The sequence below is a fragment of the Oleispirillum naphthae genome (assembly GCA_027864655.1).
In the GTDB taxonomy this organism is placed as follows: Bacteria; Pseudomonadota; Alphaproteobacteria; order Rhodospirillales; family Rhodospirillaceae; genus Oleispirillum; species Oleispirillum naphthae.
The window spans coordinates 1-57,671 of the sequence record JAQAZG010000001.1 but is presented as its reverse complement, the minus strand read 5'-3'; the positions used below and the strand labels follow the sequence as shown (position 1 = coordinate 57,671).

The following is a 57,671-nucleotide window of genomic DNA, read 5'->3' as shown; positions in this document are numbered from 1 at the left end:
CTTCTCCGACCGCAATTTCGCCTCCGGCTGCGTGTTCAGCTTCGTCCTCGGCATCGCGCTCTACGGCCTGGTCTACCTGCAGCCGCAGTTCCTCGGCCGGGTGCGGGGCCTGAACGCGATGCAGATCGGCGGGGTGATGCTGGTCACCGGGTTGTCGCAGTTCCTCTCCGCGCCGGTGGTCGGCAACCTGTCGCGCCGGGTGGACCCGCGCGTCCTCCTCTGCTGCGGCTTCTCGCTGCTCGCCGCCTCCAACTGGCTGGTCTCCTCCGGCATCACCGCGGACTGGGACTTCGACCAGTTCGTCGTGCCGCAGATCCTGCGCGGCATGGGCTTCATGTTCACCATCATCCCGGCCAACGTGCTGGCGCTCGGCACCCTGCCGCCGGAACGGCTGAAGAACGCCTCGGGCCTCTACAACCTGATGCGCAACCTCGGCGGCGCCTTCGGCCTGGCCGGGATCACCACCATGCTGGACCAGCGCGGCGCCCTGCACTGGGCGCGCATCGGCGAGCACATCAGCCCCTCCCGCGTCGCGGTGCAGGAGGCGATGAGCGGCCTGACGCAGCACTTCGCCGCCCGCGACCCCGGCATCGACGCCACCGCCGCAGCGGCCAAGACGATCGCGCGGATGGTGCAAAAACAGGCCACCGTAATCACCTTCGGCGATGTATTCTTCACCATGTCGATGATTTCCCTGGCAGCGGTGGGGATCGTTCTGCTCGCCCGCAAGCCGAAGCAGGCCGCCGCCGCCGGACACTGAGAGGCCCCCGATGACCGAAACCGCCGCCTCCTGCCCTTCCATGCCCGCCTGCCGCGGCCGCAAGCCCGACCCCGGCAAGCGCGAGGCGATCGTCGGCGCCGCCTGCGCGCTGTTCCTCGAACAGGGCTACGGCGTCTCCATGGAGACCATCGCAGCCGCGGCCGGGGTGGCGAAGCAGACCATCTACAACCTCTTCTCCACCAAGGAACAGCTGTTCGGCGCGGTGGTCGCCGGGCATTCGGAGATCGTCGTCGCCGCGATCGACGAGGCGCGCGACGACGCGGAGCCGCGCGCCGTGCTCGCCGCCATCGCCCGCGAGCTGCTCGGCCTGCTCTCCGGCGAGCGCATCGCCAAGGTCTACCGCATGATGATGTCGGCGGCGATCGGGGCGGGCGGGGCTTCGGAAATGTGCGAGCAGTTCTACGACAACGGGCCGCGCCGCGGCACCCGGCAGTTCGCCGCCTACCTCGCCCGCCAGCACGAGATCGGCCGCCTGAACGTGCCGGACCCGATGCTCGCCGCGGAAAGCTTTTTCGGCATGCTCAACGGCCACATCCTGATCCGCAACATGATGGGCCTGCAAAGCCGCTGGAGCGAAAAGGACCTCGCCGCCAAGGCGGACTACGCGGTCTCCGCCTTCCTGCGCAACCACGCGCGCCCCGCCTGAGGTTTTGCGCCAGTTTTTCCCGCCCGCCCGCGTATCAGGGAACGGATACGCACGGGGGGAAAGCCATGCACGATCTCGCCGGCCGGTTCTGCGCCGAGCCCTTCGAACACTTCGAGATACTCCTCGACGGCAGGGTTTCCCCCTGCTGCTCGCTATGGGTGGACCTGCGCCTCGGCAACGTCCACGCCGCCGACCTCTCCGCCATCTGGAACGGCGCGCTTGCGCAAGAGATGCGCCGCTCCATCCTCGACGGCAGTTTCCGCCACTGCCGCAAGGACCGCTGCGCGATGATCGTCAACGGCGCCCTGCCCCATCGCGGCGAGGTTTCCGAACCGCACCTGCGCGCCGCCATCGACAACGGCGCGACGGTGATGGAAAAAGGGCCGCGCCACCTCTTCCTCGCCCACGACGCCACCTGCAACCTCGCCTGCCCGTCCTGCCGCAGCGGCCTGATCGCCGCCTCCGGCGCGCAGAAGCAGCGCCTCAACCGCGTCGCCGAGCGGGTGGTGCTGCCCGCCGTCGCCTCCGGGGATTTGCGCAAGCTTTCGGTGGCGGGTCAGGGCGACCCGTGGGCCAGCCCGCACTACCGTTCCATCCTCTCCGCCCTCGCCGAGGACGGCTGTCCGCCCCTGCACCTCGCGCTCTACACCAACGCCGTGCTGATGAGCGAGAAAACCTGGCAGGCCTACGAGGGGCTGGAACGCCATGAGATCACCGTGTGCGTCTCGGTGGATGCCGCCTCCGCCTTCACCTACGCGCGGCTGCGCCCGCCGGGCCGCTGGGAGCAACTGCTGCGCAACCTCGCCTTCATCGGCGAGATGCGCGCCCGCGGCGCGGTGCGCCTGTTCGAACTCAACATGACGGTGCAGGCCGACAACTACGTGGAAATGGCCGAATTCGCCCGGCTTGCCCGCTCCGTGGGGTGCGACCACGCGCTGTTCTACCTGATCCGGAACACCGGCTCCCACCTCGGGCCGCACTATGCCGATTGCGACCTCTCCACCCCGGCGCATCCGGAGCACGCCGCCCTGCTGGAGGTGCTGCGCGACCCGCTGTTCGCCGACCCGTTCTGCCGCCTCTTCGACATCCAAACGCTGCGAGAAGAGGCCTGCGGCCCCGACGCGCCGCCGCCCGACGCCTTCGCCGAACTGGTGCGCCGCCGCATGCGGAGCGGCGCCGCGGAAGACTGGTCGGCGGAGGGCATGGCGCTCCTGGAAATCAACCGCCCCTGGCGCGCGGCGCAACGCTTCCTCCGCGCCGTGGATCGCGACCCCTCGGCGCGCAACCGCCTCGACCTCGGGGTCGCGCTGTTCCTCGCCGGGTTGCCCGCCGAGGCGATGCCGCACCTGGAAAGCGGGCAAGGCGACGACTCCCTCTCCGCCGAGGAACGCGCCGCCCTGGACACCTGCCTCGCCGCAGCGCGGGCGGAAAGCGCCGCTTAAAAACTTCGCGGGGGGGCGCGCGGCCCTTCCGCCTACTCCTCGTCCTCGTCCGGGACGCCGAGCAGCAGGCTGTCGTCGCCGCCGAGGGGAAGCTCCAGGTCTTCCTCGCTCTGCGCCGCGTAGGCGATCATCGCCGGGCGGGTATCCAGGAGGCCCGCGGCCTTCAGCTCCTCCACCCCCGGCAGGTCGGCGAGGCCCTGCAAACCGAAGTGGTCGAGGAAGCCCGGCGAGGTCGCCCAGGTCATCGGCCTGCCCGGGGTCTGCCGCCGCCCCGCCGGGCGCACCCAGCCCGCCTCCAGCAGCACGTCGAGAGTCCCCCGGCTCAGCGCCACGCCGCGCATCTCCTCGATTTCGGCGCGGGTCACCGGCTGGTGGTAGGCGACGATCGCCAGCACCTCGATGGCGGCGCGGGAGAACTTTTTCTGCTGCGGCACCTCGAGGTGCAGGCGCGGCGCGAGGTCCGGCGCGGTGCGCAGCGCCCAGGCGTTGCCGCGGCGCACCACCTCGACGCCGCGCCCGGCATAGCGCGCGGCGAGCGCTTCGAGCGCCGCGGCGAGGTCGCAGCCTTCGGGCAGGCGGGCGGCAAGCGCGGCTTCCGTCACCGGCTCGGCGGAGGCGAACAGCACCGCCTCGATCAGGCGCTCGGCGTCGAAGGCGTCGGGGGTTTCTGCGGGTTCGGTCATCAGGGAGCCTTTCGCAAGCGGATCGGCGAGAACGCCCCGCCGTCCTGGCGCACCACGATGCGCCCCTGGCGCACCAGCTCCAGCGCCGCGACCAGGGTCGCGCCGATGGCGGAGCGGCGGTAGAGCGGATCGGCGAGGCCGGGCGGCAGGAACGCCTCCAGCTTCTGCCAGTCCGCCGCGGCGCCGATGAGGTAGGACAGCCGCGCCAGCGCCTCGTCCACCGAATAGAGCTTGGCCTCGCCGATTTCCAGGCGGGTTTCGGTCTTGCGGCCGTGGAACGCGCCGTAGGCGGAAAGCAGGTCGTAGAGGCGCAGGTCGTAGATCGGCCTGGTCACGTCGCGCAGCCCTTCCGGCGCGCCGCGCGCGAACACCGACTCCCCCAGGCGCGGCCGGGCGAACAGCGCCGCCCCGGCCTTGCGCATGGCGTCCAGGCGCTGCAGGTGGAAGGCGAGCGCCGCGGCCATTTCCGCGCCGGAAGGTTCCTCCTCTCCCGGGGCCTCGGGGATCAGCAGGCGGGATTTCAGGTAGGCGAGCCACGCCGCCATCACCAGGTAGTCGGCGGCGAGTTCGAGGTTGCGGCGGCGCGCCTCGGCGACGAAGAGGAGGTACTGCTCCGCCAGTTGCAGAATGGAAATCCGCCGCAGGTCCACCTTCTGGTCGCGCGCCAGGGTCAGCAGCAGGTCGATCGGCCCCTCGAAGCCGTCGATGTCGAGCAGCAGCACGTCGGAAGGCATCGCCGGGGGAATCCCGTTCTCCCAGCCGTCGTCGGTCTCCGGACTGCGCGGCGCGTCGCCCACTCCCCCGCCCCCTCCGTTCACGCCATCGCGGCGGCAAGCCGCGCGGCCAGTTCGTCCGTGGCATTCTCCTCCGCCGCGGCCGCGGCGTCCAGACGCCGCCGCTCCGCCGCCGCGAAGCGCGCCCAGGCGCGGGCGGAAAGCGGCGGCAGGGCCTGCGCCACTGCGCGCATTTCCGCCATCTCGCCGTTGCAGTGCAGCACCATGTCGCAGCCCGCGCCGAGCGCCGCGCGGGTGCGCGCCGCGAAATCGCCGGAGAGCGCCTTCATCGACAGGTCGTCGCTCATCAGAAGGCCGGCGAATCCGATCTCGCCGCGGATCACCCCCTCCACCACCGCGCGCGAGCAGGTGGCGGGGGCCGCCGCGTCGAACGCGGTGTAGACGATGTGCGCGGTCATCCCCCAGTCCTCGTCCGCGAGCGCGCGGAACGGCGCGAAGTCGAGCGCCCGCAGCGCGTCCGCCGGGGCGTCCACCACCGGCAGGTCGAGGTGGCTGTCCGCCACCGCGCGGCCGTGGCCGGGGATGTGCTTGACCACCGGATGCACCCCCTCGTCGCGCAGGCCGCGGCACACCGCCGCGCCCAGCGCCGCGACGCGGGCGGGATCGCCGGAATAGGCGCGGTCGCCGATCACGCCGTGGGTTTCCGGCCGCGCCACGTCCAGCACCGGGGCGCAGTCCACGGTGATGCCGAGCGCCGCAAGCTCGCGGCCGATCAGCCGCGCATTGAGCCAGGCCGCCGCCGCCGCCCGCGCGCCGGGCAGCGCCGCCAGCGCGGCGGCGCAGGGCGCCTGCCGCCAGTGCGGCGGCTTGAGGCGCTGCACGCGCCCGCCTTCCTGATCGATCAGCACCGGCGCATCCGCCCGCCCCACCGTGGCGCGCAGCCCGGCGACCAGCGCGCGAACTTGATCCGGCGTCTCGATATTGCGTGAGAACAGTATGAATCCGAAGGGTTTTACCTCGGAAAAGAACGCCGCCTCCTCGGCGGCGAGGCGGGTGCCGCGGCAACCGAAAATCGCGGCGGAGGCGATGCCTCCGCCGGTTTGCGCCTGCGCGTCAGCGCTTCGCGACGACACAGCCCACGCCCTTCGCCTTGAGGCCGTCGCACAGCGCGTCGGCCTGCTCGCGGGCGGCGAAGTCTCCGGCGCGCAGGCGGTAGAACACCCCCTTGGAGCCGAGGTCCGCGCGGATCACCTGATGCGGCAGCTTGCCGAGCTCCGGCGCCTTCTTCACCGCGCGGGTCCATTCCGTCTCGGCCCGCGCCTCTTCGCGCAGGGCGGCGAGCTGCACCTGCCAGGCGCCGCTTCCCGCCTTCGCCGGAGCGGCGGCGGGCTTGGCCGCCTCGGCCTTGGCCGCGGGCTTTTCCGTCTCCGCCTTGGGCTCGGGCTTGGCCGCGGGCGGCGGCGTCACCTTGGCGGTTTCCACCGGCTTCACCGCTTCCGGCAGGGCCGGGGCGGCGGGCAGCGGCGCCATGCCGTCGCCCAGCTTGTCGGCGGGCTGCGCCTTGGGCAGGTCCTTGGGCTGCACGGGCTGCGGCAGCAGGTGCTCCACCTCGGGCTTCACCGAGCCCTGGTCCACGCGGTTGTAGACCAGCTTGTCCTGGTTCGGCACCTCCAGTCCGCCCGGGTCCGCCGGGCGCACCTTCACCGGCGCCTTTTCCGACTTCACCACCGGCACCTCCTGCGGCGCGGTGGAATTGCCCGCGCCGCCGGTGCCGAGAATGTACCAGGCGGCCCCCGCCGCCGCGGCCAGACCGATCAGCGCGCCGAACAGCAGGCTCTTCTTCGCCGAGCGCGCGGGAAGAAAATCCTCCTCCGCCGCCATGTCCTGGCCGACCCGCTCGCGCAGGCCCTCCAGAAGGCTGAGATCGAACCCGTCGCCGGGCCGCTTGTCCTGCGAAGCCATGAGATTACATCTCCTCCACCGGGGCGACGCCGAGCACCATGAGGCCCGAGGCCACCACCGCCGCCATGCCCCGAACCAGGGCCACCCGCGCCACCGAAACGTCCGGACGGTCCGGCAGCAGGAACCGCAATTCCGCCGCCTCGCGGCCCTTGTTCCACAGGCTGTGGAAGGCCGCCGCGACCTCGCCGAGGTAGTAGGCGATGCGGTGCGGCTCGTGCGCCTCCGCCGCACCCTCGACGATGCGCGGCCACGCCGCGAGCAGCTTGATCAAAGCAATCTCGGCTTCGTCGGTCAAGGACGCAAGGTCCGCCGTCACAAGCAGCTCGGGCGAGAGGTCCACCCCCGGCAACGCCTCTTCGGCATGGCGCAGCACCGAATGCGCGCGGGCGTGGGCGTACTGCACGTAGAACACCGGATTGTCCTTGGACTGCTCGGTGACCTTCTTGAGGTCGAAATCGAGGTGCGCGTCGTTCTTGCGGGTCAGCATGATGAAGCGCACCACGTCGCGGCCGACGTCGTCGATCACCTCGCGCAGGGTGACGAAGGTGCCCGAGCGCTTCGACATCTTCACCGGCTCGCCGTCGCGCATCAGGTTGACCATCTGGCAGAGCTTGACGTCGAGGCTCGCCTCGCCGCCGGTGATCGCCTTCACCGCCGCGGTCATCCGCTTGACGTAGCCGCCATGGTCCGCCCCCAGCACGTCGATCATCGTCTTCGCGCCGCGGCGGTACTTGTCGTAGTGGTAGGCGATGTCGGAGGCGAAATAGGTCCAGCTGCCGTCGGACTTCTTGAGCGGGCGGTCCACGTCGTCGCCGAAGGCGGTGGCGCGGAACAGCGTCTGCTCCCGCGGCTCCCAGTCGTCCGGCAGCATGCCCTTGGGCGGCTCCAGCACGCCCTCGTAGATCAGGCCGGTGGATTTCAGGTAGTCGAAGGCCGCCTGCACGCCCCCCGCCTGCACCAGTGCGCGCTCGGAGGAGAACACGTCGTGCGACACGCCGAGCGCCGCGAGGTCGTCCTTGATCAGCGCCAGCATCGCGGCCACCGCGCGCTCGCGGAACGGCATCAGCCACCGGCCTTCCGGCGCGGTCTTGTAGCGGTCGCCGAACTCCGCGGCCAGCGCCGCGCCCACCGGCGCCAGGTAGTCTCCGGGGTAGAGCCCTTCCGGAATTGCGCCGATCTCCTCGCCCAGCGCCTCGCGGTAGCGCAGGTGCAGGGAGCGCGCCAGCACGTCCACCTGCGCGCCCGCGTCGTTGACGTAGTATTCCCGCGTCACCGCATAGCCCGCCTTGGCGAGCAGCGAGGCGAGCACGTCGCCCACCACCGCGCCGCGCCCGTGGCCCACATGCATCGGCCCGGTGGGATTGGCGGAGACGTATTCCACGTTCACCGCCTGCCCCGCGCCCATGGCGGAATCGCCGTAGGCGGTGCCGGCGCGCAGCACGTCGCGTAACCGATCGTGCCAGAACGACGGCGCGAGCCGCAGGTTGATGAACCCCGGCCCCGCCACCTCCGCGGCTTCCACCCCCGCGGTCTCGGCGAGGCGGCCGGCGAGCAGAAGCGCGAGGTCGCGCGGCTTCATCCCCGCGGGCTTGGCCAGCACCATGGCGGCGTTGGTCGAGACCTCGCCGTGGGCGGCGTCGCGCGGCGGCTCGGCGGAAACGCGCGTGGCGTCGAGGTCCGGCGGCAGCGCGCCTTCGGCTTGCAGGGCGGCGACCGCATCGGCGATGCGGGCCTTGAATTCGGCAAACAGGTTCATGGATTGACTTTCGGATCGAATAAACGCGCGTGTTCGTCGAGGGCGAAGCGATCGGTCATGCCGGCCACGTAGTCGCACACCGCAGCCGCGGTTTCCGCCTCCTCCGGGCCGCCGCAGAGGCGCTTCCAGTCGGAAGGCAGCAGCCGCGGCTCGGCCAGCAGCAGGCCGAACAGGTCGTCCACCACGCGGCGCGCCTTGATGATCGCGCGCATCACCTTGTGGTGGCGATACATATTCGGAAACAGGAAATCCTTCAAGGCGCGATCGGCGGCGCGCATCGCGGGCGAGAAGGCGACGATGGCGCGGCCCGCGGCGCGCACCTCCGCCGTATCGGAAATGCCGAGAGAGTCCAGGTTGGCGCGCGCCGTCGCCACCACGTCGGAGGCCATGGCGTTGATCATCCGGCGGATCGTCTCGTGAATCACCCGCGGCGCATCGAGGCCGGGGTAGCGCGCCTCCACCTCCGTCAGCTTCTCCCCCACCAGGGGCAGGCCGCGGATGTCGTCGAGGCCGAACAGCCCGGCGCGCAGGCCGTCGGCGATGTCGTGGTTGTTGTAGGCGATGTCGTCGGCCACTGCGGCGATCTGCGCCTCCAGGCCGGCATGCCCGGCGAGGTCCAGCGGGAACGCCGCGTCGAATTCCGCAATGTAGCCCGGCACCGCGCCGGCGATCGGGCCGTTGTGCTTGACCAGGCCTTCCAGCGTCTCCCACGTCAGGTTGAGGCCGTCGAAATCCGCATAGTGGCGCTCCAGCCGGGTCACCACCTTGAGCGACTGCGCATTGTGGTCGAAGCCGCCGAACGGCTCCATGCAGACCTTCAGCACGTCCTCCCCGGCGTGGCCGAACGGCGGATGGCCGAGGTCGTGGGCGAGCGCCAGGGCCTCCGCCAGGTCCTCGTTGAGGCACAGCTCGCGCGCCACCGAGCGGGCGATCTGCGCCACCTCCAGCGAATGGCTCAGCCGCGTGCGGTAGCTGTCGCCCTCGTGGTAGACGAACACCTGGGTCTTGAAGGACAAACGGCGGAACGCCGCGGCATGGATGATGCGGTCGCGGTCGCGCTGGAACGGCGAACGCCCGACCGCCGCGGGCTCGTCGAACAGACGTCCGCGGCTGCGGTCGGGCAGACAGGCATAGGGCGCCAACGGCGCCTGGCAAAACGTCGCGTTCATGCCCCGGACACTAGCGTTGTCGGGGCGGAAACACAAGGCCGGGGGCGCTGCCCCCGGACCCCGCAAGGGGACTCGGCCGCCTTTGACCTCACAGATTTTTTGCGCGCAGCGCCATTGAATCATCGCGCGGCGAAAAAACTAAGGGGAGGCGCGGAGGGACCGAGTCCCTCCGCAAAGTTTTTGTTTTATGATACCGGCGACCTTCCCCTTACGGAGTACCCCGCCCGTGCCGACCATCGCCACCTGGAACGTCAATTCCGTCAAGGCCCGCCTGCCCGCGGTTCTGGACTGGCTGAAGAGCTTCGCCCCCGACGTGGCGCTGTTGCAGGAGATCAAGTGCCGGGACGCCGACTTTCCGGAGCTGGAGTTCCGCGCGCTCGGCTACGACCTCGCGGTGCACGGGCAGAAGTCCTACAACGGCGTCGCCATCCTCTCGAAAATCGGGCTTTCCGACGTGGCGCGCGGCCTGCCCGGCGATGCGGAGGACGTACAGGCGCGCTATCTGGAGGCGACGGTGGGCGACGGCCTGCGCGTCGTGGCGCTCTATCTGCCCAACGGCAACCCGGTGGCCGAGGGCGGCGGCTTGAGCGCCAAGTTCGCCTACAAGCTCGCCTGGATGGAGCGGCTGAACGCCCATGCCGCAACGCTGCTGCGCAGCGGAACGCCCACGGTGATCGGCGGCGACTTCAACGTCATCCCCACGCCGATGGACTGCTACGACGCCGCGCTGTGGGCGGGGGATGCGCTGATGCGGCCGGAGACGCGGTCGCGCTTTTCCGCGCTCTCGCACCAGGGCTGGACCGATGCGGTGCGCGCCTACAACCCCGACCCCGGGCTCTATTCGTTCTGGGATTACCAGGCGGGCGCGTGGGCGAAGAACCACGGCCTGCGCATCGACTTCCTGCTCGCCTCGCCCGGCGCGGCGGATGCGCTGACCGCCGCAGGCATCGACACCGCGCCGCGCGGCCGGGAGAAGGCCTCCGACCACACGCCGGTGTGGTGCCGCCTCGCCATGCCGTGATCTCCGGCTATTTCGCCAGTTGGCGCGCCATGCAGGCCATCAGTTCGCCGGAGGTCACCGGCTTCTGCAACCATTCGGAAACCCCCAGGCCCTCGCGCGCCGCCTCCAGGCTTTCGTCGGCATAGCCGGTGAGCATCACCACCGGGGCGATGACGCCGCGGCCACGCGCCTGGTGCACGAAGTCCAGGCCGTCGCCGTCGCCGAGACGCCAATCGGCGAGGATCAGGTCGAAGGGCCCCTCCTCCAGCGCCTGCAGGGCGGAGGCGATGTCCGGGGCGATGGCCACGCCGCCGACGCCGACGTTGACGAGAATCGATTTCAGCACGTTGGCGAAGGGCTTGCTGTCCTCCACCACCAGTACCGTGAGTCGCGACCACTCGAGATTCGCGTCCTTGCGGTCGGTGGCGAGGAGGGCGGCGTAGCTCACCCCCTCGGCGGCGGAAACCGCCTCCAGATTGGCCAGCAGGTAGGGCTTGATCGCCATGTCGTGGAGGAGGATGTGGTCCATCAGCCAGTCGCTGAGGAAGTCCACCAGGTCGCCCACCTCCACCTCGTCCGGCGCGGCGCGGAAGGACTCGAACAGGCGCTTCGCCTCCCTGGTCAGGGCGGCGTGCTGGGCGCGGTGTTCGCGGATGTCGGGATAATGCGCGGCGAACTGGGCGCGTTCCTCCCGCACGAAGTGGTAGTGGGTGTAGTCCACCAGTGCGGAAAGAATGCCGCCGATGTCCCCCAGACCGCCGTCGGCGCGGGAGGCCTCGTACATGCGGTTGAGGAGGTCCACCAGAACCTTGTGGTCCGCATCGATGAACGGAACCCCCAACTCGAAACGGCTGGACCACTGGACATAGGGCATGTGTCGTCCTCCACGCGGAAATCCGGCTTCAAGGAAACATCAAAAATGCACGCGCATCAAAAAGTTTCGATGCGCGCCAGGGCTTCCCGCACCTTCTGCCGCTGGAGGAGCGCGTCGGCGCGCTTCTCGCGCTGCTCCGCGACGATCTCTTCCGGCGCGGCGGCGATGAACTTCTCGTTGGCGAGCTTCTTGTCGAAGCGCTCCACCTCGCCGTCCAGGCGCTTCAGCTCTTTGGCGAGGCGCGCCTTCTCCTGCGCGATGTCGATCACCCCGGCGAGCGGGATGAGGACCGTGGCCGCCCCCAGGACGATCTGCATCGCGCCCTTCGCCGCATCCCCCGCCGGGGCGTCGGCGATGGTTTCGACGCGCGCCAGGCGCTCCACCACCGGGCCGTAATCGGCCAGGCGGCGGCGCGAGTCCGCATCCGCCTCGCGCACCAGAAGCGCGGTCTTGGCCCCCGGCGGCACGTTGACCTCGGCGCGCGCGGAACGGATCGCGGTGATCAGCGCCACCACCCAGTCCACGTCCGCCGTCGCCGCCGCGTCGATCGCGCCGGCCTGCGGCCACGCCTCGACGATCAGCTGGCCGCGCGGGACCGCGGCGCTCTTCGCCCACAGTTCCTCGGTGATGTAGGGCATGAACGGGTGCAGCAGCTTCAGCACCTCGTTCAGCACCCAGGCCGCGGTGGCGCGGGTTTCCGCCTTCACCGCCTCGTCCTCGCCGGTCAGAAGCGGCTTGGCGATTTCCAGGTACCAGTCGCAGAAGGTGCCCCAGACGAACTGATAGGCCGCGCCCGCCGCCTCGTTGAACTTGTAGGTCTCCAGCCCCTCGCCCACCGCGGCCACGGTTTCCGAGAGCTTGCCCGCGACCCAGCGGTTGACCGCGTGCTGCGCCTGATCCGGCTTGTAGGCGGGCTCCAGGCGGCACTCGTTCATCTCGCAGAAGCGCGCGGCGTTCCACAGCTTGGTGGCGAAGTTGCGGTAGCCCTGCACCCGGCTTTCCGACATCTTGACGTCGCGGCCCTGCGCCGCCATCGCCGCCAGGGTGAAGCGCAGCGCATCCGCGCCGTAGGAGTCGATGAGCCCCAGGGGGTCGATGACGTTGCCCTTGGACTTCGACATCTTCTGGCCCTTCTCGTCGCGCACCAGGGCATGGATGTAGACGGTGCGGAACGGCACGTCGCCCATGAAGCGCAGGCCCATCATCATCATCCGGGCGACCCAGAAGAAGATGATGTCGAAGCCGGTGACGAGAACGTCGGTCGGGTAGTAGCGGGCGAGTTCCGGCGTTTCTTCCGGCCAGCCGAGGGTGGAGAACGGCCACAGGGCGGAGGAGAACCAGGTGTCGAGCACGTCGGGGTCGCGCAGCAGCACGATGTCGTCCTTGCCGTACTTCGCCTTCGCCGCGGCGAGCGCCGCCTCTTCCGTCATTTCGACGAAGATCGCGCCGTCGGGGCCGTACCACGCGGGCACCTGGTGCCCCCACCAGATCTGCCGCGAGATGCACCACGGCTGGATGTTGCGCATCCACTCGAAGTAGGTCTTGGACCAGGTCTCGGGCACGAATTTGGTGCGCCCGTCCTCCACCGCGGCGATGGCGTCCTTGGCGAGTTCGGCGGCATCGACGAACCACTGGTCGGTCAGCCACGGCTCGATGACCACGCCGGAGCGGTCGCCGAAGGGCTGGGTCATCGGGTTCTCCTCGATCTTCTCGAGAAGGCCGAGGGCCTCCATGTCGGCCACCACCTTGTCGCGCGCGACGAAGCGGTCGAGGCCGCGATAGGCCTCCGGCACCGCCTCGTTGAGCTTGGCGTCGCGGTCGAGCACGTTGATCTGCGCCAGGTCGTGGCGCTTGCCCACCTCGAAGTCGTTGAAATCGTGCGCCGGGGTGATCTTCACCGCGCCGGTGCCCTTTTCCGGGTCGGCGTAGTCGTCGCCGACGATGGGAATCTCGCGGCCGACCAGAGGCAGCACCACGGACTTGCCGATCAGGTGCCTGTAGCGCTCGTCCTCCGGGTGCACCGCGACGCCGGAATCGCCCAACATCGTCTCCGGGCGGGTGGTGGCGACGGTGAGGAAGACCCCCGCCTCGCCCTTCACCGGGTACTTGAAGTACCACATCCTGCCCTTGACCTCGCGCTGCTCCACCTCGAGGTCGGAGATCGCGGTGTGCAGCTTGGGGTCCCAGTTGACCAGACGCTTGTCGCGGTAGATCAGGCCGTCCTTGTGCAGCGCGACGAACGCCTTGCGCACCGCGAGGTCGAGGCCGGAATCCATGGTGAAGCGCTCGCGCGGCCAGTCGAGCGAAGCGCCGAGGCGGCGCAACTGGAGGGTGATGGCGCCGCCGGATTCCGCCTTCCACTTCCACACCCGCTCGATGAAGCCCTCGCGGCCGAGGTCGTGGCGGGTCAGGGCCTCCGCCGCCAGCTGGCGTTCCACCACCATCTGGGTGGCGATGCCCGCGTGGTCGGTGCCCGGTTGCCACAGGGCGTCGCGGCCGGTCATGCGGCGGTAGCGGATCAGCATGTCCTGGATGGTGAAGGTGAGCGCGTGGCCCATGTGCAGGCTGCCGGTGACGTTCGGCGGCGGGATCATGATGCAGAAGGGCGTCTTGCCGCCGGAAGGTTCGGCCCCGAATACGCCCGAACTCTCCCATTGCCGGTAGAGGCGGCTTTCGATCTCGGCGGGGGCGTAGGTCTTGTCCAGCATTTCCACGAACCTTTTCGCATGACGGCGGCGCGCCCCGCGGGCGCGCGCCGGCGGGGCAGGCACTCTGTGTAGAAAAAGATTACGGCGGGCGCAAGCGCCCGCCGTGAGAATGCTCAAAAAACCGCGCAGGCGTTACTTCATCGGACCGATGCGGTTGACGATGCGTTCGACTTCGCGTTCGACGATGCGCTCGACGATGCCCGGCAGGTTCTCGTCCAGCCACGCCTTGAGGATCGGGCGCAGCAGTTCGCGCACCAGTTCCTCCAGGGTGACGCCGAGCTGGCCGATCCCGAGGTTGCGATTCGCCAGCAGGCTCGCCAGGCTGGCGAAGGCCTGTTCGGAAACGTCCTGCGTCGCGCGTTCGAGAAGCACGTCCGGCGCGATGGAAGGCGGCTCCGGCGCCATGTCGAAGATCGGCCGCGGCTCCGGCTCCGGCGGGAAGAAGTCCTCTTCCTCCTCGATCTCGGGTTCGGGCTCCGGGGCGGGCGGCGGCGGCGGCGGCGCGAGGCTCATGTCGTCGGTGAGATCGAGAACGTCGTCGTCCTCCTCCTCCTCCAGCATGTCCTCCGGCAACAGGGAAATCGGTTCCGGTTCGGGTTCCGGTATCGGCGCAGGCTCCAGTTCGGGCATCGGTTCCGGCTCCGGCTCGGGTTCGGGCGCCGGTTTCGGCGCGGGCGGCGCCTTGGCAGGCTTGGGCTTGGGCGCGGGGGCAACCGGCGCCGGCTCCTCGGCCGGGGCGATCTCGCCGCCCTTCTTGCCGTCGTCCTCGGACAAAATCCGACGGATGGAGGCCAAGATGTCCTCCATCGACGGTTCCTGCTGGCCCTTATCCTCGCTCATGGATGTCCCGGCCTTCTCTCTACGCTACCCCCGCGCAGGCTCGGACCCCCTGCCCGCGCGACTCACCCGTCAACCCATAACACAGGTTGTCCAAAAACTTAACGGATTTTCACAGCGAAGGACAGACGCGTCACTCGGCGCGTTTCAGGCCTTCGCGCCCGTCGTCGGAAAACACCGAGGCGCCGAACCACGCGCCCGCCGCATCGTCGTAGTGCGTCTTCGGGTCGTAGAGCGGCGTATCGAGGCCCATGTCGGCTGCGGTGAGGCGGCCGATCGCGGCGAGCACCTGATAGGATGCCAGCGCCTCGCTGCGCTGCGCCTTGACCAGGTTGACCCGCGCGTCCAGCAGTTCCTGTTCCGCATCCAACACGTCGAGCACGGTGCGCGAGCCGACCTCCGCCTCGCGGCGCACGCCGTCGAGCGCGATTTCGGAGGCGCGCACCTCCTCGCGGTAGGCGACGATCTGCGCGCGCGCCGAAGTGAGGGACTCCCAGGCGCTGGTGCCGTTCTCCACCACCGCGCGCTGCACCCGTTCGAGCGCCTTGCGGCTTTGCGCCAGCTGGTCCTTGGAGGCGCGCAGGCGGGCATAGGTGCTGCCGCCTTCGTAGAGCGGCATGCTCATCGTCGCACCCACCGAATAGACCTTCATCTCGTCGTCGGAGTAGCTCTGATCGTTGAGCTGGCTCGCGCTCGCCACCAGGCTCACCTTGGGCAGAAGCTCGGCGCGCACCACGCCCACCGCGTCGTCCTTGGCCTGCACGGTGAAGTCCGCGCCCTTGTAGTCCGGGTTGTCGGCCACCGCCTCCTTGAGCAGGGTGACGAGGTCCGGCGGCAGGCCGCCTGCCGAAGGCACCTGGGTGATGCCTTCCGGCGCCTTGCCCATCACCCGCTGGTAGGCCGCGCGCGACACCTGCAGGTTGCCCTCCGCGGAGACGCGGTCCGCCAGCGCCTTGGAAAGCCGGGCCTCGGACTGCGCCACGTCGGTTCGGGTGATCTCGCCCACCGCGAAACGGTCGCGCGAGGCCTCCAACTGGCGCTGCAGCACCTGTTCGTTGCTGGTGGTCAGGCCCACCACCGCGAGGTCGCGCCAGACGTCGAGGTAGGCGGTCACCGCGCCGAGCAGCACCGTCTGCTCCACCGAGCGCAGGCTCTCGCGCCCCGCGTAGACCTGGTTCTTCGACTGGCTCACCGCGTTGACGGTGCCGAAGCCGTTGAACACCGGCTGGGTCAGCGTCACCCCGAGGCTGCGCTCCTGCCGCCAGATGTCGCGCTGGGAGACTCCGGATATCCTGTAGTCGTCGCGCTTCACCGAAGCGCCGTCGGCGGACAGCGTCACGCTCGGCCGCCAGCCGGAGAGCGCCTGCGCCACGCCCTGGTCGATGGAGCGCAGGTAGGCCCGCTGCTCCAGCAACTGCGGATTCGAGGCATACGCCATGGCCAGAGCTTCGTTCAGGGTCTCCGCCTGCGCAACGCCCACGGACGCCGCCGCCAGCAGGGCGGCCATAGCCACGCCGCCGGTCAGTCTATGGCTGATCTTCGCCATGAAACACTCCATCTCCGAAGAAGGACCGCCCCTTGCGGAACGGCTGCGAATGACGCCCCTCGACCGCGAAAAAATTCCCACCGGGCAAGACATAGGCCGCCCGGCCGCGGATGTCCAGACGCAAGCCGCAGCCGCGCTTCAGAAGACGAACGCGGCCGCCTTGGCGAAGCCCGGCAGGGGCGCGACCGTGGCGTCGAACTCGATGCGGTGGCCGAACGCGCCGCCGCGCCGCGTCACCAGGGTGGCGCGGCCGATGCCCTTGTCGCGCACCACCGCGACGAGGCGGCCGCCCTCCGCCAGTTGCGCGCGCACGCCCTCGGGAATCCGGTCCACCATGCCGTCGATCAGGATCACGTCGTAGGGGCCCTGATCCGCCAGCCCCTGGGCGAGCCCGCCTTCCAGCACCGCGGCGTTGTCGATGCCCAGCCCGAGCAGCGTCTCCGCCGCCCAGTTGGCGAGTTGCGCGTCTTCCTCCAGCGCCACCACGCTGCTCGCCATGTGGCCGAGCACCGCCGCGGAGTAGCCGCTGGCGCAGCCGATGTCGAGCACCGCGTCGGTGCGCTGCACCTCGGCGAGTTGCAGCAGGCGGGCGAGCGCCACCGGCTTCATCAGGAAGCGCCCGGGCGCGACCTCGATATCGTCGTCGATGTAGGCCAGGCTTTTCGCCGGCGCGGGCACGAACACCTCGCGCGGCACCGACCGCAGGGCCGAAATCACCAGAGAATCCGTCACCCGGTTGGTGCGAACCTGATTGTCCACCATGTTGCGGCGTGCCAACTCGAAATCCATGCCCGTGTCCTCGACCGACTGCGTTGCCTTGCCCGGACGGCGGAAACCCGCCGCTGCGCCTTTATATAGCCTCACCCCCGCGCCATACAAACGGAAACGCCGCACCCGCCGCGGCGCGCAAAAAGAGCCTTGACCCCTGCGGTGGGTTCGCTTATAGATCGCGGCCTCACCGGGGACGTCCCGGTGCGGAACCGGGCGGCAAGTCCGCCCGTATGCGCGCGTTTCCGGAGTAGCTCAGCGGTAGAGCAGCCGGCTGTTAACCGGCTGGTCGGGGGTTCGAATCCCTCCTCCGGAGCCAGCGCATCCCTCCCCCATGCCAAATCGAACGCCTGCGATGCGCCGTATCGGCGGCTGCGGAATTGCCCTATGCTGGCGGCGTTGCAATGTCCGTGGGGACCCATCCTGGACCGCAGGGCGGAAGCCGTCTCGAAACGCGACCGCCGCCTCGACCTGTTCCGGGGCCTGGCGCTGATCTTCATTTTCGTCGATCACATCCGTGGCAACCCCCTCGGCTGGTTCACCATCCGCAACTACGGATTCAGCGACGCCACCGAGATCTTCGTGTTCATCTCCGGCTATTCGGCGGCGCGCGCCTACGGCATGACCGCCGCCTCCGGCGATTTCCTCTTCACCTCGGCGCGGATCTGGCGGCGCTGCTGGCAGCTCTACGTCGCGCACATTCTCCTCTTCATCATCTTCGCCACCCACGTCGCCTCGGTCTCCGCGCGCTTCGGCAACCCGATGTTCGCCGAGGAGATGAACGTCGCGAGCTTCCTGCGCGACCCGGAGGCGACGCTTTTGCAGGTGCTGCTGCTGCGCTTCCGCCCGCTCAACATGGACGTGCTGCCGCTCTACATCGTGCTGCTGCTCGCCTTTCCGCTGATCCTGCCGCTGCTCAAGCGCCTGCCGTGGGCCGCCCTGGCGCTGTCGGTGGGGCTGTGGCAGTGCACCCGCGCCTTCGACATCAACCTCCACACCTACCCCAGCGGCGGCGTCTGGTTCTTCGATCCCTCGGCGTGGCAGGTTCTGTTCGTCCTCGGCGCGCTGACCGCGCTGCGGCCGGAGATTCCCGCCCGCATCGCCGCGCGGGCGCGCTATCTTGACATTCCCGTGGCGGGTTTCCTCGCTTTCGCCCTCGTCGTGGTGCTCGGCTGGAAATTCCCCGCCGTCGAGCGGTTGCTGCCCCAGCACCTGCTCACCTGGATGTATCCCATCGACAAGACCGCGCTCGACCCGCTGCGCCTCGTCCATTTCCTGTGCGCCGCCTACGCCGCCGCGCGCTTCGTCAAACCGGAGAGCCCGCTCACCCGCCTTGCGGCCTTGCGGCCCCTGGTGGTCTGCGGCCGCCATTCCCTGGAAATCTTCTGCCTGGGAACCCTTCTGTCGCTGAGCGCGGCGATCCTCCTCGGAGAGGCCAGGGACAGCATCGTCCTGCAGATGGCGGCGGCGGCGGCGGGAATCGCGGTGATGATCGCCGCGGCAGGCTGTCTCGATTGGTATCAACGCCGGGAGAAGGACCTGTCGGCGTCCCGCAGGGGGGGGAACGCATGACGCATACCTGGCGCATCCTGGCTCTTGCCGCGCTCTGCGCGCTTTTGTCCACCGCGGCGCAGGCCGAGACCAGCCGCTTCGGCCGATGCGCGGTGCCGCCGGACTCGGTGGCGGAAATCTTTCCCCTGCCCCGCACCGCCAAGGCCCTGGCGGCAGGGGGGCCGGTGCGCGTCGTGGCGATCGGCTCCACCTCGTCCACCGGGCGGGGGGCCTCGTCGCGGGAGAAATCCTATGTCCGCCTCCTCGCCGCCGAGCTGGCGCGCGCCTGGGCGCCGCGCCGCGCCGAGGTGATCGACAGAGCCGCAGAGAAGCAGACCGCGGCGATGATGGCCGCCGACGCCGTGCCCGAGGCGGCGCGCCTCGCCCCGGCGCTGGTGGTGTGGGAAACCGGCACCACCGATTCGATCCGGCGGCTCGACCCCACCGACTTCGGCGACGCGCTGGAAACCGGCATCGCGGCGCTGCGCGCGGCGGGGGCCGACGTGGTGTTGGTGACGCCGCAGTTCAGCCCCGCCACCGCGACCCTGATCAACTTCGCGGACTACCGCGACATCATGCTGCGCGCCGCCGCCGCGCAGGCGGCCACCGTGCTGCGCCGCGACGAAATCATGCGCCAGTTGTTCGAATCCGGGGAATTCGCCATCGAGACCGGCGGCGACCCCAAGGCCGCCACCGCGGCGGTGGACGGCCTCAACGCCTGCCTCGCCCGCCTGCTCGCCGACACCATCAGGCGCGGCGCGGCGCAATAGCGGTCAGTCCTTCGGGGGCAGCGGCCTGCCGGTGATCCCCTCGGCCAGCAGCACCGCCAGGCAGTGGTAGCCGAGGTCGGTCATGTGCAGGCCGTCCGGCCCGACGGCGCGGCCGGGCAGGCTTTTCGACGCCGCCCACGCCTCCATGATGCGGTGGCGCGGCATCAGCGCCACGCCGCCGCGCTCCGCCGCGGCGCGCACCCCGGCGATGATCGCCGCGGCCTCGGGCCGGGAATCCACCGCCGGGGCGTTCTGCGGGTCCATCAAAATCACGTCCATGCCCGCTTCGCGCAGGCGGCGCACCTCGGCATCGAGCATCGCGTCGAAGCGCGCGGGCGGCATCGCGCGCAGCGCCGCGTTGCTGCCGACCTGCCAGACCACCAGGTCGGGCTCGGCCGCCACCACATCGCGGGCGAGGCGGGCGCGCATGTCGGCGATGGTCTGCCCGCCGATGCCGTGGTTGATCACCCGCGCCTTCACCCCGGCGCGGCGGCGCAGCAGGGTTTCCAACTGCGCCGGATAGGCGAAAGCCGGCGCGCTGGCGCCGGCGCCCTGGGTGGAGGACGAGCCGAAGGCGACGATGGTCAGAGCCTCCCCCGCCGCCAGTCTGGCGTGGGTGCGCGCCAGGCTTTGCGCGTTCTCCACCGCCGCAAGCGGCACCCGGCAGGCCGCATCGGGCCATGCGGCGGCGCGGGCGGCGCCCGCATCCGTCAGCACGGCGGCAGCGGCCAGCAGCCAAAACGCTCCACGCGACGCCATTTTCCCCTCCCCCGCAACGGTTCGCCGCAGCATAGCAGAAAGGCGGAGAACGCCCATAGGCGGCAATCCGCGGAAGATGAGGCCGCCGACGCAAAAATTTGCTTGATCGCCGCGCCGCGGACCGTATAGTTGCGCCCTCGCGTGCCCGCACGGGCTGCCCTTCCTGTGGCCGGATGGCAGAGTGGTTATGCAGAGGACTGCAAATCCTCGTACGTCGGTTCAATTCCGGCTCCGGCCTCCATCGCACCGCGCCTTCCGGCGCGGTTTTTTCTTGAGTTGCAAACCGCGCGGCGATCGCCTAGTAACATTAGAATTATCTAATCTTACAGGAGCCGCCCCCATGTCCGCCGCCTCTCCCGCTCCCGCCGACGGCCGCCCCGGCGGCTGGCTCGAACACGTTCCCGCGCCGCTGTTCGCCGTGGTCATGGGGGTGTGCGGCCTCGGCCTCGCCTGGCGCAAGGCGCACGCCGTGCTCCATGTGCCCGCCCACGTCAGCAATGCCGCTCTGGCCGCCGCCGCCGCGGTGTTCCTCGCGCTCACCGCGCTCTACGCCGCCAAGGCGGTGCGCCACCCCCACGCGGTGGCCGCCGAGTTCCAGAACCCGATCCGCGCCAACTTCTTCCCTGCGTTCAGCATCAGCATCCTGCTGCTTTCCCGCGCGGCGCTCAGCATCGGGCCGCAGACCGCCTTCGCTCTGTGGAGCGTCGGCGCGGCGATCCACCTCGCCTTCACCCTGCATCTCCTGAAGCGCTGGATCGTGCGCAACCACGACATCCACCACTCCAACCCCGCCTGGTTCATCCCGGTGGTCGGCAACCTGCTGGTGCCGCTCACCGGCGCGCCGCTCGGCCATGTCGAGGTGTCGTGGTTCTTCTTCTCCATCGGCATCGTCTTCTGGGTGATCCTCTTCACCGTCGTGTTCTACCGCATCGTCTTCCACGACCAGCTTCCCGCGAAGTTCGTGCCGACCCTGTTCATCCTCATCGCGCCGCCCGCCATCGGCTTCATCTCCTACGAGGCGCTCACCGGCGGCATCGATCCCTTCGCCCGCATCCTGTTCTACTCCGCCCTCTTCCTCGGGCTGCTGGTGCTCACCATGGCGCGGCAGTTCCTCGCCGTGCCGTTCGCGGTGTCGTGGTGGGCCTACACCTTCCCCCTCGACGCGCTGACCATCGCCGCCCTGGAGTATCACGAACGCACCGGCGCGGAGGCGATGGCCCCGATCTGCTGGCTGGCGCTGGCGCTGACCACCGCGATCGTCGTCGGGGTGCTGATCCGCACCCTCGCCGCGCTGTTCGCAGGGAATCTCTTCGTGCCTGAGAAATAAGCAGTCAGGTTTTCCGCGCACGATTGTGATTTTCGTCACTATTAGAGTTGCCTCGGGGCCGCCGATCGGGGATAAATACGTAAATTCGGGGTGATACCGGGGTGTCCATCGTGGCGGCAGCGTCCCATCGTGCCATTCTTCTGGCGGCTTCCGCAGCCGCTCTGGTCGCTGCGCCTGCGCACGCAGAAACCCTTCCCGACGCCTTGCAGATCCTGCTCCGCGAACACCCGCAAATCCGCGCCGCGCGCAACACCGCCTCGGGCGCGGAGGAAGGCGTCAACAAGGTGTGGGGCACCTACCTGCCGTCGATCGACGTCAAGGCCGACACCGGCATGGAGCGCATCGACAACCCGGCGCGCCGCGAGCAGCGCCTCGACCCGTTCTACCGCGACCGCAACACCTACACCTTCTCGCTGACGCAGAAGCTCTGGGACGGCGGCGCGCGGGAAGGCCTCTACGCCGCCAGCAAATACCAGCGCGACGCCGCGCGCTTCACCGTCTCGGGCACCACGCAGAACGTGATGTTCGAAGGGATTTCCGCCTACCTCGACGTGCTGAAGCAAACTCGCTTGGTGGCGCTCGCCGCGCAGAACGAAAACACCATCCGCCGCCAGCTCCACCTCGAGGACGAGAGGGTGCGCCGCGGCTCCGGCATCGCCGTGGACGTGCTGCAAGCCAAGACCCGCCTGCAACTGGCGAGGGAACGGCGCGTCGCCTTCGAAGGCGCGCTGGAAGCCGCGATGAGCCGCTACATGCAGATCTTCGACCATCCGGCCGAGGTCGCCACGATGACCGAACCGCCGGTGCCCGAGGCCCTCATCCCCGACAGCCTGGATGTCGCAATGGAGCGCGCCACGGGCGGCAACCCGACGATCGCGGTGAGCCGAGCCCAGTCGAGCGCCCTGGAGGAGAGCCGTTCCGTCGCCGAGGCGGGCTACATGCCGACCTTCAACCTGGTGATGGAACACGGCTACGAGAACGGCCGCGATGCGGTGATCGGCACCCGGCGCGACTATTCCATCCTGTTGCAGGCGAGCTGGAACCTGTTCAACGGCTTGCAGACCCGCGCCGAGGTGAGCAAGGCCGCCTTCGACCACGCCGCCGGCATGGACAACCTCAAGCACGCCAACCGCAAGGTGGTGGAGCAGACCCGGCTGGCCTGGCACGCGCTCGACACCGCGCGCAAACGCGTCGAGCTGCTCAGCAACGCGATGAACATCGCCAGCGAAGTCTTCACCGCCCGCACCAAGCTGCGCGACGCGGGCAAGGAAACCGCGCTCAACGTGCTCGATGCCGAGAACGAAGTCTATAACGCGCGGATCAACCAGACTTCCGCCACCTTCGACATGAAGCTCGCCTCCTACCAGCTGCTGCTGGCGATGGGCGAACTCGAAGGCCCGCGCGTCGCGCAGAACTGAGAGAAACCAGGCCGGGCCCTGCCCGGACCCGCAAAGGGCCTTTGATCCCCTAACTTGTTTTCGCCGCGCAGCGGCCATCAACCGTCACGCCGCGTGACGGCTTTACGGCGCTTCGCGCAAAATAAAGTTAGGGGGGGTGCGGGGGGCTGAGGTCCCCCGCGAAGTTTTGGCTTTTCTCACTTCGACGTGGCGACGAACACGCCGTCCCAGTCCGCGCCGGGGGAGGCCTCGCGGAAGATCACGATGCGTTCCGCGATCATCTCGTAGAACTTCGGGATCAGCGCGCCGATCGGCGAGGCGCGGCAGTCCGCCAGCGCGGTTTCCGCCGCGGGCCAGTCCTGGGCGCGATAGGCGGCGAGCAGGCGGTGGTGCGCCGCGCGGTGCGCCGCGAATTCCGGCGTCGCGGCCATGGCGCGGTCGCCGACCAGGCCGAAGATGCGCACCGGCACGGTCTTGCCCTTGACGCGGATGAGGTCGAGTTCGAGCAGCGCGAAGTCGCGCACCTGCGGCTCGGTGTTCTCGCCGACCACGGTGGTGACGCCGTAGGTCTTCGACTGGCCCTCCAGGCGCGAGGCGAGGTTGACGTCGTCGCCGAGCACCGAATAGTCGAAGCGCTGCTCCGACCCCATGTTGCCGACGCACACCACGCCGCTGTTGATGCCGACGCCGACGTTGATCGGAATGTATTTCCTGTTCTCGGCTTCCGCCTCGCTCTTCAGATTCTCATTCAACTCTTTCAAGGCGTCGATCATGCCGAGGGCGGACTCGCAGGCGTGCGCCTGGTGCGACGGATCGTCGAGCGGCGCATTCCAGAACGCCATGATGCAGTCGCCCATGTATTTGTCGATGGTGCCCTGGCGGGTGAGGATCACTTCGGTCATCGGGGTGAGGAAGCGGTTGATCAGCCGGGTCAGGCCCTCGGCGTCGAACTGCTCGGAAATCGTGGTGAAGCCGCGCACGTCGCAGAACAGCAGCGTCATGTCGCGCATCTCGCCGCCGAGCTTGAGCCGCGAGGGGTCGGCGGCGAGGCGCTCGACCAGGGCGGGCGACATGTAGTGGCTGAAGGCGGAGCGCACTTGGCGGCGTTCCGCCTCTTCCTTGGCGTAGCTGGTGTAGGTGAGGAAGATGAAGATGACGAGCGCGGTGAGGCTGGGCAGCACCGGGTCGTAGAGCACCTTCTGCACCGCGAAGGCGTGCCACGACCAGGCCACCGCGCCGCCCGCCGCGGCGAGGAACAGCGCCATGGTCGGCCGCGCGCCGATCAGCGGCAGCAGCACGATCATCGCCAGGCCGATGGCGACGGCGAGGCAGACCTCCACCCCCACGGCGTCGCGCGGCTGCTGGAGCTGGGCGTTGGTGAGGATGTTTTCGAGAATCTGGGCGTGCACCTCCACCCCCGGCAGGAACGGCGACAGCGGCGTCGCCTTGATGTCGAGCAGGCCCGCCGCCGAGGTGCCGACGAGGATGAGGTGATTGGCGATCGCCTCGGGCGGCGCGGTGCCGTCGAGGATCCTGTAGGCGGAGACGTACTGCGCCGGGTTGGACTTGGCGAAGTAGACCCAGACGCGGCCGTTGGCGTCGGTGCGGATCGGCGGCAGGCCGCGGATGCGCAGCCCCTCGACGCCGATGTCGTCGCGGGTCTTGATCAGCACCGATTTCTGCCCCGCGGCGAGGCGCAGCATCTCGACGCTGAGCGAGGGATAGAAGTTGCCCTGCACGTACAGGACCATCGGCACGCGGCGGACCACGCCGTCGGTCTCCGCGGCGACGGTGAAAACCCCGTGCCCGGCGGCGGCCTGGTCGATCTCCGGGATGTTGCGCAGCAGGCTGCGATGGTTTTCCACCCAGCGGGTGAGCCCGTCGCCGAGCACCGCCACCGAGGGCTTGGGCGCGTCCGCGGGCACCGGCCGGTCGAGCGGAAGGCCGGTCTGGCCGAGGACGACCCGGGAATGGCGGATCGCCTCGGCGAACAGGGCGTCGTTGGAGGGCAGGCTCGCCAGTTGGCCGCGCACGCCGGGCGGCAGGGTCGGCAGTTCTTCCGCCAGGCTTTTCGGCGACATGCGGTCCGGTTCGGCGAACACCACGTCGAAGCCCACCACCGCCGCCCGCATCATGGTGAGGCGGTCGAGCATGCGCGCCAACAGGGTGCGCGGCCACGGCCATTGGCCGAGGCGCTTCAGGCTTTCCTCGTCGATATCGACGATGGTCACCATGCCCGGCGTCTGCGGCCGCGGCTTGATCTGCTGGTAGACGTCGAAGGTGCGCACCCGCAGCATCTGCAGGGAAACCGGGTCGATCACCCGCAGGGCGACCACTCCCGCAAGCAATGCGAGCGCAATGACGCGGGGAATCGTCGGCATGAAGGCGCGCTTCAAACCTCTGCGCAAGGCGCTCCGCGCGCCGGACCAACCCCCGATGGAACGTCTCGCCTTGTTCATTGCCCCCTCGCCTTGCAAACCGCAGCGGCGCGGTCGGTTTTTTCCAGGAAAGCCGCCACAACATTTGAAGATCGCCGAAAACACGTTCATAGTGACCTACCGAGGGCAAGAGGTCTTGTGCTTTTTTAGGGTGTTGCCGCGAACCGGCGGCAAGGCCACTATAAGTTTGGTTGCAACGCAACAGGGTTCCGTCTCAACTCTGGAAGGGCCTCGCCATGTCGCTCTCTGCCGCTGCCAGTTCCGTCGCCGCGCCTTCCGCGACCGTCGTCACCGGCAACCGCCTGCCGTCCGACTGGAACATGGAGCGCCTGGCGCACGCCGAGTTCTCCCACTCCGGGCAGGACCTGCGCATCGTCGATGCCGCGGGGGACGAACTGCTGGTCAAGGGCTACTTCTTCTCCGACGCGCACAGCGATTTGCAGCTCGACGGCGGCATGGCCTTCCGCGCTTCGTGGGCGGACCGGCTTTCCGGCGGCGACGGCCGCCTGGCGCAGGCCGCGGGCAACGCCGCCCCCGCCGCTTCGATCGGCACGGTCAAGACGCTGAACGGCACGGTCACGGTGGAACACGCCGACGGCACGCGCGCCACCCTGCAGGTGGGCGACGCGGTGCACCAGGGCGACGTGCTGGAAACCGCCGCGGGCGGCGCGGTGGGTATCGTCTTCCTCGACGGCTCCAACTTCTCGCTCGGCGCGGGCGGCAAGATGGTGCTCGACGAGATGGTCTACGACCCCGGCACGCAGAGCGGCTCCGCCAACGTCGGGGTGCTGGGCGGCACTTTCGCCTTCATCAGCGGCCAGATCGCCAAGACCTCGCCCGACGCGATGAAGGTGACCACACCCTCGGCGACCATCGGCTTCCGCGGCACCTCGGGCTCCGGCGAAGTGGGCAGCGACGGCCAGACCAGCATCGTGCTGATCCGCGACCCCGACGGCACCATCGGCGAGATCGTCCTCGTCACCTCGGCGGGCGTGTTCACCCTGTCCACGGTGTTGCAGGCCGCGCAGGTCAGCATCAATCCGGCGACCCCGGTGGTGGTGCAGACGATGACCGCCGCCGAGTTCACCCAGCAGTACGGCACGGTGACCGGCCACCTGCCCGCCGCCGCGGGCAACCCCGGCTTCGTGCAGGGCGCGACCCAGGGCGGGCAACCGGGGCAGGAAGGCCAGGAAGGGCAGGAAGGGCAGCAGGGCCAGGAAGGCCAGCAGGGCCAGGAAGGGCAGTCGAACCAGAACCTGCAGCAAATGCAGCAGCAGATTCAGCAGCAGGTGCAACAGCAACAGCAGCAGCCCCCCACCGTCGCCACGACGGACCCGCTGGTCGATATCGTCACCACCCTGATCGCCACGGTGACGCAGACCACCGCCACCAACAACGAGAACGAGAACAACAACGACGACAACAACATCGTCGTCGAAACGCCGGACGGCACCGGCGGCCTCTACGCCACGGCGGGCGTCCACACCGGCACCGAGGGCATCGACGCGATGACCTTCATCGGTGCGGGCGACGTCACCTTCTACGGCCTCGCGGGCAACGACGTGCTGACCGGCTACTCCGGCAACGACTACCTGGATGGCGGCGAGGGCAACGACATTCTCTATGGCGGCCCCGGCGCCGACACCCTGCTCGGCGGCAAGGGCGCCGACCTCATCGTTTCGGGCGCGGGGATCAACGTGATCGACGGCGGCGAGGGGATCGACACCCTCGACTATTCGTCGCTCCCCTCCGCGATCAACGTGGAGCTGGACAGCCAGAGCGGGAAGATTATCGCCACCTCCGAGACCTCGTCCGATACGGCGGAGAACATCGAGGTGCTGATCGGCACTTCCGGCGATGACGAGTTTTCCTCCCTCGGCGGCGTGCTGATCGAGGGCGGATCGGGCAACGACGCTCTGTACGTTCTGGACGTCGCGCAAACACCCGACACCTTCCATGGCGGCATAGGCGCCGACTTCATCGACTTCGACGCGGTGACCGGCCCGGTCGTCATCGACGTCTCCCTGGGCGCCGCCACCTGGACGGGCGGCTCCCTGGCGTTCAGCGGCGTCGAGGTGATCGAGGGCAGCGACCAGGCCGACAACATCACCGGCTCGGCCCTCGCCGACACCCTCTACGGCAGCGGCGGCAACGACGCGATCGACGGCGGCGACGGCGACGACGTGATCTACGGCGGGTCGAAAACCCTGCATGACTACGAAGCCGACAACATGACCGACGGCAACGTGCTGCACGGCGGCGACGGCGACGACACCCTGCATGCGGGCAGCGGCACCAGCACGGTCTACGGCGACGCGGGCAACGACGTGCTCCACTCCGACAACGCGGACCTCGCCCATCTCCTCGGCGGCACCGGCAACGACACCCTGGTCGCGGGCAGCGGCGGCGGCACCGTCTTCATGGACGGCGGCGACGACACCGACACCGCCGACTTCTCCGCCCTTTCGGGCGGCATCTACGTCGGTTATTCCAACGGCTACCTCGCCTACACCGGGGACGGCACCTATCATTTCAGCGACATCGAGATCCTCAAGGGCACCGCCTCCGCCGACACCCTGCGCAGCATCGGCGGCACGACCTTCCTCGCCGGAGACGACAACGACACCTTCAACGCCTACGACGTCGCGGGGGATTCCTTCGACGGCGGCGACGGCGCCGATATCCTGAGCTTCGGAGGCGTCTCGACGAACGTCACCCTGAACGCCGGGAGCGGCACCGCCTCCTGGGGCAACGACGCCTACCACCTCACCTTCTCCAACGTCGAGGTGTTCCAGGGCGGCAGCGGCGCGGATTCCCTGACCGGATCGAACCTGGCGGACACCTTCCTCGCCTCCGCGGGCAATGACTTCTTCCATGGAGGAGGCGGCAACGACGTCGCCGACTTCTCGCAGTTGAGCGGCTCCACCCTCACGGTGGAGGGTTCCGTCGTCACCATCAGCGGCTCCACCAGCGGCGACACCGGCCTGACCAGCATCGAAACCCTGATCGGCTCTTCGGGCAACGACACCTTCGAAGGCACCGGCGGCATGACCGTTCTGGGCGGCGGCGGCGGCGACACCTACGCCGCCACCTCGGGCACCGACGTGTTCCTCGGCGGGACCGGCGACGACCGCGTCGATTTCGTTTCGTCCTCCTATGCCGCCCTCGGCGGCAACGACACCTTCGTCGGCGGCGACGGCGCCGACACCATCGACTTCTCGAGCCTGCCGACCAACGACGGCGTCACCATCTCCTACAGCTCCGGGCTGAGCGCGATGCTCGCCACCTTCACCAGTTCCAGCGCCACGGTGAAGATCACGGAGTTCGAGAACTACACCCTCTCCACCGAAAACGACGTGTTCACCGGCTCCGCCGCCGCCGAAAGCGTGGCCGGCGTAGCGGGCGCCGACACCTTCTACGCCAGCCTCGGCGGCGACACCTATACCGGCGCCGGGGGCAGCGACACCTATAACACCGGCGACGGCAACGACGTCCTCAGCTACGCCAACCTGAGCGGCAAGCACCTGGACGTGGTGATCGACAGCAACGCCTCCGCGTACTCCGCCATCGCGATCGAGGACTCCGCCGACGAGACCGTCTCCACGGACTCGGCGGCGATGATCGAAACCCTGATCGGAACCGGCGGGAACGACAGCTTCCACCTCTACAGCGTCGGATCCGCCTCGTTCTCCTCGATTGCGGGCGGCGGGGGCGACGACTCCTTCGAGATCGCGGAAACGGCCACCCTGAGCGTCAACCCGGTGATCATCGACGGAGGGATGGGCAGCAACATCCTCGATTTCTCGGCCCTCGAAGAGGCCATCACCGTCGATGACGGCTACGCCTGGCGCACCCCCGGGAGTTGGTCGTCGAACTTCGTCGAATACAGCAACATCTCGGTGTTCAAGGCCTCGGCCGGGGCGTTCACCTTCACCGGCGGCAGCGGCGACGAGACGGTCTACGTCACCGCGACCACCACCACCGGAGAGATCGACGGCGGCGACGGCGGCGACACCATAGATTTCTCCCTGCTCAGCATCGACGAACAGACCAACGAGGGCATCTCCACCGGCACGGACGGAGCGATCTACGTAAGCGGCGCCGTCCAGGATCTGCAAGTCGAAGGATTCGAAACCCTGATCGGTTCCTCGGGCGACGACGATCTCGGCGGACTCTCCGGTTACGGCTCCGTCTACGGCGGCGCTGGCGACGACACCTATCAGGCGAGCTATGGCGACGACACCTTCTACGGCGGCGAAGGCGACGACACCGTCACCATCGACTCCGCCGATTTCGAGGACGTCGATACCTTCATCGGCGGCGAAGGCGCCAACACCCTGGAGATCGATTCCGGCTTCTATGCCACGAAGTCTTACGAGGTCGGCAACAGCACCTTCTACACGGAAGCCAACAAGCTTTCCATCGACGCCAGCAGCGGCACCCTGACCGCGCTGTACGACAATGGAGAAGGCTCCACCACCACCATCGCCACCGCCGGCTTCTCCGGCTTCCAGTCCTACGTGCTGGGCAGCATCTCCACCGACTTCACCGGCAGCAGCGGCGACGACACGGTCTTCATCGCGAGTCTCGGGTACAACGTCTACCATCAGGCCGACGGCGGCGGCGGCGACGACACCCTGGACTTCTCCCTGATGTTGGAGGGCTTCGACAACGGCCGCATCATCGCCGGCTCCTTCGACGGTATACTCAGCATCAATGCCTCGGGGGTAATCAGCGGCGACGTGCAAATGTTCGCAAACGCCACCATCGACGCCCAGAATTTCGAAACCCTGGTCGGCTCCACGGGCGACGACGTGTTCGGCGCCTACTGGGACTCCGAAAACGAGGAATACGTCGCCACCGGCCTCGCCGGGGTGAGCGCTTTCGGCGGCGACGGCGCGGACACCTTCTACACCGGCGACGGGAACGACGTCTTCATCGGCGGCGAAGGCGACGACGATGTGATCGTGAGCGGACTCGGCGGCACCGACGCCTACTACGGCAGCGAAGACGCCTCGGCGGAAACCCATGAGATCGAGGACAACGACACGCTCGACCTCAGCAGTCTCACCGGCATCGCCTCGGCCACCGTGAACGCCGCCACCGGCATCCTCAGCGTGGACGGCGCCCAGGCCGCCACCTTCGACGGCTTCGAGACCTACACCCTCTCCAGTGTCACCGACACCTTCATCGGCGGCGACACCGCCGCCACCGTCTACGGCGGCGCGGGCGACGACATCCTCCAGGGCGGGGCGGGCGACGACGAACTCTACGGCGAAGACGGCCTCAACACCTTCTTCGGCAGCCTGGGGGACGACACCATCGAGGGCAACGGTTCCGACGTGCTCGACTTCTCCAACCTCGACGAAGGCTACACGATCTCCATCGACTTCTCGGAAGCTTATATTCCCTATGGGCCGCCGGAGGACGAGACGGCATACACCACCGCCTATTCCGGCGTCGCCACCATCGTCGGCTCCACCGGAGACGACCGCGTCACCCTGTCCTCCGACTACAGCGGCCGCGACATGGTCTTCTACGGCGGCGGCGGCAGCGACACCATGAACCTCACCTACCACCTCGCCCTCAGCGCCACCCCCGGCATCGACGGTGGCGATAATGCCTACCTCACCTTCGAATACGAGGATGCGCAAGAGACGTACTCTTTCACCGTATACGACTTCGAGACCTTCCACCTCAGCGAGTACGGCAACACCTTCAGCGGCACCGGCCTCGGCGAATACGTGGACGGCGGGTCCGGCGACGACACCTTCTACGGCCTCGGCGGCGACGACACCCTGGTCGCGGGCGCAGGCGACGACCGCCTCGACGGCGGCGACGGCAGCGACCTGCTGATCGTCGGGTCCAGCGGCATGGGCCACACTGGTGCGATCAGCGATAGCGGCCTCTCCGGCACCGACACCCTGCAGATCGACGGAACCGGCGCCGACTACACCGTGACCGACCTCTCCGACCCCTACACCCAGACCATCGGGTTCTACGACTCCGGCGATAACCCGATCGGCGCGGCCACTGTCTATTCCGGGATCGACGTCTACCAACTGAGCAGCGTGACCGACACCTTCTACGGCAGCAGCGGCGGCGACACCGTGATCTTCGGCGGCGGCAACGACAGCATCGTCGGCAATGAAGGCGACGACACCTTCCATGCCGGCCAGCTTGGAAACGGCGACGTCACCGATATCGCAGGCGGCGCCGACAACGACACCCTGAGTTTCGAGCACGTCTCCGGCTCCAGCGGCGTCTCGATCATCGCCGACGACGGCACTTTCACCCTCAACCTCGGCGCGGGGAACAGCGCAACCGGCACGGTCTCCGGCATCGAGACCTTCCGTCTGACCGACGCGGCGGACAGCTTCACCGGCAGCGACACGGACAGCGCCACCGCGTTCGGCCTCGGCGGCGACGATTTCATCGTCTGCCGGGACGGGGCGGAGACCATCGGCTTCGAGGGCTCCGGCGAGAGCGTGGCGGAGATCTTCGCCTCCATGGGCCTGGACTCCATCAGCGCCTTCACCAGCGGCGTGGACTCCATCCTGCTGGACGCCGACAGCTTCAACGGCATCAACGGGGCGAGCGACATCGCCACCGACGACGCCACCTTCGGCGGCAACCTGGGGGTCAGCGGCGCGGCGGTATTCGTCTATCAAGACGGCAGCGACTACGAACTCTGGTACACCACCGACGGCAACGCCGCCACGACGGAAAATTCCTATCAGTTCGCCACGTCCAACAGCACGATCATGGCCTCGGACATCTCCGTGACCCAGGAACAGCAAGGGAACCCCCTCTGATGCGCCACCGGGGGAAACGGGCCGAACGATGACGGGATGGGGTGGTAAAACCGTACCGGGCATGGGCGGCTTCACGCTGCCCGCCTGGCTGCGCGATCTGTCGCGGGACGCCAAGCCCCTGCTGCGCGACGTGCTGATCCTCTCCCTGGTGCTCAACGTCATCGCCATCGCGGTGCCGATCTTCGTGCTCCAGGTCTACGACCGCGTGGTCTTCCACAACGGGTTGGCGACGCTCGCCGGGCTGTCGATCGGCATGGCGCTGGTGCTGATCGTCGATTACCTGTTCCGCATCGTGCGCTCGCGCATCCTGCAACGCGTGGCGCTGGAGGTGGACGTGCGGCTCAACCGCCGCATCGCCGACACCTTCCTCCGCCTGCCCTTGTCGGAACTTGAAAAACGCCCGGCAAGCCATTGGCAGCGCATGTTCCAGGATGTGGAGGTGATCCGCAACATGGTCTCCGGCGGCGCCGCGGTGCTGCTCTCCGACCTGCCGTTCCTGGTGATCTTCCTCGTCCTCATCGCCGTCGTCGCCAAGGCGGTGCTGTGGGTGGTGCTGCTGTTCGTCGCCGCGTTCACCGCGCTCGCCGTGGTTTCCGGCCGCATGGTGCAGGCGCGCCGCAGCGAGGAACGCGGCACCCGCCAGGGCCTGGAGCGCCTGGTCTCCGAGGCGGTGCTCGGCCGCGCCACGATCAAGGCGCTGGGGCTGGAGCCGCATATCCGCCCGATCATGGAGGCCGCCCAGGCCGAGCACATCGAGCAGAGCATCACCCGCGGCACCCTCAACGACCGCATGGCCGCGATCTCGCACGTGCTCAACATGGGCGCCTCGGTGGCGGTGATCGGCTTCGGCGCGCTCGCCATCCTTTCCCAGAACCTCACCATGGGCGGGCTGATCGCGGGCAACATGCTCGCCTCCCGCCTGTTGCAGCCGTTGAACCAGCTGGTCGGCACCTGGCGCTCGCTCGCCGCCTTCCGCGAGGCGGTGGCGCATCTCGACTCCCTCTTCTCCCTGCCGATCGACCGCCAGGACACCGCGCTCACCCTCGCCGCGCCCGCGGGCCGCATCGACCTCGACGGGCTTTCCTTCGCCCACGGCGGCGGCCACCCGGTGATCCGCAAGCTCTCCCTGCCGATCCGTCCCGGCGGCATCACCGCGGTGATCGGCCCCAACGGCAGCGGCAAGACCACGCTGTTGAAACTGCTGCTCGGCCTCTACGTGCCCGGCGAGGGACGGGTGCTGTTCGACGGCGGCGACCTCGCGCAGTTCGGCCGCGACGACCTCACCCGCTGGATCGGCTATGCGCCGCAGGAGACCTTCCTGCTCTCCGGCACCATCCGCGACAACATCCTCGCCACCTGCCCCGGCGCTTCCGACGACGCGCTGCGCGAAGCGGCGAAGCGCTCCGGACTGGACGAGTTCGTCCGCCTCCTGCCCTCGGGCTACGACACCGACGTCGGTGAGGCGGGCGGCCTGATGTCCGGCGGCGTGCGCCAGCGCATCGGCCTGGCCCGCGCCTTCCTCGGCGAGCCGCCGGTGCTGCTGCTGGACGAGCCGACCAGCAACCTCGACCGCGCCGCCGAGGACATCCTGCGGCAGAGCCTCATCGCATATGCCGCGACCCGCACCGTGGTGGTGGTCAGCCACAGCCCGGTGCTGCTTTCCGCGGCGCGCGACGTGCTGCTGCTGCCGCTCGCCGGTCCCGCGCGCTTCGGCCCCGCGGCCAAGGTGCTGCAATCCCTGGTGCCCAAGGGCGCGCTGCCGATGACGCCGCCGAAGAAGCCCAACATCGGGGGCGAAGGCCATGCCTGAGACTGCCCTCGACGCGCTCCTCGCGCGCCATGCCGCCCTGCCCGGCCGCCGCCTCGCCTGGGTGGTGAGCGGGCTGGTCGCGCTGTTCCTCTTCTGGGCGGCGTTCGCGCCGCTGGACGAGGTGGCGGTGGCCGAGGGCGAGGTCATCCCGCAGGGCCAGGTCAAGGTCGTCCAGCACCTCGAAGGCGGCATCGTCATCGCGCTGATGGTCAAGCCCGGCTCGGTGGTCAAGGCCGGGGACCCGCTGTTGCAGCTCGACCTCGCCTCCACCGCGATCAACCGCGACGAACTGATGGTGCGCATCGACAGCCAGCGCCTCGCCATCGCCCGCCTCGCCGCGGAGGCCGAGGGGAAGCCGCTCGTCTTCCCGCCCGAGCTGGAGAAGCGCTACCCCGACCTCGCCCGCGCCGAGCGCGACACCCACAGGGCCCGCCTCGCCGAGCTGCAATCCACCCTTTCCGTGTTGCAGCAGCAGCACCAGCAGAAGACCGAGGAAGTGCGCGAGTTGGAAGCCAAGGAACACTCGGTGCAGACCGGGCTGCGCCTCGCGCAGGAAAAGCTCGCGATGTCGAAGTCGCTGTTGAGCGAGGGCCTGACCTCGAAGATGGACCACCTGCAACTGCAATCCGAGGTGGAATCCCTGCGCGGCCAGATGTCGGTGTTGAGCCACACCCTGCCGCGCGCCAAGGCGGCGTTGCAGGAATCCGCCAACCGCGCCGAGGAGGCCCGCCTCTCCTTCCGCCGCGAGGCGAGCGAGACCCTCGGCACCGCGCGGATGAACCTCGCCCGCAACGCCGAATACATGAACAAGGCCGACGACCAGCAGGTGCGCACCGAGATCCGCTCCCCCATCGCCGGCATCGTCAAGAACATGCGCTACGTCACCATCGGCGGCGTGGTGCAGGCGGGCGCGCCGATCATGGAGATCGTCCCCACCGACGAGAAGCTGCAGATCGACGTGCGCCTGATGCCCAAGGACCGCGGTTACGTGCGGGTCGGGCAGAAGGCTCTGGTGAAGATTTCCACCTACGACTATTCGCGTTACGGCGGCCTCGACGGCGTGGTCACCGTGGTCGCGCCGGATGCCAGCACCGACGCCAAGACCGGCCAGCCCTACTTCCAGGTGATCGTCGAGACGGAACAGACCTGGATGGGCAATACGCCCGGCGAATTTCCGATTTCCCCCGGCATGCAGGCCACCGCCGACATCCACACCGGCACCCGCTCGGTGCTCGACTACCTGATTCGCCCGGTTCTCAAGCTCAAACATGAGGCTTTTCGCGAACGCTGACCGCCGGGGCGCGGCAACGCCTCGACGGGGCCGCCAAACCGCTGTATAAGATGATGATTCGTCAGGCGAAATGATTTAAAGTGGCGCCGTTATGGAGTTTCGGCGCCGTCCGCGTGGAGTATCCGCATGTCGCTGACCACGGTCCTTGGGATCATTCTAGGATTTGGCCTGTTCGTCAGTTCGGTCGTCCTCAAGACGGCCAACTACATGCTGTTCCTCGATTTCGCCAGTTTCATCATGGTCATCGGCGGCACCCTCGCCGCCACCTTCATCGCCTTCGAATCGCGCTATGTGGTCAACGCGCTCAAGGTCGCGGTCAGCATCATGTTCGTGCAGCGCATGGGCCGCAACATGCTGACCAACGAGGTCGGCCGCGTCATCCGCTGGGGCTACATCGTGCAGAAGAACGGCCTGCCGGGGCTCGAAAGCGACGCCAAGAACCTCGCCAAGCAGGACCGTTTCCTCAACTTCGCCATCGACCTGGTGATCTCCGGCTACAACGGCGGCGAAATCCGCGAGATCCTCACCAACACCGTGCAGACCACCTTCGGGCGCTCGGTGATCAACGCCGACATCCTGCGCAGCATGGGCAACACCGCCCCGGCCTTCGGCATGATCGGCACCCTGGTCGGCCTGATCATCATGCTCGACAGCATGGCGAGCGACCCCTCGCAGCTCGGCCCCGGCATGTCGGTGGCGCTGATCACCACGCTCTACGGCGTGCTTGCCGCGCGCCTGGTGTTCCTCCCCGCCGCCAGCAAGATCCAGCAGCGCGAAGAGATCGTGCAGTTCCGCAATTACCTGGTCGCCGAGGGCATGGCCCTCTTGGCCGAGCGCAAGAGCCCGCGCTACATCCAGGACAAGATGAACTCCTTCCTCGACCCGGCGATCCACTTCAACATCGACCGCCACCTCAAGGGCCGGACGTCATGATCTCCGGCGCCCCCAAAAAACGGGATTCGGTCCAGGAAGACGACTGGATGACCACCTACGGCGACATGGTCACCCTGCTGCTCGGCTTCTTCATCCTGCTCGCGTCGATCTCCAAGGTGGACATGGCGCTGTTCGAGCAGGTGCAGGCGGGCATGGCCAAGGGCATGGGCAAGCGCGACATCGAAACGCCGATCGAGAACCTGAAGCAGGAGATGAAGGAAATCCTGGTTCAGATGAATGTGGACGAAGTTTCGAGCGTCGGCAGCGACACCAGCGGCGTGGTCATCGAGTTCGCCTCGTCCTCGTTCTTCGAACCCGGTTCGGCGACCCTGCGGGAAGAGTCGCTGCCGGTGCTGCGGCGCGTCGCCGACACGCTGAACGCCGACGTCTACAAATCCTTCCAGGTCGAGGTGCAGGGCCACACCGACGACACGCCGATCCACACCCAGCAGTTCCCCTCCAACTGGGAGCTCTCGGCGGAGCGCGCCACCGGGGTGGTGCGGTTCTTCATCGCCGATCAGATGGTCCCGGCGCGGCTGCGCGCCGTCGGCCTGGCCGACGTGGCGCCGAAGGTGCCGAACCTCGACCCCTTCGGCAACCCCCTGCCCGCCAACCGCGAAATCAACCGCCGCATCGTCATCCGGGTCAACCCCAGCCGGGGCTAAGCCCGCGCCCGCACCGCTCAGGCGGCGCGCACGCCTTGCAGGAACTCCTCCACCACCCGCTGCAGGACTCCCGCCTCGCCGGAGAGCGACTGCGACGCCGTCAGCATCTGCTGCGAGGCCGCGCCGGTCTCCTCCGAGGCCTGGTTCACCCCCTCGATGTTGAGGGATATCTCCTCGGTGCCCGCCGCCGCCTGCTGCACGTTGCGCGCGATCTCGGCCGCCGCCGCGGACTGTTCCTCCACCGCCGCGGCGATCGCCGCGGAGATTTCGCGCACTTCGGCGATGCGGCCGACGATCTCGGCGATGGCGGCGACGACGTCCTGGGTCGCATCCTGCACCGCGGTGATCTGCGCGCCGATCTCCTCGGTGGCCTTGGCGGTCTGGTTGGCGAGGTTCTTCACCTCGCCCGCGACCACCGCGAAGCCCTTGCCCATCTCGCCCGCGCGCGCCGCCTCGATCGTGGCGTTGAGCGCCAAAAGATTGGTCTGGCTGGCGATATCGGTGATCAGGGCGATCACGGCGCCGATATGGGTGGAGGTTTCCGCGAGTTCCCTGACCCGCGCGTCGGTGCGGTCGGCGGCGGCGGAGGTGTTGCGGCTGATCTCGCTCGCCTGCGCCACCTGGCGGCCGATCTCGCCGATCGAGGCCGCCAGTTCCTCCGCCGCGGCGGCCACCGTGCGCACGCTGTCGGAGGCCTGCACCGTCGCCGCGGCCACCGCGCCCACCTGGCGGCTGGTCTGTTCCGCGGTCGCGGACAGGTTCTGCGCCGTGGCGTCCAGTTCGGTGCACGCTCCGGTGACCACGCCGAGCACCTCCGAGACCTTGGCGTCGAAGGCGCGGGTCATCTCCTCGATCGCGGCGGCGCGCTTCATCTGCGCGGCGCGGACGGCCTCCTGCTCCGCGGCGAGCGCGTCGGCGCGGATCGCGTTCTCCTTGAACACCTGCACCGCCGCGGCCATGGCGCCCACCTCGTCCCTGCGGCCGTGCGCCGGGATGGCGACGTCCCGCTCGCCCTCGGCGAGGCGGCGCATCGCCCCGGTCATCGCCATGATCGGCCGCGCGATGCCGCGCACCAGGACCCTCCCCGCCAGCACCGACAGCGCCAGCACCACGCCCAGGCAGGCGAGCACCAGCGCCAGCGCCCCGGCGCGCACCGCATCCACGGTCTGCGCCGCGTTCTCCACCTCGCGGTTGGCCAGTTCGACCAGTTCGTCCACATCCGCCGACATCACGTCGAACAGGCGCAAGGGCTCGCCGGTGGCCTGGGTCATCGCCTCCTGCCGCTTGCCGGAACGGGCGACCGCCAGAATCCCCTGGATCGACGAAAGATAGGCGGAACGGTCGTCGGAGAAGCGGTCGAAGATGGCGAGCGCCTCCGGCGTTCGGATCAGTTCCTTGACCCGCTTCGACGCCTTGATGACGCTCACCTTGCGTGCCTGGATGTGCTCCATGGCGCTTTCCCGCTCCTCGTAGGAATCGGACATGATCAGGGTCAGCTCGGCGCTCCGCTGCGCCGCCATCTGGAACTGCAGCCGCCGCGTCGCGTCGATGCTCGGCACCCACTTGCCGATCACCGCGTCGGCCGCCGTGCCCAGACGGCCGAGTTCCCACAGCGACAAGCCGCCCAGGGAGACGACGAACAGGGAAAGACCCGTCAGGATCAGGAACAGCTTGCGCGTCATGCGCAGATCGTCGAACCACCGCATCATGATTTCTCCAGAAAAGGACTGGCGTCCGCCACCTCGTTCCCCCCGGTGGCCGCCTGCGAAAATCCGCGGGACGGGCACCCCCGCGGCATATGGAATACCCGAACTCCCCCACCCTCTTTTGCTACGGCGTGAAGAAAACTTGGATTCAAGTTATGTGAAGCAGGCTTCATCTACAAGTATAAATTTGTTCTATTACAGGAGGTTGCCGATGTTATATATCGGAACAGTGAAATATAGTTCCGTAAGCGCGAATAATAATTATATTTTATTACAGAACGTTTCCGCATAACGGAACGGGCGGGGAGAAAAATCTCGCCCGCCCGCATAAACCCACATTTCTTCCGGAAAACCGCGGCCGCGGCTCACACCACCACGGGTTCGCTCTCCCGCGCCACGAAGCAACCCGGCCACACCGCCTTCGCCTCCGCGCCCAGCGCGTCCATGAAGTCGTCGTCGTGGTCCGGATCGTGGTGGAACACCGCCATGCGCTTGACGTTGGCCATGCGGCACAGGCGCACCCCCTCCTGCCAGGTGGAATGCCCCCAGCCCACCTTGGCGGGGAATTCGTCGTCGGTATAGGTGCTGTCGTAGATCACTAGGTCCGCGCCTTCGATCAGCGCCAGGATGGTGGCGTCCGGCTTGCCCGGCGTGTGCTCGGTGTCGGTGATGTAGCAGGCGGACTTTCCGCCGTACTCGACGCGGTAGCCGGTGGCGCCGTTGGGGTGATTGAGCGGGCAGGTGCGCACCGTGATGTCCGGGGCGAGGCGGAAGTTTTCCCCCGAGGCGAAATCCTCGAACTCCAGCCTGGCGCGCATCGCGTCCAGCGGCACCGGAAACATCGGCGTGTGCATCTGGGTGTTCAGCACCTCCTGGATGCCGCCCGCGCCGATCAGATGCCCGGCGAGAATGCGGAAGGAGCGCCCGGGCACGAAGGCGGGAGCGAAGAACGGAAAGCCGTTGATATGGTCCCAGTGGGTATGGGTGAGGAGGATCGTCGCCTCCTTGACGTCCTGCTTTTGCAGGTACTGCCCGAGGCCGCGGATGCCGGTGCCCGCATCGAGAATCAAATGACGGTCGCCCATGGAGAAGGACAAGCAACTGGTGTTCCCGCCATAACGCACGTGATACGGCGACGGGCAGGCAATGCTCCCACGGACGCCCCAAAACCTCACAACGAAGTCCATCTGTTCAGGATCTCCCGATTATTGGTTCGTCGCTCGGCACCACCGCGTCCGGACCTGGCAATGCAAGCCTGACGAGTATTACCGTCTTCCCCAAAACAGGAAAGGAAAAATCCTGCAATTCAAGAGCGACCCTACACATCCTCCGCGTTTATCTTGCCGGGTTTCGGTCAATCCCGGATAAGCCGCGCCGCCGCACCCACGGAAACCCCGAGAAGCGCCGCCGCGCTGCCGCGGTTGACCGCCGCCTCGGCCAGGCCGTCGGCGTTTTCGTACCAGAAGGCCTCTCCCGGATTCACCTCGCCGAAGCGCCGCGCGCGCGGCAGCAGCCGCCCGGCGATGGCGAGCCGCGCCGTCTCCGCCGCGCCCGCCGCCGGAATGCCGGTGACGAGATTGCCGTAGGGGTCGGCGAGGATGACGCGCTCCGCCGGGTCGGCGACGCCGCCCCGCTCCATCGCCGCGGGAGAGATCTCCTCCGCCGGGGCGGGCGGCGCGCCGTGAAGCGCCAGATGCGCGGCGACCGGGGCGAAGAGGTCGCGTCCGTGGAAGGTGGCGGACAGGCTCTGCGGCCGCCAATCGACGCGCCAGACGCGGCAGCCGCGGGCGCGGCCCGCCGCCACCGCGAGCAGCCCGTTGTCCGGACCGCAGAACCACAGGCCGTCCGCCAGCACCGCGAGCACGCCGCGCGGCCCGCCGACGCCGGGGTCCACCACCGCCTCCACCACGCTGCCCGGCGGCAGGCGCCGGGTGTAGGCGAAGAGAAGGTGCGCCCCCGCCTCCACGTCGAAGGGCGGCGCGGCGGAAAACAGATCGACGCGCGGCGCCGCGGGGGCCAACCCCGCCCACGCCGCCAGAACCTGCCCGACGTAGGGGCCGGATGCGCCGAAATCGGAAAACAGGGCGAGGAGCGGCGCGGCGCCCTCAGGCACCGGGGTCGTCCTCGTAGAGGCGCAACAGCGCCTGGGTGCCGTCGGCGCCGTAGCCGAGGCCGGAAAGCTCGTCGTAGCGCGACTTGGAAAGGGCGAGCGCGGGCAGGTCGAGGCCCATCGCCGCGGCCTCTTCCAAGGCGATGCCCATGTCCTTGATGAAGTGATGGATGTAGAAGCCGGGGGCGAAGTCTTCCGCCGCCATGCGCGGCCCGAGCTTGCTCAGCTGGCTGCCCGCCGCGGCGCCGGTGCCGATCACCGCCAGCACCGCCTCGGGGTCGAGGCCGCAGCGCCGCGCATAGGCCATGCCCTCGGTGACGCCCATGATGGTGCCCGCGATGACGATCTGGTTGACCATCTTGGTGTGCTGACCCGCGCCCGCCGGGCCGAGGCGGCGGATCACCCGCCCCATCGCCTGGAACAGCGGCAGGGCGCGGGCGAACGCCTCCTCCTCGCCGCCGGCCATGATCGCGAGCGTGCCTTCGCGCGCGCCCACGTCGCCGCCGGAAACCGGCGCATCCAGCGTATCCACGCCGCGCGCCGCCGCGGTTTCCGCGATCAGGCGGGCGAGCGACGGGTTGGAGGTGGTCATGTCGATGAGCAGCGTCCCTTCCCGGGCGTTGGCGATCAGGCCCGCGTCGCCCAGATAGACCTGCCGCACGTCCACCGGGTAACCGACGATGGTGATCACCGCATCGCAGACGCGGGCGAGATCCGCCGGGCTTTCATGCCACGCCGCGCCGCGGGCGAGCAACGGCTCCGCCTTGCCGCGCGAACGGTTGTAGACGTGCAGGTCGAACCCCGCGTCGATCAGATGCCCGGCCATGCTGTGCCCCATGATGCCGAGGCCGATGAACCCGACGCTGCGTATGGCTTCCCCCTGTGCGCCCACCTTGCGATCCTCCTTTTTGTCTTTCGCAGGCCTCACACATGGAGCCTTGCGGAGGGCGAAACAAGGGAAATTCACCCGAGTTTCCGGTTCCTCCCCCTCCGTCCGCGGGGTATCCTGAAAACGTCGATATCTCGCCAAGAGGGAACTGCTCCATGGAGGCCAAGGTTATGACGAACAAGCGGATAGTGGTGATCGGCGGAACCGCCGCCGGACCGAAGGCGGCGGCACGCGCCAAGCGCCTGGACCAGAGCGCGGAGGTGGTGCTGCTGCAAAAGGCGCCGGAACTGTCGATGGCCACCTGCGGCTATCCCTACTACGTCGAAGGCCGCTTCAAGGAGCGCGAGAAACTGCTCTGCACCCCCACCGGCGTGGTGCGCAACGTCGCCTTCTTCGCCGGGGCGAAGGGGGTGGAGGCGCGCGTTTCCACCGAAGTGACGGAGATCAACCCGATCGCCAAGACGGTGACGGCGCGCAACCTCGCCACCCGCGAGGAGGCCACCTTCCCCTACGACAAGCTGATCCTCTGCACCGGCTCGGTGCCGGTGGCCCCGGCGATTCCGGGGCGCGACCTCGCCGGGATTTCCGGCCTCAACACCCTGGCCGAGGCCGACGCCCTGCGCGCCGCCGCCGAGGAGAAAGCGGTGAAGGAGGCGGTGGTCCTGGGCGGCGGCCTGATCGGCGTGGAAACCGCCGAGGCGCTGGCGCTGGCGGGCATCGCGGTGACCCTGGTCGAGCGCATGCCGCAGATTCTCTGCTCCCTCGACATCGAAATCGCCAAGCTGGCGGAGGCCCACATGCGGGCCAAGGGGGTGAAGCTGATCACCGACTGCTCGGTCGCCGAGTTCCTCGGGCGCGACGGGCGGGTGTGCGGCGTGCGCCTCTCCGACGGCCGCGAGATCGCCGCGGGCATGGCGGTGATGGCCACCGGCATCGCCCCCAACACCGCGCTCGCCAAGGCGGCGGGCCTGGCCATCGGCGAGACCGGCGGCATCGCGGTGGACGCCCACATGCGCACCTCCGACCCCGACATCTTCGCCGCGGGCGACTGCGTCGAGGTGGTCAACCGCATCACCGGCAAAAAGACCCTCGCCCCCTACGGCGACCTCGCCAACCTGGAGGGCCGCGTCGCCGCCGACAACGCGGTGCTGGGGCCGACCACGGTGTTCCCCGGCACCATCGACAGCGGCATCTGCAAGGTCTTCGATTTCGCCGCCGGGTCCACCGGGCTGAGCGAGGCGCGCGCCCGCGCCGCGGGCTACGACGTCGCGGTGGCGGTCAACGCCAGCCCCGACAAGCCCGACTTCATGGGCGCCTGCCTGCTCGTCTCCAAGATCGTCGCCGACGCCAAGACCGGCCGCGTGCTCGGCTTCCAGTGCGTCGGTCCGGGCAGCGTCTCCCGCCAGGTCGCCACCGCCGCCGCCGCGATCACCGGCGGCCTCACCGTGGACGACATGTGCATGCTCGACCTGCCCTATGCGCCGCCGTTCTCGCTGGCGATCGACCACGTCATCGCCTCCGCGCACATCCTGCAGAACAAGATGCGCGGCCTGATGAAGGGCGTTCCCGCCACCGCGGTGAAGGCGAAGCTGGACGCCGGGGAGAGCCCCTTCCTCCTCGACGTGCGCGCCCCCGACGAATACGAGCAGATGCGCCTCGGCCTCGGCGAGACGCTGATCCCGCTCGGCCAGTTGCGCCGGCGACTGGGCGAACTGCCGGAGGAAACCAACCGCGAGATCGTCGTCTACTGCAAGATCTCGATGCGCGGCTACGAGGCGCAGCGCGTGCTCGAAGCCAAGGGCTACCGCAACGTCCTGGTGATGGAAGGCGGCATCATGGCCTGGCCGTTCGCCCGCGAGAAATAGCGCGGGCGCCGCACCCGCACGGGGGAGGCCGCGGCCTCCCCCTTTTCTTTCGGAAAAGCGGAAATAATTTGATAAAATCCGCCCAGTCCAAGGTTGAATCTTTCTTTTTCCTGGGGCAAAAAGAACATCCGCTTCTCGCCTCGCCCGCATCCGGGGCCGGGAGGCCAGAAACATGGCGGCACCTCAGCAAAACGCCCGCCGATCAGGAGGAACTTCCCGATGTACGATCTTTGCAAAGTCGCCGCCGTTGCGCTTACCGCCGCGATCGCCGTGCCCGCCGGGACGACCGCCGCCGCGGCCGCGCCGTACAAGTCGGAATACACGGTTTCGACGGTGCTGCCCGCGCCCTTCCCCTGGGGGATCGCCGCCGACAAGTGGGTCGAACTGGTCAAGCAGCGCACCAACGGGCGGATCAATCTCAAGGTCTACTCGAACTCCCAGCTGGTTTCCGGCGACCAGACCAAGGAATTCTCGGCGATGCGCCAGGGCATCATCGACATGGCCGTCGGCTCGACGATCAACTGGTCGCCGCAGATCAAGGAACTCAACCTGTTCTCGCTGCCGTTCCTCCTGCCCGACCATGCGGCGATGGACCGCCTGACCGGCGGCGAGGTGGGCAAGCAGCTCTTCGAGGTGCTGCGCAAGAAAGGCGTGGAGCCGCTGGGCTGGGCGGAAAACGGCTTCCGCCAGGTGACCAACTCCAAACATCCGATCAAGACCCCGGACGACCTTACGGGCCTGAAGATCCGCGTCGTCGGCTCGCCGCTCTACAACGACATCTTCACCGCGCTCGGCGCCAACCCGACGCAGATGAGCTGGGCCGACGCCAAGCCCGCGCTGACCACCAAGGCGGTGGACGGCCAGGAGAACCCGATCACGGTGTGCAAGATCGCCAAGATCGACACCGTCGGCCAGGTCTACATGACCCGCTGGAACTACGTGAACGACCCGCTGATCTTCGCGGTCAACAAGCGGGTGTGGGCGAGCTTCACCCCCGCCGACCAGAAGATCCTGCGCGAGGCGGCCGTGGAAGCGGGCAAGGCGGGGATCGCGGCTTCCCGCGAGGGCGACGACATCGCCGCCAAGGAACTGGAGAAGGCGGGCGTCACCATCACCGTGCCGACCGCGGCGGAGCGCGCCGCCTTCGTCGCCAAGACCCGCGGCGTCTATGCCGACTGGGCGAAGAAGATCGGCCCCGACCTGGTCAAGCTGGCCGAGAAGGCCGTCTCGCAGAAATAACCCCGGACGGGCCGCGCCCGTCCTGAACGGAGTATCCTTTGTCTCTCTCGTCCCAAGAGCCGAACGGCGGCCTGCCCCCGCAGGGGGGCCGGCCGTTTCGCGTCGATGAGGCTCTGTCCGCCCTCGCCATGGGCCTGATCGTCGTCATCAGCCTGGCCAACGTCATCGTCCGCTACGCCACCGACATCTCCTTCGCCTTCACCGAGGAGTATTCGGTATTCCTGCTCGTCTTCATGACGCTGCTCGGCTCCGCCATCGCGTTCGCCGGCGACGGGCACATCCGCATCACCTTCCTGCGCGACATCCTGCCGCCGTCGCCGCGCCGCATCATCGACGGGGTTTCGCTGCTGCTCTCCGCGCTGCTGTTCGTCATGGTGCTCTACTACGGCGCGGTGTTCGCCTATGAGGAATGGGCCTACGAGGAAACCTCGCCCGGCCTCGGCTATCCCAACTGGATCTACACCGTCTGGCTGCCGCTCTTGTGCGGCCTGATCATCTACCGCATCTACGGGCGGTTGCGCCGTCTGTTCAGCCACGGAGAGAGCTGAATGGACCCGTGTCTCGCCCTCCTCCTCAGTTTCGCCGTCTTCCTGCTGGCCGGCCTGCCGATCGCGGTGGCGCTCGGGCTTTCCGGCGTCATCGGCATCATGCTCGGCCTCGACACCTATGCGCTCGGCACCATCGGCACCAACACCTACAACGGCATCGCCAAGTATCCGCTGATCGCGATTCCGCTGTTCGTGCTCACCGGCATGATCTTCGAACGCTCCGGCGTGGCGCAGAAGCTGGTGGACTTCGCCTCCGCCCTGGTCGGGCCGCGGCGCGGCGGCCTCGCCGTGGTGGCGGTGCTGGTGTGCATGCTGATGGGCGGCATGTCCGGCTCCGGCCCGGCGGACGCCGCCGCGGTGGCCACGGTGATGATCCCCAGCATGGCGAAGGCGGGCTATCCCCGCGCCTTCTCCTCCGGCGTGATCGCCGCCGCCGCCTCCACCGCCATCCTGATTCCGCCGTCGATCGCCTTGATCGTCTATTCGATCATGGTGCCGGGGCTCGACCTGCGGGCGCTGTTCGCCGCGGGCGTGGTGCCGGGCATCCTCGCCGGTCTGTCGGTGATCCTGCCCACGCTGTGGCTCAGCCGCCGCCACGACTTCGGCCACATGGAAGAGGAAAAGCGCTCCCACCTGCTGAAGAGCCTGATCGGCGCGCTGCCCGGCCTGATGGCGCCGGTGATCATTCTCGGCGGGCTGCGCAGCGGCGCCTTCACCCCCACCGAGGCGGCGGTGGTGGCGGTCGCCTACGGCCTGATCGTCGGGCTGTTCATCTACCGCACCCTGACCTGGGCCGACATCTACCGCGCCCTGGTGGATTCCGCCCAGACCTCGGCGGTGATCCTGATCATCATCTCGCTCGCCGGCATCTTCGCCTGGGCGGGCAGCACGCTCGGGGCCTTCGACCTCGGCGCGAAGCTGATGTTCAGCCTCTCCGACAACTCCACCGTGGTGCTGGTGCTGGTGATGATCTGCCTGCTGTTGGCGGGCATGGTGCTGGACGGCATTTCGATCTACCTGATCACCCTGCCGCTGCTGATGCCGCTGATGGACCGCTACGGCTGGAACCCCACCTGGTTCGGCATCCTGATGGCGATGAACATCGCGATCGGGCAGTTCACCCCGCCGGTCGCGGTCAACCTGATGGTCACCGCCAAGGTCGGCGGCGTCAGCATCGAGGCGACGACGCGCTGGGTGATGTGGTTCGTCCTCTCCATGGCGCTCGCCATCGGCCTGGTCATCGCATTTCCCGGCATCGCACTGTGGGTGCCGGAGGCGCTAGGCTACGCCACCGACTGAACGGGGAAGGAAAGGCCGCCCGCAAGGCGGCTTTTTTCTTGCCCGCGGGAAATCCGTTGACGAGTTTTTCTTTAAATATTACAGATTCTTAATGCAATAAGAAACGCGGCTGTCCGGCATCCTGAAGCATTATCGGAATAGCTGCACATGCGACGCCCCCCGCGTCAACGGGAAGAGGACACGCCATGACTCTCAGCATTTCGAAGAAGATCTGGCTTCCCATCGTCATCGCCGCCACCGGGTTTGCCGCGCTTCTCTTCTATGCGCGCACGATGATCGCCGATCAGATGCTCGACGACCGCATCGCCAAGATCCGCACGATCAGCGAAAGCGCCGTGTCCGTCATCGCCCACTACGAGAAGGAAGCCGCGGCGGGGCGGCTCTCCCTGGCCGACGCGCAGGCCGCCGCCAAGGCGTCGCTGCGCGACCTGCGCTACGACGCGGGCACCGGCTACGTCTACATCTACGCCACCACCGGCGTGAACGTGCTGCTGCCCACCAAGCCCGAGCTGGAGGGCAAAAGCCTGATCGACATGAAGGACCCCAGCGGCTTCCTCATCGTCCGCGACTTCGTGGAAAAGACCGGCAAGAGCGGCTTCGCGGTCACCCGCTACCTGTGGGAGAAGCCCGGTTCGAAGAAGCCCGAACCCAAGGTCAGCTACACCCTTCTGTTCAAGCCCTGGAACTGGATGGTCGGCACCGGCATCTACGTGGACGACGTGGAAACCGAGACCGCCGCCGCGACGATGAAGCTCTTCGGCGTCAGCCTGGCGTTCCTGCTGCTCATCCTCATTCCCTCGGCGCTGGTCGGCCGCGCCGTCGCCAGGCCGATCGGCGCGCTGACGGCGAGCATGGAGCGCCTCGCCGACGGCAATCTGGAGGTCGAGGTGGGCTACCGCGACCGCGCCGACGAGATCGGCGCGATGGCGCGCGCGCTTACGGTGTTCAAGGACAACGCGCAGCACCGCCGCCGCCTGGAGGAAGAGGCGGTGGAGGCGGAAAAGGCGCGCGCCGCGGAGCACCGTGCCCTGATGATGAAGATGGCCGACGACTTCGAGACGGCGATCGGCGACATCCTGCGCGGCACCTCGTCGTCGGCGCGCGCCCTCACCGAGCTGGCCCGCGTGATGGCGGAAAACGCCGAGCGCACCACCCGCGAGGCGGAGATCGTGCGCGACGCCTCGGACATGGCGTCGCGCAACGTCGAGACCGTGGCCTCCGCCTCCGAGGAGCTCACCGCCTCGATCGGCGAGATCGCCTCCCAGGTGCAGGAAGCCTCGAGCAACGCGCGGGAAACCGCCGCCGAGGCGGGCACCGCCAACACCCGCGTCTCCACTCTGGCCGAGGCGGCCAACCACATCGGCGAGATCATCGGCCTGATCAACGACATCGCCAGCCAGACCAACCTTCTCGCCCTCAACGCCACCATCGAGGCGGCGCGCGCGGGCGACGCGGGCAAGGGCTTCGCGGTGGTCGCGGGCGAGGTCAAGACCCTGGCCAACCAGACCGCCAAGGCGACGCAGGACATCACCGAACAGGTGAACAGCATCCAGGACGAAACCAAGGAGGTGGTCGCCGCCATCGCCACGGTGTCGCAGCGCATCGTCGGCATCGACGACGTCACCGCCTCGATCGCCGCGGCGATCGAGGAGCAGACCGCGGCGACGCAGGAGATCAGCCGCAGCGTGCAGGAGGCGGCGCGCGGCACCAAGACGGTCTCGGACTCCATCGTCTCGGTGGTGGACGCGGCGACGCAGTCCTCCGCCGCCTCCGACAAGCTCTCGGCGGAGTGCAAGAGCCTGCTGCAACAGACCACCGACCTCAAGGTGGCGGTGGACGGCATCCTCTCGGCGATCCGCGACGAGTGATCACGGGGTCTCGTCGAGCCCCAGGCGGCGCAGGATGCGCCACAGGGTGGTGCGGTTGAGACCGAGGCGGCGCGCCACCTCCGCCTTGTTGGGACCGTGCTCGCGCAGCGCGCGGACGACGAGGTCGCGCTCCGCCCGCAGCATGTGCGCCGCATAGGGGGAAAGCCCCCCGTCCACCCCTTCCGCCCGGCCGAGAATGTAGCCCGGCAGGTGCGCGAGGCGGATGGTGTTGCCGTCCAGCATGTTGACCATGTGCTCGACGCAGTTTTGCAGTTCGCGCACGTTGCCCGGCCATTCGTGGCCGCCGAGCGCCGCCATCACCGCGGGTTCGATGTCGTTCGCCTCCTTGCCGATGAGGCGGGCGAAGCGGTTGATGAAGTGATAGGCGAGCGCCGGAATGTCCTCGCGGCGCGCGCGCAGGGGCGGCACCGTCAGTTCCAGCACGTTGAGCCGGTAGTAGAGGTCGGAGCGGAAGCGCCCCTGCCGCACCAGGTCCTCCAGCGCGGCATTGGTCGAGGCGAGGATGCGCACGTCGATGGCGCGCGCCTTGTCCGCGCCGAGGCGGCGCACCTCGCGCTCCTGGATCACCCGCAGCAGGCTGACCTGGAGGTCGAAGGGCATCTCGCCGATTTCGTCGAGCAGCAGGGTGCCGCCGTCCGCCTGCTCGAACACCCCGGGCGCGCCCTGCCGCCGCGCGCCGGTGAACGCCCCCTCGACATGGCCGAACAGCACGCCTTCGATCAGGCTGCGCGGCAGCGCGCCGCAGTTGATCGCGACGAACGGCTTGCCCGCGCGGTCGCTCAAGGTGTGGATCGCCTGGGCGAAGAGTTCCTTGCCGGTGCCGGTCTCGCCGCTGATCAGCACCGTGGAGGGCGAGCGCGCCACGTCGGCGGCGAGCTTGCGCGCCCTGGCGATCGCCGGGCTGTCGCCGAGAATGTCCTCCAGGTGGTAATGGGCGTGGCGCTGCTGGCTGGCGCGCTCGATCAGGCGGCTGCGCTGCACCGCCGCGAGCTTGTTGTTGAAGGCGACGCCGAACTCCGGCGACATCGGAATGCGCACCGCGAGCGCGCCGGGCAGCATCACCGAGGTGCCGATGCTGGCGCGCCCCTCCAGCATCGCCTTGCGGCAAAGCTCGGTGATCTCGCCGATCGCCGAGGGGTTGGCCTTGCCGTCCGGATGGTGCGCCCGCACCCGCGCGCCCTCGCCGTCGAACATCACCGCGTCGCCGCCCGCCACCTGCGCGATGTAGGGAAGGGACTCCTCGACGATACGGCGGTAGCGCGCCGCATCGGCGCGGCGCGCGCGGTTGTCGAGCAGCAGATAGCCCGTGGGCAGCGCGATCACCGCGGAGACTCCCTCCACGCCGCCCCATGCCGCGGCGGCGCGCCCCTCGCGCCGCGCCAGCAGGCGCGCGGCATGCGCCGCCACCGCTTCACGCGGCCGGGGGTCGCCGGTCCAGGCCACCACCTCGCCCGCCGCGTCGCAGAGAATCGCCGCGCCGCCGGTCAACTCCGCCAGGGACGCCAGGCACTCCCGCGCGCCATCGCTCATCGCCGGTCTCCTTGCAAGGGTCCGCCTGCCGAGTGTCCTGCGGGCGGCGCGGAAAGTCCACGCAAAAGCGTTTCGAAAACGAACGCCGTTACAAAAGCGAACGACTGCAAAAAACCCAATCAGGCAGCCAATCTTGCTTCGCTGCTGCAAGATAAGCGTTCATATTTGAACGATCAACTGTCAGACTGCAAAAATTCCCGCAGTTTTTCAACGGGTTAAGAAGGTCTCCGAACGGCACGCGGCTTGCCCCTGGAAAAGGCGCGACAGGAGGCTCCCAGATGCTGCAATCCGACAGACTTCGCCACCCTTCCCTCTTCGACAAGATCGTCCCCGCCGAAACCGCCGCGGCGCTGATCGCCGACGGCATGACCGTGGGGGTGAGCGGCTTCACCCCCTCGGGCTATCCGAAGAAGACCACCCTTGCGCTGGCTGCGGCGATCCGCGCCGGGCGGCGCTGCCGCATCAACCTGATGTCCGGCGCTTCGGTGGGGCCGGAGATCGAGGACGCGCTCGCCGCGGTCGGCGGCGTGACGCGGCGCACCCCCTACTACGCCGCCTCCAACGCCGCGATGCGCGAAGGGATCAACCGCGGCGCCATCGCCTACACCGACGTGCACCTGAGCCACCTCGCCCAGCACATCGACTACGGCTTCCTCGGGCCGATCGACGTCGCCATCGTCGAGGCGGTGGCGGTCACCGAAAACGGCGATCTGGTGCTCGGCCCCGGCGTCGGCAACACCCCAATGTTCGTCAAGCACGCCAAGACCGTGATCGTCGAGGTCAACACCGCCCAGCCCCTGGCGCTGGAAGGCATGCACGACATCTTCATCCTGCCCAGGCCGCCGCACCGCCGCGAACTGCCGATCTACGAAGCGGGCGACCGCATCGGCTCCCCCTATCTGACCTGCGGCCTGGAGCGCATCGCCGCGATCGTCGAATCCGACATTCCGGACCGCGTGCGCAACCTCGTGCCGCCGACGCCGGAAAACCAGAGGATGGCCGGCAACCTGTTGGAATTCCTAAAGTTCGAGCAGCGCAAGGGACGGCTGCCCTCGCCGCTTTTGCCGTTGCAGTCCGGGGTGGGCAGCATCGCCAACGCGGTGCTGGAATGCCTCGCCAAGTCGGAGCTGGAGAACCTCACCCTCTACTCGGAAATCCTTCAGGACGCGGTGTTCACCCTGATCGCCAGCGGCAAGGTGAAGCAGGCCTCGGGCTGCGCCTTCACCCCCTCTCCCAACGTGATGAAGCGCTTCCTCGCCGAGCCGGAACTCTACCGCAAGTCCCTGATCCTGCGGCCCCTGGACATCAGCAACCATCCGGAGGTGATCCGCCGCCTCGGCGTCATCGCAATCAACACGCCGCTGGAATTCGACGTCTACGGCAACGCCAACTCCACCCACACCGGCGGCACGATGATGATGAACGGCATCGGCGGCTCCGGCGACTACATGCGCAACGGCTACCTCGGCATCTTCATCACCGAGTCCACAGCCAAGAACGGCGCGATCTCCCGCATCGTGCCGATGGTCGCCCACACCGACCACACCGAACACGACACCATGATCTTCATCACCGAGCACGGCGTCGCCGACGTGCGGGGTCTCGACCCGCGCGAGCGCGCCCGCGTCATCGTCAACAACTGCGCCGATCCGCGCTACCGCCCGCTTCTGCTCGACTACCTGCGGGATGCGGAAAAAGGCGGCGGCCACACGCCGCAGGATCTCGCCAAGGCGCACGCCTTCCACATCCGTTTCAACCGCACCGGCAGCATGGACCCGGAAAGGGCGCCTGCCGTGGCTTTCGCGACGAAATGAGGCCGAACATGGACGACAGCAAAATCACCCCCACCCTGGCGCAGGCGCAGGCGGCCTGGCGGGAAAGGACCGAAAAGGGTCTCGCCAGGTTCCCGGAACGCAAGAACCTGGCGCTCGACCGCCTCTATACGCCGCTCGACACCGCGCAGGTGGATGTCCTCTCCGACATCGGCTTCCCCGGCGAGTATCCGTTCACCCGCGGCGTGCAGCCGACGATGTACCGCGCCCGACACTGGACGATGCGGCAGTATTCCGGCTTCGCCACCGCCGAGGAATCCAACGCCCGCTACAAGTACCTGCTGGGCCAGGGCCAGACCGGCCTTTCCGTCGCCTTCGACCTGCCGACGCAGATCGGCTACGACAGCGACCACGAACTGGCGCTCGGCGAGGTCGGCAAGGTCGGCGTGGCGATCGACACCCTGGCCGACATGGAGGCGCTGCTCGACGGCATTCCGCTGGACAAGGTCAGCACCTCGATGACGATCAACGCCCCGGCGGCGGTGCTGCTGGCGATGTACATCGCGGTGGCGGAAAAGCAGGGCGTCGCCCCGGCGGCGCTCACCGGCACCATCCAGAACGACATCCTCAAGGAATACATCGCGCGCGGCACCTACATCTTCCCGCCCGCGCCGTCGATGCGCCTGATCACCGACACCTTCGCCTACTGCTCGCGGAACATCCCGAAGTGGAACCCGATCAGCGTCGGCGCCTACCACATCCGCGAGGCCGGGGCCGACGCGGTGCAGGAGGTGGCCTTCGCCTTCGCCAACGCCATCGCCTACATCGAGGCGGCGATCGCCGCGGGGCTGAAGGTGGACGACTTCGCCCCCGGCATCTCGTGGATCTTCACCGCCGACCTCAACTTCCTGGAAGAGATCGCCAAGTTCCGCGCCGCAAGGCGGCTGTGGGCGCGGATCATGAAGGAGCGCTTCGGCGCGCACGACAAGAAGTCGCAGATGCTGCGCTTCCACGTGCACACCGCGGGCAGCGTGCTCACCTCGCAGCAGCCGGACAACAACGTCGTGCGCATCGCCTGGCAGGCGCTTTCCGCGGTGCTCGGCGGCACCCAGTCGCTCGCCACCTGCGCCAAGGACGAGGCGATCGCCCTGCCGACGGAGGATTCCGCCCGCCTCGCCCTGCGCACCCAGCAGCTCATCGCCTATGAGAGCGGCGTCGCCGACACCGTGGACCCGCTCGCCGGGTCGTGGTGCATCGAGGCGCTCACCGACAGGATCGAGGCGGAGGCGCGCGCCTACATCGCCAGGATCGACGCCCTGGGCGGCGCGGCGGCGGCGATCGAAAAGGGCTACATGCAGGGCGAGATGGCCAACAGCGCCTACGCCTTCCAGAAATCGATCGAAACCGGCGAACGGGTGAAGGTGGGGGTCAACACCTTCACTCAGGAGGAAACCCACAGCGGCGAATACCTCACCGTCGATCCCACCGTCGGCGAGCGCCAGGTGGCGCGCCTGAACGCGCTGCGCGCCAAACGCGACGCCGCCAAGGTGAGCGCCGCCCTGGCCGAGGTGCGCGCGGTGGCGCGAAGCGGCGAGAACCTGATGCCGACGCTGATCTCAGCGGCCAAGACCTACGCCGGCCTCGGCGAAATCTGCGGCGTGCTGCGCGAGGAATTCGGCGAATACAGCGCCCATGCGGACATCTGAGGGAGGTTGCGATGACCACTGAAGCCCTGGCCCGTGCGGTGGCCTCCCTGCGCTACGAGGACCTGCCGCAGACGACGCGGCAGAACGCCAAGCAGTGCTTCCTCGACTGGCTCGCCTGCTGCATCTGCGGCGCGCCGCAGCCCGCAGCGGAAATCCTGCGCCGCGAGATCGCCCGCGAGGGCGGCGGCGCGCCCGCGGCGACGGTGTTTTCCGCCGCGCCGTTCCGCGCCTCGGCGCTCAACGCCGCGCTGCTCAACGGCGCGGCGTCGCATGCGCTCGACATGGACGACCTGCACAACGCCTCGATCATCCACCTCGGCACCGTGGTCGCGCCCGCCGCGCTCGCGGTGGCGGAACGCGACCGCCTGAGCGGCCGCGAGCTGATCGCCGCCATCGTCGCGGGCTACGAGGCGGGGGCGCGGGTCGGCGAGGCGGTCAACCCCGGCTCGTACTTCTTCTGGCACACCACCGGCACCGCGGGCACCTTCGGCGCCGCCGCCGCCGCGGCGCGCCTCTTGAAGCTCGATGCCGCGGCCACCGTCTCCTGCTTCGGTTCCGCCGGAACCCAGGCGGCGGGGCTGTGGGAGTTCCTCATCGACGGCGCGATGAGCAAGAGCCTGCACGCAGGCAAGGCGGCGATGAACGGCATTCTCGCCGCCGACCTGGCGAAGGCGGGCTTCACCGCCGCGCGGCAAATCCTCGAAGGCGAGAAAGGCTTCTGCCGCGCGATGACGGCGGAACCGGACCTCGCCAAGCTCACCGAGGGCCTGGGCGAACGCTACGAAATCGACGAGAACGGCTTCAAGGCCTACACCTGCTGCCGCCACTGCCACGCCGCGATCAACGCCGCGCAGATTCTCCGCATCGAGGAGGAAATCTCCCCCGCCGATGTCGCCGCGATCACCGTGAAGACCAACCGCGTCGCCGCCGCCCTGGTGGACAACCCGGCCCCGAAAACCGCCTACGGCCACAAGTTCAGCCTGCAATACTGCACCGCCGCGGCGGTGACGCACGGCCGCGTCGGCCTCGCCGAGTTCTCCGAGGCCGCCGTCGCCGAGCCGGAAACCCGCCGCCTGATGGCCGCGACGCAGGTGGTGGTGGATGCGGCGCTGGATGCGGAGTACGCCCGCGACCCGAAGAAGTGGTCGGCGGAGGTGGCGATCGAGACCCGCGGCGGCAAGCGCTTCTCGCGTTTCGTCCCCTATCCCAAAGGCGACCCGCAGAACCCGCTTTCCTATGCCGAAACCGAGGAGAAGTTTCGCGGCGTCGCCACGCCGGTGCTCGGCGGCGAACGCACCGCCCGCCTGCTGGCCGTCTGCGCCGGGCTGGAACGCGTGCCCGATATCGCCGCGGCGTTCGCCTTCCTCACCGCCTGAGATGATTTTTCAAGGAGCTCCCAAGATGAAACGCATTCGCGTACTGGTGACCAAGCCCGGACTCGACGGCCACGACCGCGGCGCCAAGGTGGTGGCCCGGGCGTTCCGCGACGCCGGTTTCGAGGTGATCTATACCGGCCTGCGCCAGACCCCGGAAATGATCGCCGAAACCGCGTTGCAGGAGGATGTGGACGTGATCGGCCTCAGCCTGCTCTCCGGCGCGCACAACACCATCTTCCCGCGCCTGATCTCCGAGTTGAAGGCGCGCGGGCTCGAAGACCTTCTGCTGATCGGCGGCGGGGTGATCCCCGAGGGCGACATCCCCAGCCTCAAGGCGATGGGCGTGGCGGAAATCTTCACCCCCGGCACCCCGACCGGAAAAATCGTGGACTTCGTCGCCGCCAGGGCAGGATGATGCCCGGCGGAGGCAAGCCATGACCGATACCGCCGCCGACCTGCTGGCCGGGTCGCGCCGCGCGCTGGCGCGGGCGATCACCGCCGTGGAAAACGACGCCCCGGAGGCCGAGGCGATCCTGCGCGCCGTCCACCCGCACACCGGCGGCGCGCACGTCATCGGCGTCACCGGCCCGCCGGGCGCGGGCAAGAGCACGCTGACCGACCACATCGCCAAGGCGTTCCGCGCCGCGGGGGAACGCGTCGGCATCGTCGCGGTGGACCCGAGCAGCCCGTTCTCCGGCGGCGCGATCCTCGGCGACCGCATCCGCATGGGCGACCTCGCCCTCGACCCCGGGGTGTTCATCCGCAGCATGGCGAGCCGCGGCAGCCTCGGCGGGCTGGCGCGCCACGCCGCCGACGCGGCGGCGCTGATGGACGCGGCGGGCATGGGCGTGGTGCTGGTGGAGACCGTGGGCGTCGGCCAGTCGGAGGTGGACATCGCGCGCGCCGCCGACACCACCGTCGTGGTGCTGGTGCCCGGACAGGGCGACGGCGTGCAGGCGATCAAGGCGGGAATCCTGGAAATCGCCGACATCTTCGCGATCAACAAGGCCGACCGCGACGGCGTGCCGCAGCTGGAGGCGGAACTCAACGCCGTGCTCGACCTCGCGGAGCGCCGCCCCGCCTGGCGCCCGCCGGTGCTGCGCACCGTCGCCAAGACCGGCGATGGCGTCGCCGAGCTTGCCGAGAACATCGTTCGCCACCTCGCCCACCTGCGCGAAAGCGGCGGACTGGAAAGCCGCCGCCTCGCCCGCGCCGAGGCGGAGCTGCTCGCCCGCCTGGAGGAAGGCCTGCGCCGCCGCGTCGTCGCCGCGGCGCTGCCGCCCGAAAGGCTCGCCGCGCTGGCCGCGCGCGTCGTCCGCCGCGAGGCGGACCCCTATACGCTCACCGCCGAACTGCTGGCAGAATGCTTCGCCGGCTGAAAAGGGGGCCGGACGCCGGAGGGGGAAAGACTACGGCGTCCGGCAAACCGCCGGGAAATGGGGGGAGGCCCGGCGGCGGATCGGATGCGGGGTTGGGGAGAGCATCCGATCCTTGCTGAAGAGCGCACCGGCGCAAACCGGCGCGCTTTTTTTTTGCGGTTACATCATCGACAAGGCAACGAAGGTGCCGGCGATCAACACGCCGGAAAGCGCCAGCCAGAGGATGCAGTAACCCATGATGTCGCGCGCCGAGAGGCCCGCCACGCCGAGGAGCGGCAGCGCCCAGAACGGCTGGATCTGATTGGTCCACGCGTCACCCCAGGCGAACGCCATCACGGTCTGCGCGATGTCGGCGCCGATCGCATGCGCGGCCTGGATCATGATCGGGCCCTGGATCGCCCACTGCCCGCCGCCGGACGGGATCGCGATGTTGACCAGACCGGCGGAGAGGAAGGTCATCAGCGGGAAGGTGTGCGGCGTGCTGACCGCGGTGAACCACTGGGAGATGATCGCCACCAGACCGGAGGCCCCCATCATCCCGGCGATGCCGGCATAGAGCGGGAACTGCACGACGATGCCGCGGGTGGCGACGATCGCCTCCTTGACCGCGGCGAGGAAGGCCGCCGGGCTCTTGTGCAGCAGCAGGCCGAGGGACAGGAAGATCAGGATGACGATGTTGAGGTTGAGGTTGAACTTCAGGTTGGAGGAGAAGTTCGCGATCAGGTAGCCGACCGGGAAGATCGCCAGGGCGAGCAGCACCCAGCGGCTGTGCTCCAGGCGCTCGGCGAAGGCCATGGAGGACAGCGGCCTGCCGTTATCGTCGCCCTTCGTGGTTTCCTCGGCATGGAATTCGACCACATCTTCCGGACGCGGCGAGGCATTCATGTAGAGGAACATCAGCGCGGCGAGAATGGCGACCGAAAGCCCGAGGTTCCACGGGGAATAGAGGGTATCGGTCACCGGAATGAGATGGCCGATGGTCTTTTCCATGAAGTTGCCGGGGGTCGCCACCACCAGCGGGATGGAGGACGACGGACCGCGGATCAGTTCGCCGCCGTAGGCCGCGGCGACCACCACCGGGAAGTGCAGTCCCTTGACCTTGCGGCCCATTTCGCGCGCCAGGATGGCGCCGATGACCAGGCCGAAGCCCCAGTTGAAGTAGCAGCCGATGAAGGAGACGAGGGCCGTCACCGCCAGCGCCTGGCGCGGCGTCTTCGGAATGTCGGTCACCCTTTCGAGGATGCGCCGCACCACCGGCGACAGCGCCAGGGTATAGCCGGTGAGCAGCACCAGGGTCATCTGCATGCCGAACTTGAACAGGGAGGCAAACCCCTTGCCCCAGAAGTTCAGCATCTGAACGGGGCCTTTGTCGGCGATAAAAATCCCCATGGCAAAGACGATGAAAGTCAGACCCGTAGCCAAGATGAATGCATCGGGTAGATACTTTTGAACGACTTTAACGGTGAAGTCCGTTATTTTGTGCATGATTCTCTCCCTATTTCCACTCTCTTAGATCACATCGCATAAAAGTCCAATTCTACTTTCAGTTCACGACTCAATATTTTTTATGATTACGGACGCCGGGATGCCCCGGCGTCCGGCAGGCGGTTACAAACCCTTCATCGCGTCGCGCATGGCCTGGCCGAGGGCGGCGGGGGAGGCCGCGACGGCAAGGCCGCACGCACGCATGAACTCCATCTT

General features: G+C 68.4%; 42 protein-coding genes and 2 tRNA genes (1 of these 44 running past the window's edge). 25 read left to right on the top strand and 19 right to left on the bottom strand.

Annotation, left to right across the window (positions count from 1 at the left end; all coding sequences use genetic code 11):
• The 3 genes from O7R11_RS00220 to O7R11_RS00210 form a co-directional block, all read left to right on the top strand.
• Positions 1-760, top strand: partial view of a DHA2 family efflux MFS transporter permease subunit gene (locus tag O7R11_RS00220; RefSeq protein WP_337995460.1) — the 3' end only. 794 nt of this gene lie to the left of the window's left edge; the window shows 760 of its 1,554 coding nt (coding positions 795-1,554); its start codon lies off the left edge, out of view; its stop codon occupies positions 758-760.
• Positions 761-770: 10 nt separating this feature from the next.
• A complete protein-coding gene (locus O7R11_RS00215; protein ID WP_337995459.1) occupies positions 771-1,427 on the top strand; it encodes a TetR/AcrR family transcriptional regulator in 657 nt (218 codons plus the stop codon).
• Positions 1,428-1,492: 65 nt separating this feature from the next.
• On the top strand, positions 1,493-2,869 hold the full coding sequence (locus O7R11_RS00210; RefSeq protein ID WP_337995458.1) for an SPASM domain-containing protein: 1,377 nt from the start codon (positions 1,493-1,495) through the stop codon (positions 2,867-2,869).
• 32 nt (positions 2,870-2,901) lie between these two features.
• Here the strand turns inward: O7R11_RS00210 and scpB are convergent, their stop codons facing one another.
• Genes scpB through O7R11_RS00180 form a run of 6 tightly spaced genes read right to left on the bottom strand, consistent with a single transcriptional unit; the run spans position 2,902 to position 9,173 of the window.
• Entirely contained in the window at positions 2,902-3,552 is a 651-nt protein-coding gene (gene scpB, locus O7R11_RS00205; RefSeq protein ID WP_337995457.1) for an SMC-Scp complex subunit ScpB, read from the bottom strand.
• Positions 3,552-4,349, bottom strand: a complete 798-nt coding sequence (locus tag O7R11_RS00200; RefSeq protein ID WP_420792957.1) for a segregation and condensation protein A — start codon at positions 4,347-4,349, stop codon at positions 3,552-3,554. The genes scpB and O7R11_RS00200 overlap by 1 nt, the downstream gene beginning before the upstream one ends.
• 17 nt (positions 4,350-4,366) lie before the next feature.
• Positions 4,367-5,419, bottom strand: coding sequence for a beta-N-acetylhexosaminidase (nagZ, locus tag O7R11_RS00195; RefSeq protein WP_337995456.1), 1,053 nt, complete (start codon positions 5,417-5,419; stop codon positions 4,367-4,369).
• Positions 5,400-6,248 carry an SPOR domain-containing protein gene (locus O7R11_RS00190; RefSeq protein ID WP_337995455.1) on the bottom strand — a complete coding sequence of 283 codons (849 nt, stop codon included), beginning with the start codon at positions 6,246-6,248 and terminating at the stop codon, positions 5,400-5,402. The genes nagZ and O7R11_RS00190 overlap by 20 nt, the downstream gene beginning before the upstream one ends.
• A gap of 4 nt (positions 6,249-6,252) precedes the next feature.
• Positions 6,253-8,004, bottom strand: coding sequence for an arginine--tRNA ligase (argS, locus tag O7R11_RS00185; RefSeq protein ID WP_337995454.1), 1,752 nt, complete (start codon positions 8,002-8,004; stop codon positions 6,253-6,255).
• On the bottom strand, positions 8,001-9,173 hold the full coding sequence (locus O7R11_RS00180) for a deoxyguanosinetriphosphate triphosphohydrolase (protein WP_337995453.1): 1,173 nt from the start codon (positions 9,171-9,173) through the stop codon (positions 8,001-8,003). The genes argS and O7R11_RS00180 overlap by 4 nt, the downstream gene beginning before the upstream one ends.
• A gap of 226 nt (positions 9,174-9,399) precedes the next feature.
• Here O7R11_RS00180 and O7R11_RS00175 point away from each other — a divergent pair, with 226 nt between their 5' ends.
• Entirely contained in the window at positions 9,400-10,194 is a 795-nt protein-coding gene (locus tag O7R11_RS00175) for an exodeoxyribonuclease III (RefSeq protein ID WP_337995452.1), read from the top strand.
• A 7-nt stretch (positions 10,195-10,201) separates the two neighbouring features.
• Here O7R11_RS00175 and O7R11_RS00170 read toward each other — a convergent pair whose 3' ends face one another.
• From O7R11_RS00170 to O7R11_RS00150, 5 genes are all read right to left on the bottom strand, one after another.
• A complete protein-coding gene (locus tag O7R11_RS00170; protein ID WP_337995451.1) occupies positions 10,202-11,047 on the bottom strand; it encodes a bacteriohemerythrin in 846 nt (281 codons plus the stop codon).
• 56 nt (positions 11,048-11,103) lie between these two features.
• A complete protein-coding gene (locus O7R11_RS00165) occupies positions 11,104-13,755 on the bottom strand; it encodes a valine--tRNA ligase (protein ID WP_337995450.1) in 2,652 nt (883 codons plus the stop codon).
• Between the two features lie 132 nt (positions 13,756-13,887).
• Positions 13,888-14,595 (bottom strand): DUF2497 domain-containing protein, encoded by a 708-nt coding sequence (locus tag O7R11_RS00160; RefSeq protein ID WP_337995449.1) that lies wholly within the window; start codon positions 14,593-14,595, stop codon positions 13,888-13,890.
• 130 nt (positions 14,596-14,725) lie between these two features.
• Positions 14,726-16,138 (bottom strand): TolC family outer membrane protein, encoded by a 1,413-nt coding sequence (locus O7R11_RS00155; RefSeq protein WP_337995448.1) that lies wholly within the window; start codon positions 16,136-16,138, stop codon positions 14,726-14,728.
• A 138-nt stretch (positions 16,139-16,276) separates the two neighbouring features.
• On the bottom strand, positions 16,277-16,927 hold the full coding sequence (locus O7R11_RS00150) for a protein-L-isoaspartate O-methyltransferase family protein (protein WP_337995447.1): 651 nt from the start codon (positions 16,925-16,927) through the stop codon (positions 16,277-16,279).
• A gap of 223 nt (positions 16,928-17,150) precedes the next feature.
• Here O7R11_RS00150 and O7R11_RS00145 point away from each other — a divergent pair.
• The 3 genes from O7R11_RS00145 to O7R11_RS00135 all read left to right on the top strand — a co-directional run bounded on the left by O7R11_RS00145 (position 17,151) and on the right by O7R11_RS00135 (position 19,227).
• Positions 17,151-17,225, top strand: a tRNA-Asn gene (locus O7R11_RS00145).
• Positions 17,226-17,293: 68 nt separating this feature from the next.
• Positions 17,294-18,478: an OpgC family protein gene (locus tag O7R11_RS00140; protein ID WP_337995446.1), complete on the top strand. Its 1,185-nt coding sequence runs from the start codon at positions 17,294-17,296 to the stop codon at positions 18,476-18,478.
• Positions 18,475-19,227 (top strand): SGNH/GDSL hydrolase family protein, encoded by a 753-nt coding sequence (locus O7R11_RS00135; RefSeq protein WP_337995445.1) that lies wholly within the window; start codon positions 18,475-18,477, stop codon positions 19,225-19,227. Before O7R11_RS00140 ends, O7R11_RS00135 begins: the two co-directional genes overlap by 4 nt.
• 3 nt (positions 19,228-19,230) lie before the next feature.
• On the opposite strand, the gene O7R11_RS00130 is transcribed toward O7R11_RS00135, so the two are convergent.
• On the bottom strand, positions 19,231-19,986 hold the full coding sequence (locus O7R11_RS00130; protein WP_337995444.1) for an SGNH/GDSL hydrolase family protein: 756 nt from the start codon (positions 19,984-19,986) through the stop codon (positions 19,231-19,233).
• A gap of 167 nt (positions 19,987-20,153) precedes the next feature.
• Between O7R11_RS00130 and O7R11_RS00125 the strand changes: the two genes are divergently transcribed.
• The 3 genes from O7R11_RS00125 to O7R11_RS00115 all read left to right on the top strand — a co-directional run bounded on the left by O7R11_RS00125 (position 20,154) and on the right by O7R11_RS00115 (position 22,731).
• Positions 20,154-20,227, top strand: a tRNA-Cys gene (locus O7R11_RS00125).
• A gap of 99 nt (positions 20,228-20,326) precedes the next feature.
• Positions 20,327-21,313 (top strand): SLAC1 anion channel family protein, encoded by a 987-nt coding sequence (locus tag O7R11_RS00120; protein ID WP_337995443.1) that lies wholly within the window; start codon positions 20,327-20,329, stop codon positions 21,311-21,313.
• Positions 21,314-21,423: 110 nt separating this feature from the next.
• The gene (locus O7R11_RS00115) at positions 21,424-22,731 is read left to right on the top strand and encodes a TolC family outer membrane protein (RefSeq protein ID WP_337995442.1); all 1,308 of its coding nucleotides are present in this window, start codon (positions 21,424-21,426) and stop codon (positions 22,729-22,731) included.
• 176 nt (positions 22,732-22,907) lie between these two features.
• Here O7R11_RS00115 and O7R11_RS00110 read toward each other — a convergent pair whose 3' ends face one another.
• Entirely contained in the window at positions 22,908-25,091 is a 2,184-nt protein-coding gene (locus tag O7R11_RS00110) for a CHASE2 domain-containing protein (protein WP_337995441.1), read from the bottom strand.
• A 293-nt stretch (positions 25,092-25,384) separates the two neighbouring features.
• On the opposite strand from O7R11_RS00110, the gene O7R11_RS00105 reads away from it, so the two are divergent.
• The 5 genes from O7R11_RS00105 (at position 25,385) to O7R11_RS00085 (ending at position 36,662) form a co-directional block, all read left to right on the top strand.
• On the top strand, positions 25,385-31,963 hold the full coding sequence (locus O7R11_RS00105) for a FecR domain-containing protein (RefSeq protein ID WP_337995440.1): 6,579 nt from the start codon (positions 25,385-25,387) through the stop codon (positions 31,961-31,963).
• A 28-nt stretch (positions 31,964-31,991) separates the two neighbouring features.
• Positions 31,992-33,773 (top strand): peptidase domain-containing ABC transporter, encoded by a 1,782-nt coding sequence (locus O7R11_RS00100; protein ID WP_337995439.1) that lies wholly within the window; start codon positions 31,992-31,994, stop codon positions 33,771-33,773.
• Positions 33,766-35,064 carry an HlyD family type I secretion periplasmic adaptor subunit gene (locus tag O7R11_RS00095; protein ID WP_337995438.1) on the top strand — a complete coding sequence of 433 codons (1,299 nt, stop codon included), beginning with the start codon at positions 33,766-33,768 and terminating at the stop codon, positions 35,062-35,064. The genes O7R11_RS00100 and O7R11_RS00095 overlap by 8 nt, the downstream gene beginning before the upstream one ends.
• A gap of 126 nt (positions 35,065-35,190) precedes the next feature.
• On the top strand, positions 35,191-35,997 hold the full coding sequence (locus O7R11_RS00090) for a motility protein A (protein WP_337995437.1): 807 nt from the start codon (positions 35,191-35,193) through the stop codon (positions 35,995-35,997).
• The gene (locus O7R11_RS00085; RefSeq protein WP_337995436.1) at positions 35,994-36,662 is read left to right on the top strand and encodes an OmpA/MotB family protein; all 669 of its coding nucleotides are present in this window, start codon (positions 35,994-35,996) and stop codon (positions 36,660-36,662) included. The genes O7R11_RS00090 and O7R11_RS00085 overlap by 4 nt, the downstream gene beginning before the upstream one ends.
• A gap of 17 nt (positions 36,663-36,679) precedes the next feature.
• Here O7R11_RS00085 and O7R11_RS00080 read toward each other — a convergent pair whose 3' ends face one another.
• From O7R11_RS00080 to O7R11_RS00065, 4 genes are all read right to left on the bottom strand, one after another.
• On the bottom strand, positions 36,680-38,371 hold the full coding sequence (locus tag O7R11_RS00080) for a methyl-accepting chemotaxis protein (RefSeq protein ID WP_337995435.1): 1,692 nt from the start codon (positions 38,369-38,371) through the stop codon (positions 36,680-36,682).
• 362 nt (positions 38,372-38,733) lie between these two features.
• Positions 38,734-39,555 (bottom strand): MBL fold metallo-hydrolase, encoded by an 822-nt coding sequence (locus tag O7R11_RS00075; protein WP_337995434.1) that lies wholly within the window; start codon positions 39,553-39,555, stop codon positions 38,734-38,736.
• Positions 39,556-39,722: 167 nt separating this feature from the next.
• On the bottom strand, positions 39,723-40,481 hold the full coding sequence (locus O7R11_RS00070) for an SAM hydrolase/SAM-dependent halogenase family protein (protein WP_337995433.1): 759 nt from the start codon (positions 40,479-40,481) through the stop codon (positions 39,723-39,725).
• Complete coding sequence (locus O7R11_RS00065) at positions 40,474-41,370, bottom strand: NAD(P)-dependent oxidoreductase (RefSeq protein ID WP_337995432.1); 897 nt, start codon at positions 41,368-41,370, stop codon at positions 40,474-40,476. Before O7R11_RS00065 ends, O7R11_RS00070 begins: the two co-directional genes overlap by 8 nt.
• Before the next feature lie 152 nt (positions 41,371-41,522).
• On the opposite strand from O7R11_RS00065, the gene O7R11_RS00060 reads away from it, so the two are divergent.
• From O7R11_RS00060 to O7R11_RS00040, 5 genes are all read left to right on the top strand, one after another.
• Positions 41,523-43,232 (top strand): FAD-dependent oxidoreductase, encoded by a 1,710-nt coding sequence (locus tag O7R11_RS00060; RefSeq protein WP_337995431.1) that lies wholly within the window; start codon positions 41,523-41,525, stop codon positions 43,230-43,232.
• A 219-nt stretch (positions 43,233-43,451) separates the two neighbouring features.
• The gene (locus tag O7R11_RS00055; protein WP_337995430.1) at positions 43,452-44,471 is read left to right on the top strand and encodes a DctP family TRAP transporter solute-binding subunit; all 1,020 of its coding nucleotides are present in this window, start codon (positions 43,452-43,454) and stop codon (positions 44,469-44,471) included.
• A gap of 38 nt (positions 44,472-44,509) precedes the next feature.
• On the top strand, positions 44,510-45,019 hold the full coding sequence (locus O7R11_RS00050) for a TRAP transporter small permease (RefSeq protein ID WP_337995429.1): 510 nt from the start codon (positions 44,510-44,512) through the stop codon (positions 45,017-45,019).
• The gene (locus O7R11_RS00045; RefSeq protein WP_337995428.1) at positions 45,020-46,318 is read left to right on the top strand and encodes a TRAP transporter large permease; all 1,299 of its coding nucleotides are present in this window, start codon (positions 45,020-45,022) and stop codon (positions 46,316-46,318) included.
• Between the two features lie 185 nt (positions 46,319-46,503).
• Positions 46,504-48,186: a methyl-accepting chemotaxis protein gene (locus tag O7R11_RS00040; RefSeq protein ID WP_337995427.1), complete on the top strand. Its 1,683-nt coding sequence runs from the start codon at positions 46,504-46,506 to the stop codon at positions 48,184-48,186.
• Here O7R11_RS00040 and O7R11_RS00035 read toward each other — a convergent pair whose 3' ends face one another.
• On the bottom strand, positions 48,187-49,737 hold the full coding sequence (locus O7R11_RS00035) for a sigma-54 interaction domain-containing protein (protein ID WP_337995426.1): 1,551 nt from the start codon (positions 49,735-49,737) through the stop codon (positions 48,187-48,189).
• A gap of 278 nt (positions 49,738-50,015) precedes the next feature.
• Between O7R11_RS00035 and O7R11_RS00030 the strand changes: the two genes are divergently transcribed.
• The 5 genes from O7R11_RS00030 to meaB are packed head-to-tail and all read left to right on the top strand — an operon-like array spanning position 50,016 to position 55,970.
• Entirely contained in the window at positions 50,016-51,551 is a 1,536-nt protein-coding gene (locus O7R11_RS00030; RefSeq protein WP_337995425.1) for a succinate CoA transferase, read from the top strand.
• Positions 51,552-51,559: 8 nt separating this feature from the next.
• On the top strand, positions 51,560-53,215 hold the full coding sequence (locus O7R11_RS00025; protein WP_337995424.1) for an acyl-CoA mutase large subunit family protein: 1,656 nt from the start codon (positions 51,560-51,562) through the stop codon (positions 53,213-53,215).
• A gap of 11 nt (positions 53,216-53,226) precedes the next feature.
• Positions 53,227-54,591 (top strand): MmgE/PrpD family protein, encoded by a 1,365-nt coding sequence (locus tag O7R11_RS00020; protein ID WP_337995423.1) that lies wholly within the window; start codon positions 53,227-53,229, stop codon positions 54,589-54,591.
• Between the two features lie 25 nt (positions 54,592-54,616).
• A complete protein-coding gene (locus tag O7R11_RS00015) occupies positions 54,617-55,006 on the top strand; it encodes a cobalamin B12-binding domain-containing protein (protein ID WP_337995422.1) in 390 nt (129 codons plus the stop codon).
• A gap of 19 nt (positions 55,007-55,025) precedes the next feature.
• On the top strand, positions 55,026-55,970 hold the full coding sequence (meaB, locus tag O7R11_RS00010; protein ID WP_337995421.1) for a methylmalonyl Co-A mutase-associated GTPase MeaB: 945 nt from the start codon (positions 55,026-55,028) through the stop codon (positions 55,968-55,970).
• A gap of 159 nt (positions 55,971-56,129) precedes the next feature.
• Here meaB and O7R11_RS00005 read toward each other — a convergent pair whose 3' ends face one another.
• Positions 56,130-57,455: a short-chain fatty acid transporter gene (locus O7R11_RS00005; RefSeq protein ID WP_337995420.1), complete on the bottom strand. Its 1,326-nt coding sequence runs from the start codon at positions 57,453-57,455 to the stop codon at positions 56,130-56,132.
• Positions 57,456-57,671 lie beyond the last annotated feature (216 nt).

Coding starts and splice junctions, on each gene's coding strand:
- O7R11_RS00005 (WP_337995420.1), bottom strand. CDS start 57,455: ATGCACAAAATAACGGACTTCACCGTTAAAGTCGTTCAAAAGTATCTA.
- O7R11_RS00090 (WP_337995437.1), top strand. CDS start 35,191: ATGTCGCTGACCACGGTCCTTGGGATCATTCTAGGATTTGGCCTGTTC.
- O7R11_RS00040 (WP_337995427.1), top strand. CDS start 46,504: ATGACTCTCAGCATTTCGAAGAAGATCTGGCTTCCCATCGTCATCGCC.
- O7R11_RS00150 (WP_337995447.1), bottom strand. CDS start 16,927: ATGGATTTCGAGTTGGCACGCCGCAACATGGTGGACAATCAGGTTCGC.
- O7R11_RS00085 (WP_337995436.1), top strand. CDS start 35,994: ATGATCTCCGGCGCCCCCAAAAAACGGGATTCGGTCCAGGAAGACGAC.
- O7R11_RS00165 (WP_337995450.1), bottom strand. CDS start 13,755: ATGCTGGACAAGACCTACGCCCCCGCCGAGATCGAAAGCCGCCTCTAC.
- O7R11_RS00025 (WP_337995424.1), top strand. CDS start 51,560: ATGGACGACAGCAAAATCACCCCCACCCTGGCGCAGGCGCAGGCGGCC.
- O7R11_RS00210 (WP_337995458.1), top strand. CDS start 1,493: ATGCACGATCTCGCCGGCCGGTTCTGCGCCGAGCCCTTCGAACACTTC.
- argS (WP_337995454.1), bottom strand. CDS start 8,004: ATGAACCTGTTTGCCGAATTCAAGGCCCGCATCGCCGATGCGGTCGCC.
- O7R11_RS00020 (WP_337995423.1), top strand. CDS start 53,227: ATGACCACTGAAGCCCTGGCCCGTGCGGTGGCCTCCCTGCGCTACGAG.
- O7R11_RS00030 (WP_337995425.1), top strand. CDS start 50,016: ATGCTGCAATCCGACAGACTTCGCCACCCTTCCCTCTTCGACAAGATC.
- O7R11_RS00215 (WP_337995459.1), top strand. CDS start 771: ATGACCGAAACCGCCGCCTCCTGCCCTTCCATGCCCGCCTGCCGCGGC.
- O7R11_RS00180 (WP_337995453.1), bottom strand. CDS start 9,173: ATGAACGCGACGTTTTGCCAGGCGCCGTTGGCGCCCTATGCCTGTCTG.
- O7R11_RS00015 (WP_337995422.1), top strand. CDS start 54,617: ATGAAACGCATTCGCGTACTGGTGACCAAGCCCGGACTCGACGGCCAC.
- scpB (WP_337995457.1), bottom strand. CDS start 3,552: ATGACCGAACCCGCAGAAACCCCCGACGCCTTCGACGCCGAGCGCCTG.
- meaB (WP_337995421.1), top strand. CDS start 55,026: ATGACCGATACCGCCGCCGACCTGCTGGCCGGGTCGCGCCGCGCGCTG.
- O7R11_RS00055 (WP_337995430.1), top strand. CDS start 43,452: ATGTACGATCTTTGCAAAGTCGCCGCCGTTGCGCTTACCGCCGCGATC.
- O7R11_RS00135 (WP_337995445.1), top strand. CDS start 18,475: ATGACGCATACCTGGCGCATCCTGGCTCTTGCCGCGCTCTGCGCGCTT.
- O7R11_RS00105 (WP_337995440.1), top strand. CDS start 25,385: ATGTCGCTCTCTGCCGCTGCCAGTTCCGTCGCCGCGCCTTCCGCGACC.
- O7R11_RS00190 (WP_337995455.1), bottom strand. CDS start 6,248: ATGGCTTCGCAGGACAAGCGGCCCGGCGACGGGTTCGATCTCAGCCTT.
- O7R11_RS00140 (WP_337995446.1), top strand. CDS start 17,294: ATGCTGGCGGCGTTGCAATGTCCGTGGGGACCCATCCTGGACCGCAGG.
- O7R11_RS00155 (WP_337995448.1), bottom strand. CDS start 16,138: ATGGCGAAGATCAGCCATAGACTGACCGGCGGCGTGGCTATGGCCGCC.
- O7R11_RS00060 (WP_337995431.1), top strand. CDS start 41,523: ATGGAGGCCAAGGTTATGACGAACAAGCGGATAGTGGTGATCGGCGGA.
- O7R11_RS00100 (WP_337995439.1), top strand. CDS start 31,992: ATGACGGGATGGGGTGGTAAAACCGTACCGGGCATGGGCGGCTTCACG.
- O7R11_RS00160 (WP_337995449.1), bottom strand. CDS start 14,595: ATGAGCGAGGATAAGGGCCAGCAGGAACCGTCGATGGAGGACATCTTG.
- O7R11_RS00045 (WP_337995428.1), top strand. CDS start 45,020: ATGGACCCGTGTCTCGCCCTCCTCCTCAGTTTCGCCGTCTTCCTGCTG.
- O7R11_RS00080 (WP_337995435.1), bottom strand. CDS start 38,371: ATGATGCGGTGGTTCGACGATCTGCGCATGACGCGCAAGCTGTTCCTG.
- O7R11_RS00095 (WP_337995438.1), top strand. CDS start 33,766: ATGCCTGAGACTGCCCTCGACGCGCTCCTCGCGCGCCATGCCGCCCTG.
- O7R11_RS00110 (WP_337995441.1), bottom strand. CDS start 25,091: ATGCCGACGATTCCCCGCGTCATTGCGCTCGCATTGCTTGCGGGAGTG.
- O7R11_RS00120 (WP_337995443.1), top strand. CDS start 20,327: ATGTCCGCCGCCTCTCCCGCTCCCGCCGACGGCCGCCCCGGCGGCTGG.
- O7R11_RS00075 (WP_337995434.1), bottom strand. CDS start 39,555: ATGGACTTCGTTGTGAGGTTTTGGGGCGTCCGTGGGAGCATTGCCTGC.
- O7R11_RS00035 (WP_337995426.1), bottom strand. CDS start 49,737: ATGAGCGATGGCGCGCGGGAGTGCCTGGCGTCCCTGGCGGAGTTGACC.
- O7R11_RS00170 (WP_337995451.1), bottom strand. CDS start 11,047: ATGCCCTATGTCCAGTGGTCCAGCCGTTTCGAGTTGGGGGTTCCGTTC.
- O7R11_RS00130 (WP_337995444.1), bottom strand. CDS start 19,986: ATGGCGTCGCGTGGAGCGTTTTGGCTGCTGGCCGCTGCCGCCGTGCTG.